General features: G+C 58.2%; 62 protein-coding genes (2 of these 62 only partly in view). 22 read left to right on the top strand and 40 right to left on the bottom strand.

Going from position 1 to position 54,810, the window contains the following annotated elements; all coding sequences use genetic code 11:
* Positions 1–702 carry the final stretch of an NADPH-dependent 2,4-dienoyl-CoA reductase gene (locus tag RA28_RS11600; protein WP_039528623.1) on the top strand. Its footprint begins 1,326 nt before the window's first position, so only the last 702 of its 2,028 coding nucleotides appear in the window; its start codon lies beyond the left edge, outside the window; its stop codon occupies positions 700–702.
* Between the two features lie 21 nt (positions 703–723).
* Here the strand turns inward: RA28_RS11600 and RA28_RS11595 are convergent, their stop codons facing one another.
* Entirely contained in the window at positions 724–1,332 is a 609-nt protein-coding gene (locus RA28_RS11595) for a LysE family translocator (RefSeq protein WP_039528620.1), read from the bottom strand.
* A gap of 77 nt (positions 1,333–1,409) precedes the next feature.
* Positions 1,410–1,850 carry a DUF4399 domain-containing protein gene (locus RA28_RS11590; protein ID WP_039528618.1) on the bottom strand — a complete coding sequence of 147 codons (441 nt, stop codon included), beginning with the start codon at positions 1,848–1,850 and terminating at the stop codon, positions 1,410–1,412.
* 228 nt (positions 1,851–2,078) lie between these two features.
* On the opposite strand from RA28_RS11590, the gene RA28_RS11585 reads away from it, so the two are divergent.
* The gene (locus RA28_RS11585) at positions 2,079–2,984 is read left to right on the top strand and encodes a LysR family transcriptional regulator (protein ID WP_039528616.1); all 906 of its coding nucleotides are present in this window, start codon (positions 2,079–2,081) and stop codon (positions 2,982–2,984) included.
* A gap of 52 nt (positions 2,985–3,036) precedes the next feature.
* Here RA28_RS11585 and RA28_RS11580 read toward each other — a convergent pair whose 3' ends face one another.
* A complete protein-coding gene (locus RA28_RS11580) occupies positions 3,037–3,954 on the bottom strand; it encodes a hydrogen peroxide-inducible genes activator (RefSeq protein ID WP_039528613.1) in 918 nt (305 codons plus the stop codon).
* Between the two features lie 97 nt (positions 3,955–4,051).
* On the opposite strand from RA28_RS11580, the gene RA28_RS11575 reads away from it, so the two are divergent.
* Positions 4,052–5,014, top strand: coding sequence for a sodium-dependent bicarbonate transport family permease (locus RA28_RS11575; RefSeq protein WP_039528611.1), 963 nt, complete (start codon positions 4,052–4,054; stop codon positions 5,012–5,014).
* A gap of 3 nt (positions 5,015–5,017) precedes the next feature.
* Here RA28_RS11575 and RA28_RS11570 read toward each other — a convergent pair whose 3' ends face one another.
* From RA28_RS11570 to RA28_RS11555, 4 genes are read right to left on the bottom strand one after another with little or no spacing between them, the layout of a single operon-like run.
* Positions 5,018–5,920: an OmpA family protein gene (locus tag RA28_RS11570; RefSeq protein ID WP_039528608.1), complete on the bottom strand. Its 903-nt coding sequence runs from the start codon at positions 5,918–5,920 to the stop codon at positions 5,018–5,020.
* Positions 5,917–6,489 carry a peroxidase-related enzyme gene (locus RA28_RS11565; protein WP_039528606.1) on the bottom strand — a complete coding sequence of 191 codons (573 nt, stop codon included), beginning with the start codon at positions 6,487–6,489 and terminating at the stop codon, positions 5,917–5,919. Before RA28_RS11565 ends, RA28_RS11570 begins: the two co-directional genes overlap by 4 nt.
* Positions 6,490–6,495: 6 nt before the next feature.
* Complete coding sequence (locus RA28_RS11560) at positions 6,496–7,209, bottom strand: GNAT family N-acetyltransferase (protein WP_039528604.1); 714 nt, start codon at positions 7,207–7,209, stop codon at positions 6,496–6,498.
* On the bottom strand, positions 7,206–7,928 hold the full coding sequence (locus RA28_RS11555) for a competence/damage-inducible protein A (protein ID WP_039528601.1): 723 nt from the start codon (positions 7,926–7,928) through the stop codon (positions 7,206–7,208). Before RA28_RS11555 ends, RA28_RS11560 begins: the two co-directional genes overlap by 4 nt.
* A gap of 143 nt (positions 7,929–8,071) precedes the next feature.
* Between RA28_RS11555 and sfsA the strand changes: the two genes are divergently transcribed.
* Together sfsA and map are read left to right on the top strand one after the other, a co-directional pair.
* Positions 8,072–8,770 carry a DNA/RNA nuclease SfsA gene (sfsA, locus tag RA28_RS11550; RefSeq protein WP_039528598.1) on the top strand — a complete coding sequence of 233 codons (699 nt, stop codon included), beginning with the start codon at positions 8,072–8,074 and terminating at the stop codon, positions 8,768–8,770.
* Between the two features lie 446 nt (positions 8,771–9,216).
* On the top strand, positions 9,217–10,041 hold the full coding sequence (gene map / locus RA28_RS11540; RefSeq protein WP_039528593.1) for a type I methionyl aminopeptidase: 825 nt from the start codon (positions 9,217–9,219) through the stop codon (positions 10,039–10,041).
* On the opposite strand, the gene RA28_RS11535 is transcribed toward map, so the two are convergent.
* From RA28_RS11535 to RA28_RS11520, 4 genes are all read right to left on the bottom strand, one after another.
* On the bottom strand, positions 10,017–10,196 hold the full coding sequence (locus tag RA28_RS11535) for a hypothetical protein (protein ID WP_039528590.1): 180 nt from the start codon (positions 10,194–10,196) through the stop codon (positions 10,017–10,019). The genes map and RA28_RS11535 overlap by 25 nt on opposite strands.
* A gap of 24 nt (positions 10,197–10,220) precedes the next feature.
* Complete coding sequence (locus RA28_RS11530; RefSeq protein ID WP_039528587.1) at positions 10,221–10,856, bottom strand: HAD family hydrolase; 636 nt, start codon at positions 10,854–10,856, stop codon at positions 10,221–10,223.
* An 87-nt stretch (positions 10,857–10,943) separates the two neighbouring features.
* Positions 10,944–11,504 (bottom strand): 16S rRNA (guanine(966)-N(2))-methyltransferase RsmD, encoded by a 561-nt coding sequence (rsmD, locus tag RA28_RS11525; protein WP_039528585.1) that lies wholly within the window; start codon positions 11,502–11,504, stop codon positions 10,944–10,946.
* The gene (locus RA28_RS11520) at positions 11,501–12,712 is read right to left on the bottom strand and encodes an NAD(P)/FAD-dependent oxidoreductase (protein WP_039528582.1); all 1,212 of its coding nucleotides are present in this window, start codon (positions 12,710–12,712) and stop codon (positions 11,501–11,503) included. Before RA28_RS11520 ends, rsmD begins: the two co-directional genes overlap by 4 nt.
* Before the next feature lie 99 nt (positions 12,713–12,811).
* On the opposite strand from RA28_RS11520, the gene RA28_RS11515 reads away from it, so the two are divergent.
* From RA28_RS11515 to RA28_RS11500, 4 genes are all read left to right on the top strand, one after another.
* On the top strand, positions 12,812–13,297 hold the full coding sequence (locus RA28_RS11515; RefSeq protein WP_039528579.1) for a peroxiredoxin: 486 nt from the start codon (positions 12,812–12,814) through the stop codon (positions 13,295–13,297).
* 102 nt (positions 13,298–13,399) lie between these two features.
* The gene (locus RA28_RS11510) at positions 13,400–13,645 is read left to right on the top strand and encodes a glycine zipper 2TM domain-containing protein (protein WP_039528577.1); all 246 of its coding nucleotides are present in this window, start codon (positions 13,400–13,402) and stop codon (positions 13,643–13,645) included.
* Between the two features lie 11 nt (positions 13,646–13,656).
* Positions 13,657–14,004 carry a hypothetical protein gene (locus tag RA28_RS11505; RefSeq protein WP_241481121.1) on the top strand — a complete coding sequence of 116 codons (348 nt, stop codon included), beginning with the start codon at positions 13,657–13,659 and terminating at the stop codon, positions 14,002–14,004.
* Between the two features lie 15 nt (positions 14,005–14,019).
* Complete coding sequence (locus RA28_RS11500) at positions 14,020–14,331, top strand: hypothetical protein (protein WP_039528571.1); 312 nt, start codon at positions 14,020–14,022, stop codon at positions 14,329–14,331.
* 89 nt (positions 14,332–14,420) lie between these two features.
* Here RA28_RS11500 and RA28_RS11495 read toward each other — a convergent pair whose 3' ends face one another.
* The 4 genes from RA28_RS11495 to RA28_RS11480 are packed head-to-tail and all read right to left on the bottom strand — an operon-like array spanning position 14,421 to position 17,151.
* Positions 14,421–14,714 (bottom strand): 4a-hydroxytetrahydrobiopterin dehydratase, encoded by a 294-nt coding sequence (locus tag RA28_RS11495; RefSeq protein WP_039528568.1) that lies wholly within the window; start codon positions 14,712–14,714, stop codon positions 14,421–14,423.
* Positions 14,711–15,898 (bottom strand): GNAT family N-acetyltransferase, encoded by a 1,188-nt coding sequence (locus RA28_RS11490; RefSeq protein WP_039528565.1) that lies wholly within the window; start codon positions 15,896–15,898, stop codon positions 14,711–14,713. The genes RA28_RS11495 and RA28_RS11490 overlap by 4 nt, the downstream gene beginning before the upstream one ends.
* Positions 15,899–15,943: 45 nt before the next feature.
* The gene (locus RA28_RS11485) at positions 15,944–16,699 is read right to left on the bottom strand and encodes a glycerophosphodiester phosphodiesterase family protein (RefSeq protein ID WP_039528563.1); all 756 of its coding nucleotides are present in this window, start codon (positions 16,697–16,699) and stop codon (positions 15,944–15,946) included.
* Positions 16,696–17,151, bottom strand: coding sequence for a RidA family protein (locus RA28_RS11480; protein WP_039528560.1), 456 nt, complete (start codon positions 17,149–17,151; stop codon positions 16,696–16,698). Before RA28_RS11480 ends, RA28_RS11485 begins: the two co-directional genes overlap by 4 nt.
* A 314-nt stretch (positions 17,152–17,465) precedes the next feature.
* On the opposite strand from RA28_RS11480, the gene RA28_RS11475 reads away from it, so the two are divergent.
* Complete coding sequence (locus RA28_RS11475) at positions 17,466–18,263, top strand: MlaA family lipoprotein (protein WP_039528557.1); 798 nt, start codon at positions 17,466–17,468, stop codon at positions 18,261–18,263.
* The gene (locus RA28_RS11470) at positions 18,253–18,861 is read left to right on the top strand and encodes an MlaC/ttg2D family ABC transporter substrate-binding protein (RefSeq protein WP_039528554.1); all 609 of its coding nucleotides are present in this window, start codon (positions 18,253–18,255) and stop codon (positions 18,859–18,861) included. The genes RA28_RS11475 and RA28_RS11470 overlap by 11 nt, the downstream gene beginning before the upstream one ends.
* Before the next feature lie 271 nt (positions 18,862–19,132).
* Here RA28_RS11470 and fliP read toward each other — a convergent pair whose 3' ends face one another.
* From fliP to fliF, 4 genes are read right to left on the bottom strand one after another with little or no spacing between them, the layout of a single operon-like run.
* The gene (gene fliP, locus RA28_RS11465; RefSeq protein ID WP_039528551.1) at positions 19,133–19,861 is read right to left on the bottom strand and encodes a flagellar type III secretion system pore protein FliP; all 729 of its coding nucleotides are present in this window, start codon (positions 19,859–19,861) and stop codon (positions 19,133–19,135) included.
* Positions 19,858–20,145 carry a FliM/FliN family flagellar motor switch protein gene (locus tag RA28_RS11460; RefSeq protein WP_039528548.1) on the bottom strand — a complete coding sequence of 96 codons (288 nt, stop codon included), beginning with the start codon at positions 20,143–20,145 and terminating at the stop codon, positions 19,858–19,860. The genes fliP and RA28_RS11460 overlap by 4 nt, the downstream gene beginning before the upstream one ends.
* Positions 20,138–20,731 carry a hypothetical protein gene (locus tag RA28_RS11455; protein ID WP_039528545.1) on the bottom strand — a complete coding sequence of 198 codons (594 nt, stop codon included), beginning with the start codon at positions 20,729–20,731 and terminating at the stop codon, positions 20,138–20,140. Before RA28_RS11455 ends, RA28_RS11460 begins: the two co-directional genes overlap by 8 nt.
* Positions 20,731–22,323, bottom strand: a complete 1,593-nt coding sequence (gene fliF / locus RA28_RS11450) for a flagellar basal-body MS-ring/collar protein FliF (RefSeq protein ID WP_039528542.1) — start codon at positions 22,321–22,323, stop codon at positions 20,731–20,733. Before fliF ends, RA28_RS11455 begins: the two co-directional genes overlap by 1 nt.
* A 119-nt stretch (positions 22,324–22,442) precedes the next feature.
* Between fliF and RA28_RS11445 the strand changes: the two genes are divergently transcribed.
* Genes RA28_RS11445 through RA28_RS11425 form a run of 5 tightly spaced genes read left to right on the top strand, consistent with a single transcriptional unit; the run spans position 22,443 to position 27,076 of the window.
* Positions 22,443–22,940 (top strand): flagellar basal body-associated FliL family protein, encoded by a 498-nt coding sequence (locus tag RA28_RS11445; protein ID WP_039529392.1) that lies wholly within the window; start codon positions 22,443–22,445, stop codon positions 22,938–22,940.
* Between the two features lie 9 nt (positions 22,941–22,949).
* Entirely contained in the window at positions 22,950–23,438 is a 489-nt protein-coding gene (locus RA28_RS11440; RefSeq protein ID WP_039528538.1) for a hypothetical protein, read from the top strand.
* Positions 23,435–24,016, top strand: a complete 582-nt coding sequence (locus tag RA28_RS11435; RefSeq protein ID WP_039528535.1) for a MotE family protein — start codon at positions 23,435–23,437, stop codon at positions 24,014–24,016. Before RA28_RS11440 ends, RA28_RS11435 begins: the two co-directional genes overlap by 4 nt.
* 40 nt (positions 24,017–24,056) lie before the next feature.
* Complete coding sequence (gene motA, locus RA28_RS11430) at positions 24,057–24,926, top strand: flagellar motor stator protein MotA (RefSeq protein ID WP_039528532.1); 870 nt, start codon at positions 24,057–24,059, stop codon at positions 24,924–24,926.
* On the top strand, positions 24,923–27,076 hold the full coding sequence (locus tag RA28_RS11425) for a hypothetical protein (RefSeq protein WP_039528528.1): 2,154 nt from the start codon (positions 24,923–24,925) through the stop codon (positions 27,074–27,076). The genes motA and RA28_RS11425 overlap by 4 nt, the downstream gene beginning before the upstream one ends.
* 115 nt (positions 27,077–27,191) lie before the next feature.
* Here the strand turns inward: RA28_RS11425 and RA28_RS11420 are convergent, their stop codons facing one another.
* Positions 27,192–28,538, bottom strand: coding sequence for an MmgE/PrpD family protein (locus RA28_RS11420; RefSeq protein ID WP_039528525.1), 1,347 nt, complete (start codon positions 28,536–28,538; stop codon positions 27,192–27,194).
* The gene (locus tag RA28_RS11415; RefSeq protein ID WP_039528523.1) at positions 28,535–30,979 is read right to left on the bottom strand and encodes a GcvT family protein; all 2,445 of its coding nucleotides are present in this window, start codon (positions 30,977–30,979) and stop codon (positions 28,535–28,537) included. The genes RA28_RS11420 and RA28_RS11415 overlap by 4 nt, the downstream gene beginning before the upstream one ends.
* Positions 30,980–31,358: 379 nt before the next feature.
* On the opposite strand from RA28_RS11415, the gene RA28_RS11405 reads away from it, so the two are divergent.
* Positions 31,359–31,688 carry a hypothetical protein gene (locus tag RA28_RS11405; protein ID WP_039528519.1) on the top strand — a complete coding sequence of 110 codons (330 nt, stop codon included), beginning with the start codon at positions 31,359–31,361 and terminating at the stop codon, positions 31,686–31,688.
* Between the two features lie 6 nt (positions 31,689–31,694).
* Here the strand turns inward: RA28_RS11405 and RA28_RS11400 are convergent, their stop codons facing one another.
* The gene (locus RA28_RS11400) at positions 31,695–32,195 is read right to left on the bottom strand and encodes a potassium channel family protein (protein WP_039529389.1); all 501 of its coding nucleotides are present in this window, start codon (positions 32,193–32,195) and stop codon (positions 31,695–31,697) included.
* 75 nt (positions 32,196–32,270) lie between these two features.
* On the bottom strand, positions 32,271–33,176 hold the full coding sequence (gene trhO, locus RA28_RS11395; RefSeq protein WP_039528516.1) for an oxygen-dependent tRNA uridine(34) hydroxylase TrhO: 906 nt from the start codon (positions 33,174–33,176) through the stop codon (positions 32,271–32,273).
* A gap of 99 nt (positions 33,177–33,275) precedes the next feature.
* Between trhO and pncA the strand changes: the two genes are divergently transcribed.
* Entirely contained in the window at positions 33,276–33,869 is a 594-nt protein-coding gene (gene pncA / locus RA28_RS11390) for a bifunctional nicotinamidase/pyrazinamidase (RefSeq protein ID WP_039528513.1), read from the top strand.
* Positions 33,870–33,872: 3 nt separating this feature from the next.
* Here pncA and RA28_RS11385 read toward each other — a convergent pair whose 3' ends face one another.
* Positions 33,873–34,385 (bottom strand): hypothetical protein, encoded by a 513-nt coding sequence (locus RA28_RS11385; protein WP_241481120.1) that lies wholly within the window; start codon positions 34,383–34,385, stop codon positions 33,873–33,875.
* A 191-nt stretch (positions 34,386–34,576) separates the two neighbouring features.
* Between RA28_RS11385 and pncB the strand changes: the two genes are divergently transcribed.
* Entirely contained in the window at positions 34,577–35,869 is a 1,293-nt protein-coding gene (pncB, locus tag RA28_RS11380; RefSeq protein WP_039528506.1) for a nicotinate phosphoribosyltransferase, read from the top strand.
* Positions 35,870–35,872: 3 nt separating this feature from the next.
* Here the strand turns inward: pncB and RA28_RS11375 are convergent, their stop codons facing one another.
* From RA28_RS11375 to RA28_RS11350, 6 genes are read right to left on the bottom strand one after another with little or no spacing between them, the layout of a single operon-like run.
* Positions 35,873–37,330: an aldehyde dehydrogenase family protein gene (locus RA28_RS11375; protein WP_039528504.1), complete on the bottom strand. Its 1,458-nt coding sequence runs from the start codon at positions 37,328–37,330 to the stop codon at positions 35,873–35,875.
* A 7-nt stretch (positions 37,331–37,337) separates the two neighbouring features.
* The gene (locus RA28_RS11370; protein ID WP_039528501.1) at positions 37,338–38,960 is read right to left on the bottom strand and encodes an ABC transporter ATP-binding protein; all 1,623 of its coding nucleotides are present in this window, start codon (positions 38,958–38,960) and stop codon (positions 37,338–37,340) included.
* On the bottom strand, positions 38,957–39,772 hold the full coding sequence (locus RA28_RS11365) for an ABC transporter permease (RefSeq protein WP_039528497.1): 816 nt from the start codon (positions 39,770–39,772) through the stop codon (positions 38,957–38,959). Before RA28_RS11365 ends, RA28_RS11370 begins: the two co-directional genes overlap by 4 nt.
* Positions 39,769–40,716, bottom strand: a complete 948-nt coding sequence (locus RA28_RS11360; RefSeq protein WP_039528494.1) for an ABC transporter permease — start codon at positions 40,714–40,716, stop codon at positions 39,769–39,771. The genes RA28_RS11365 and RA28_RS11360 overlap by 4 nt, the downstream gene beginning before the upstream one ends.
* Positions 40,717–40,756: 40 nt before the next feature.
* Positions 40,757–41,776 carry a hypothetical protein gene (locus RA28_RS11355; protein WP_039528491.1) on the bottom strand — a complete coding sequence of 340 codons (1,020 nt, stop codon included), beginning with the start codon at positions 41,774–41,776 and terminating at the stop codon, positions 40,757–40,759.
* Positions 41,777–41,808: 32 nt separating this feature from the next.
* Positions 41,809–43,296 carry an ABC transporter substrate-binding protein gene (locus tag RA28_RS11350; protein WP_039528487.1) on the bottom strand — a complete coding sequence of 496 codons (1,488 nt, stop codon included), beginning with the start codon at positions 43,294–43,296 and terminating at the stop codon, positions 41,809–41,811.
* A gap of 169 nt (positions 43,297–43,465) precedes the next feature.
* Here RA28_RS11350 and panB point away from each other — a divergent pair, with 169 nt between their 5' ends.
* The 3 genes from panB (at position 43,466) to glpK (ending at position 46,705) form a co-directional block, all read left to right on the top strand.
* A complete protein-coding gene (panB, locus tag RA28_RS11345; RefSeq protein ID WP_039528485.1) occupies positions 43,466–44,305 on the top strand; it encodes a 3-methyl-2-oxobutanoate hydroxymethyltransferase in 840 nt (279 codons plus the stop codon).
* Positions 44,302–45,153, top strand: coding sequence for a pantoate--beta-alanine ligase (gene panC / locus RA28_RS11340; RefSeq protein ID WP_039528481.1), 852 nt, complete (start codon positions 44,302–44,304; stop codon positions 45,151–45,153). The genes panB and panC overlap by 4 nt, the downstream gene beginning before the upstream one ends.
* Positions 45,154–45,223: 70 nt before the next feature.
* The gene (gene glpK / locus RA28_RS11335; RefSeq protein ID WP_039528478.1) at positions 45,224–46,705 is read left to right on the top strand and encodes a glycerol kinase GlpK; all 1,482 of its coding nucleotides are present in this window, start codon (positions 45,224–45,226) and stop codon (positions 46,703–46,705) included.
* A 7-nt stretch (positions 46,706–46,712) separates the two neighbouring features.
* Here the strand turns inward: glpK and smpB are convergent, their stop codons facing one another.
* The 10 genes from smpB to RA28_RS11285 all read right to left on the bottom strand — a co-directional run.
* Entirely contained in the window at positions 46,713–47,189 is a 477-nt protein-coding gene (gene smpB, locus RA28_RS11330) for an SsrA-binding protein SmpB (RefSeq protein ID WP_039528475.1), read from the bottom strand.
* A gap of 46 nt (positions 47,190–47,235) precedes the next feature.
* Positions 47,236–47,778, bottom strand: a complete 543-nt coding sequence (gene idi, locus RA28_RS11325) for an isopentenyl-diphosphate Delta-isomerase (protein WP_039529386.1) — start codon at positions 47,776–47,778, stop codon at positions 47,236–47,238.
* 202 nt (positions 47,779–47,980) lie between these two features.
* Positions 47,981–48,394 (bottom strand): c-type cytochrome, encoded by a 414-nt coding sequence (locus RA28_RS11320; protein ID WP_039528473.1) that lies wholly within the window; start codon positions 48,392–48,394, stop codon positions 47,981–47,983.
* A gap of 109 nt (positions 48,395–48,503) precedes the next feature.
* Positions 48,504–49,526: a P1 family peptidase gene (locus RA28_RS11315; RefSeq protein ID WP_039529384.1), complete on the bottom strand. Its 1,023-nt coding sequence runs from the start codon at positions 49,524–49,526 to the stop codon at positions 48,504–48,506.
* A 10-nt stretch (positions 49,527–49,536) separates the two neighbouring features.
* The gene (locus tag RA28_RS11310; protein ID WP_039528469.1) at positions 49,537–50,283 is read right to left on the bottom strand and encodes an SDR family oxidoreductase; all 747 of its coding nucleotides are present in this window, start codon (positions 50,281–50,283) and stop codon (positions 49,537–49,539) included.
* 54 nt (positions 50,284–50,337) lie between these two features.
* Entirely contained in the window at positions 50,338–50,757 is a 420-nt protein-coding gene (arfB, locus tag RA28_RS11305; RefSeq protein WP_039528467.1) for an alternative ribosome rescue aminoacyl-tRNA hydrolase ArfB, read from the bottom strand.
* A gap of 263 nt (positions 50,758–51,020) precedes the next feature.
* Positions 51,021–51,665, bottom strand: coding sequence for a queuosine precursor transporter (locus tag RA28_RS11300; protein ID WP_039528466.1), 645 nt, complete (start codon positions 51,663–51,665; stop codon positions 51,021–51,023).
* A gap of 96 nt (positions 51,666–51,761) precedes the next feature.
* A complete protein-coding gene (locus RA28_RS11295) occupies positions 51,762–52,646 on the bottom strand; it encodes an esterase-like activity of phytase family protein (protein ID WP_039528463.1) in 885 nt (294 codons plus the stop codon).
* Entirely contained in the window at positions 52,619–53,482 is an 864-nt protein-coding gene (gene mepA / locus RA28_RS11290) for a penicillin-insensitive murein endopeptidase (protein ID WP_039528461.1), read from the bottom strand. Before mepA ends, RA28_RS11295 begins: the two co-directional genes overlap by 28 nt.
* Positions 53,479–54,810 carry the 3' portion of an MFS transporter gene (locus tag RA28_RS11285; RefSeq protein WP_039529382.1) on the bottom strand. It continues 36 nt past the right edge of the window, so 1,332 of the gene's 1,368 nt are visible here — the last part of the coding sequence; its start codon lies beyond the right edge, outside the window; its stop codon occupies positions 53,479–53,481. Before RA28_RS11285 ends, mepA begins: the two co-directional genes overlap by 4 nt.

Here is a 54,810-nt window from a genome sequence, read left to right as displayed (position 1 = left end):
GTTGAATTGAACAGAGACATCGAAGCTGATGACCTGACCGGGTTCGATGAGGTGATCATCGCAACCGGCGTCACAGCGCGTGACCCGCAAATACCAGGGCAGGAACGCGACAATGTCCTCAGCTATATCGACGTGCTGCGTGGAAAGGCCAAGGTCGGCCAATCGGTCGCCGTTATCGGCGCAGGTGGAATCGGGTTCGATGTGTCAGAGTTTCTGCTCGAGGATGGACACAGCCCAACGACCGATCTGCCGCTTTGGATGAAAGAGTGGGGCGTGACCGACCCGGCCGAGCATCGCGCCGGTCTTGCCCCCGAAGGCCCACAGCCTCAACCACCCGCCCGACAGGTCACCCTGCTGCAACGCAAGGCTCAGCGACACGGCAAGGGGCTTGGCAAAACGACAGGCTGGATTCACCGCGCGGCCCTGAAAATGAAGAACGTCAATTTTATCGGCGGCGTGAACTACGAACGGATCGACGATGACGGGCTGCATGTCAGTTTCGGCGAGACGCGTGAGAACCCGACTTTGATTGCGGCGGACACAATTGTGCTGTGCGCAGGTCAGGTGTCAGACCGCAGTTTGGCGGATGATCTGATCGAACGCGGGATCGAACCGCATGTGATTGGGGGGGCCGATGTTGCCGCAGAATTGGATGCCAAACGCGCCATCAACCAAGGGACGCGGCTGGCAGCACAGCTCTGACCCTCTGCGCGCTCGGCCCGATCAGTCCGACAATGCCAGCTTGACGCCCAAAGCGCCGAACGCCGTCGCGAAACATCGCTTGATCCATGCCATCACAGACGGCCTGCGAATGACGTAGTCCCGTGCAAGCGCGGCGCAGGCACCGTATCCGACAAACACAACAAAGGTCATTGCCATGAAGGCCGCGGCCAGCTTGACCAGTTCAAGCTCCGCATTCGCTGTACCCGCCGGCAGGAACTGGGGCAGGAACGCAAGGAAGAACAGGGACAATTTGGGATTCAGAACATTGATCAAGGTGCCAGTCACCGCAATTTTCAGGAAACTCACCGATGATTTCTCGGCGTTGACCTCCATGGCACCGCCTTCTCTGACGATCCCCCAAGCCATGTAGAACAGATAAAGGACGCCCAGGTATTTGATGACCTGAAACGCAAGCGCGCTGGTGTGCAGCAGGGCGGCGAGCCCAATGATGCTGGCAATGGCGGCTGGCACGATTCCCAATGTGCACCCCGCCGCCGCTGCCAGACTGGCACGAAAACCGCGACCAAGACCAACAGCCAACGTGTAAATCACGCCGGTTCCGGGCAAAAGCACTACGATCAAGGACGTCAGAAAAAACTCAAGCGACATGGCTCACCCCTTTTTTCGGGGCCAGAGTTTCCGACATTCGCTATCTTGTAAACAGGTTTCGTTGGCGTCCTTGCCGACTACTCCACTTTGATCGTGATTACGTCGGACACGATGGGCGTATCATGCGGCACGTGCCCGGCATCACCCAGCACCAGTTGCAATGTGTGCTCACCTTGCGGCAGCTCCAGTGTGACCTCGGTCTGCCCTCCGCCGAAATGCAGATGGTTGTCATCCGCCGGAAGACCATAGGCCAGTTCGTCGGCACCGTCTTCGCCCTCTCCGATCGGCGGGCGGTTTATCAACAGGTGGTGGTGCCCGGTGTTTTCCGTTTCGGTCCCGGCGGGTGCTACACCCATGCCACTGAGGCCAAAGACGATTGTCACCGGTGACTGGACACTGTCCCCATCCGCAAGGTTCACGAAATAGACTTTTGCGTCGGGATTCGACGGTGTCTCGCCCCCTGCAAGCGCAAAGCTGGCCATCAGGATCGTCGCCAGAGCTGTCAGAATTGTTTTCATCCTCTCCTCCGTGGTCACAAAAATGCCATTCTTAACATAGCACAATTAGGACGATTGCCTGAAATCTCAGCATTTTTGAACGTCGACATCTCAGGCATCCACGGTTTCCGGCGTTTCCCAACCGCAAACGATCCGATTTAAAACCCTGATATTATCCCATGTATGCCCAGTTCTCGCCCAGATTGATCGCGAAAGTGAGACAACGAACAGAAGACCTGGGGAACGAGAATGGATCGACTGACCGAAATGGAGGCATTTTCCAACGTGGTGGACCAAGGCGGGTTCACTGACGCGGCCAAGAAAATGGGTATCTCCAAATCGGCCGTATCAAAGCATGTGTCGAGCCTTGAGGCACGACTGGGTGCACGGCTGCTCAACCGGACGACGCGTCGGGTTTCACCAACCGAGATTGGATTGGCCTATTATGATCGTGCACGCCGCGTTCTGAACGACGCAGGCGAGGCAGATGCTCTCGTGACCTCCATGCAGTCCGATCCTTCGGGATTGCTGCGCATCAGCGTTGCGACGGATTTTGGGGTGAACCACCTGTCACCCGTTCTGTCGGATTTTCTGTCTGCCTATCCCGATATCACCGTAAATATGGTGCTGAACAACCGCTATGTGGAACTGATTTCCGAAGGTTTCGACGTCGCCGTGCGTATTGGTGAGCTGGAGGACAGCACGCTGCGGGCCCGCAAGCTGACCGAAACCGTCAAGCGCATGGTCGCCTCGCCGAAATACATCGAGCAGTTCGGACACCCGCAAAAGATCGATGACCTGAATGAGCACAAGCTGCTGCATTATTCCAGCCAGTCTTCCGGCAACGTTTGGAGGCTGACGGCCCCATCCGGCGAGAAACGTCAAGTTCGGACCGCCGGCTGGCTGAGCGTAAACGATGGTCAATCGCTGCTGAACGCAGCCATATCGGGCCTTGGGATCGCCTATTTGCCCAGCTACCTGTACGCAGACGCGTTGAAATCGGGCGAGGTTGTCGACGCGATGCCGTCGCTGCCTGATGATGTTCAGGGCGTATTTGCGGTCTATCCGCCCGGTCGCTTCACGCAACCCAAGGTGCGTGCCTTCATCGACTTCCTTGTCGAGTCCTTTTCCGAGAAAGGGCCGATGAACTGGTAAAACTCTCCCTACGGCAACTTTCAAGCCCGCGCTGAACAGCGCGGGTTTTTTTTTAGTTTTCCGGAACAGACAAGCCCATCCCCCGCGCCACCGACCGTAGGGATCGTGTCAATACGTTTTGACCTGTCAACGGTGCCTCCGCGCTGCGGGCCAAAAGCGCGATGTCCCGGTTTGCATTTGGGATGGACAGCGGGCGCAGACGAACCTCGTCGCGATAAATCCCCTGTCTGCGGGCGTAAAGATCGGGCAAGACAGCAACGCCAACGCCAGATGCCGCCATCAGAACGATCGAATCCAGCGTCGTGCCCTCATATTCGTCTGACACAACGCCACCGCACTCCGCCGCCAGCGCATAAACGATCCGGGACAGGCGGTGGCTTTGATCCAGCGTCAGGAAAATTCGATTCTGCAAATCACCCGCCCCGACCGCCTGCAGATCCATGGCCAGCGCGTCGTCGACGGCGACGGCCACCCACAACGGTTCATTGAACAAGCGTTCCTGCGTGGTGTTGGGATGATCTTCGGGGGTCGAGATGATCAGATCAAAGCGCCCGGACTTTAACCCTTGTTCAAGGTCCCGCGTGTTTTCTTCGCGTACAACGACACGCAGCCCGGGCCGCGCGTGGTGAACATCCTTGATGACCTGCGGCAGCAAATACGGACCAATTGACGGCAGGACGCCCAACCTCAGGCGCCCCCCGGTCGGCGCATCGTTTGTCATCGCGTGGCGCAGGTCCTGCAGTTCGGCCAGAATTTTTTGTGCGCGGGCAATGAAATCCTCGCCCTTGGCGGTGATCTGAACACCACCGCGATTGCGGTCAAAAATCCGAACGCCAAGCTCTTGTTCAACGGTCGCGATCTGCGCAGAGAGGCTGGGCTGGCTGACATTCAACACGTCTGCCGCAAGACTGAATCGTCCCAGCCGGCTGACCGTGACGATGTATTCCAATTGACGCAAGGTTGGCCGCATTACATAGCCTGAAACTAATTAAAGCTTAGAAAGATAATATTGGGATAAAGTAAAATCGCAAGGCATCTGGCGCCAAAGACGAAGTTAGGAGCCCGAAATGCCCGGTGTTATCGAAACCCTGTCCAGCAACCTGCTGGTGCCAACCATTCTTTTCTTTGCATTGGGACTGCTGGCCGCCTTTGCGCGCAGTGATCTTTCCATACCCGGCGGCGCGGCCAAGTTCATGTCTCTGTACTTGCTGCTTGCAATTGGATTCAAAGGCGGCAGCAGCCTGGCAGAGCATGGTATCCACCTTGACCTGTTTCTGACGCTGTTGGGCGGTGTCGCCCTGTCATTTGCAATTCCGTTCGTCGCCTTTGGCCTGTTGCGGGTAATGACCCGACTTGATGCGCTGAACGCGGCAGCGGTCGCCGGTCACTATGGCTCGATTTCAATCGTTACCTTTGTAACGGCGACCAGCCTGCTTGATCTCGTCGGCCTGAGCCACGACGGGTTCATGGTTGCCGTAGCCGCCGCGATGGAGGTTCCGGCGATCCTGTCCGCCCTGTGGTTGGCGCATAGATCCGGCGGCAACGGCGTCAAGGACGATGGGTTGTGGCGGGACCTGCTTGCCAATGGCTCGATCGTTCTGCTGACCGGTTCATTTCTGATCGGTGCTATTACAGGTGGCGAGGGCATGCAGATGATTGCGCCGTTCATCGTCACGCCTTTTACCGGAATTTTGTGTCTGTTCTTGCTGGACATGGGCCTGTCTGCCGGGCGCAGTCTGATCCGGAACCGTGACAAGCTGTCTGTTGGTCTGTTCGCATTTGGCGTCGTGATGCCTTTGATCGGCGCGTCGATGGCCTGGGCCGTAGGTGCCGTGATCGGTCTGTCCGCAGGCAGCCTGTTCCTGTTCATGGTCCTGTCTGCCTCGGCATCCTACATCGCTGTTCCGGCGGCAATGAAAATCGCGCTGCCCAAAGCCGAGGCCGGGATCTACCTGACCTTATCCTTGGGGGTCTCTTTCCCGTTCAACATTACTGTCGGTTTACCGCTGTATCTTTGGTGGGTGATGTAGTGGTCAATTGACCAGCAACACGGCCTCGACCCGGCGGTTGAGGTCGCGACCTTCCGGCGTTGCGTTCGAGGTAAGCGGGGCAAGATATCCCACGCCTTGTGCCTCAATCCGATCGCCCGATATCCTATGCGCCTCGATCAGGCGCGTTCGCACGGACTGGGCGCGTCTGGTGCTGACCGCGGTATTCGCCTGCAAATCGCCGGTGTCATCGGTGTGTCCGACAAGGGCCAACCTGACGTCCGGGTTGTCGGTCAGATAACCGGCCAGCAGCGCCAGCGATGCAAATGGGCCCGGACCCAAGGCAACCTCGCCCGTTGAAAAGTGAAGATCGTCGAGGATGACATGACCATCCCGCTGAAGAACCTGCAAAACTTCGCTGGGATCGTCGATCGCGGTCTCGACCACCAGCGGCGGTGGCGAAGTGGCGGCAACCGGAGCGACGCGGATAAGTTGTACAAACCCGTCAGGTGGATTGCGGCTGACCAGCAGGCTTAGAACGTTTTCTCCGCGCGACGCGGACAGAAAACGAAAGTCCTGAATGGCGACATACATGTCCGGTGTCGGCACCACCTCGGTCCCGAAACGGAAATCAAAGCCGCCGCAGGCGCGCGCCTCGCATTCAAACAGAATGTCGTAACCTTGCGCCTCAAGCTGATCACGAAGGGGTGCCAGGATTTGCAGGGTCGTGCTGGACCCCGATTGCAACCGCCACGTTGTGCGTTCCACACGACCCTCGACCGTTCGCGCAGGTACGGCATCTTCGGCATAAACGCCGACCGGCAACTCATAACTGTCCAGCGGGCTCACCCGTTCGCTGATCTGTCGCGCGTTGGTTGGCAAGCTCAGGTCCTGCCCGGTGGCTGCGCTGGCAAGCAATGCCAGGCAGATCGACAAGGGCCGGATCATCGGAACTGCGCGTGGTATTCAGGATTGGGCACCATGCCGGTTGCACTGGCCACGCGGTTGGTCATGTTGAAGAACCCGGCGACATTGGCGATATCCCAGATGTCACGCCCGGAAAATCCGGCATCCCGTAGCCTTTGGCGGTCCGGCTCTTCTATTGCGGCGCTACCTGTTGTCACTTTGGCCGCAAAATCCAGCATTGCCCGCTGACGCACATCCAGCGGCGCGACGCGATAGTTCATGACCAGCATCTCACCCAATTGCGGATCACCCGATAGTTGGCGCACCGCCGCGCCGTGGGCAACGAGGCAATAGAAGCATTTGTTGATCGACGACACGACCACCGCAATCATTTCGCGTTCCAGTTTCGACAATTCACTGTCGGCCAGCATCAGGTCGTTATACATCGTCGTGAAAGCATTCAGCTTTTCGATGTCAAACGCATAAGCTTTCAGCACGTTCGGCACCATGCCCAATTTCTCGACACAGATGTCAAAATACTTCTGCGTCTCGGGCGGCAGAGGGTCCACCATCGGCAGGTTGAGCGCGGTGGGCTTGGTTTGGTCTGTCACGGCGGTTTAGTCTCCTTTGACGCGATAGTGGTACTCTCCCACGATCTGCATGCCGAGTGAATGATAAAGGCCATTTGCCCCGTCATTCGCCTTGGTGCAAATCACGCCGAGCGTATGGGCACCGTTGTCCTGCGCCCAGATGGCTGCAGCGCGCATGGCCCACTGCCCCAATCCCTGGCGGCGATGGGACGGTAGAATTTCAAGCGCATGCACTACGCCGATACCGTCGTGGATTGCGACAAAACCTGCGCCTGCGGGTTGGTCGTTCTGGCGCATCAGCAAACCGGTTTTAGGCCCGGTGGCGCGTTCCATGACGGCGATCCGTTCGGGCCCAATCCCGCCCTGCGCCCAAATCTCGCGCATGATTGCCAGCGGCTCCCAGATTGTGAAGACCGTTACGCGCGGGACTGTCACGTCCGTCAACTGCTTCACTGGGCAGGTGTAAATGTTGACGGGGTCGAGAATGTCGTACCCGCGCTGCGCCAACAGCGCATCCAGACCCTCGTCGCCGGGACGCAGGCAGAAAATGCGCTTTTGGCCCATTGCCTGCATCGCCCGTTCCGCGGCTTCGACATCCTTGAGGCTGAGCGGACCAACAGAACTGGCCGCCGACACCCTTGAACCACCGCCACGCCCCTCGCGCAGTTGAAATGGGCCGAGTTTTTCGTATCGGGCCGCTGGCCAGGTGCCATCGACGATGTCCGCCCAATTGACATTCACTGTTCAAGATCTCTGGCCAGGCGGGTTACGGCGGCATCGATGCGCCCGCCTTCGGTGCCCCGGATCACGACGTTGGCCCCGAAAACGCCATTGATCTGGAAGGGATAGCACCCGATTGAAAGATCGCCGAAGTCCTTCGCCAGAGATGACAAAGTCGCTGCGATGTCGCCCTCGCCCCGGTCCACCCGCAAGGTTTGCGACAACAACGGCGCACCGCCGGTCAGGGTGGGCAGAACGCTGGCCACCATCGCCTGAAAGACCGACGGCACCCCCGCCATCACGTGCACGTTTTCCAGCGTGAATCCCGGCGCTGTTGACACCGGGTTTTCGATCAACGTCGCGCTTTCGGGGATACGGGCCATGCGCAGACGGGCTGCATTCAACTCGAGGCCGGATTTTTCGTAATGCGCCTCCAAGAGCGCGCGCGCATCAGCGCGGATGTCGATCGTCTTTCCGAACGCCCGCGCAATGCAATCGGCAGTTATGTCGTCATGCGTCGGGCCGATTCCACCGCTGGTGAACACATGCTCGTAGTCTTCGGACAGCGATTTAACCGACCGCTCGATTGCAGCCGCGTCGTCACTGACGATACGGACCTCTTTCAGGTCTATGCCCTGTTTCGTCAGTTCCTGCGCCAGAAAGTGCATGTTTGCATCACGTGTCCGGCCCGACAGAATTTCATCACCAATGACCAGCATGGCTGCGGTGGGGTTTGGCATGATCTGTCCTCTCGTGCTGCAGGGTGTGGGCAAGATATCTGTCTTGATCCGGCTCGCAAGGCTTGATTGTCGGGCGAAGAGGATTTGCCCGAAACGGTGTCGGGCACTTCCCTTGCCGTCAACCGCACGGTAAGGCAGATGGCATGAAATTCACCACCAAACTGGTCCCCGCCCGCCTTATCCGCCGATACAAACGTTTTCTGGCCGATTGCACCCTTGAGGACGGGCGAGATGTAACCGCGCACTGCGCCAATCCCGGTTCGATGCTTGGATTGGCTGAACCGGGCACGAAAATCTGGCTTGAACCGAATGATGATCCGAAGAAAAAGCTGAAGTTTGGCTGGCGATTGGTGGATCACGAAAATGGGCATTTCACGGGGGTTGATACTTCGGTTCCCAACAAGGCCCTGCGCATGGCGCTGCAGGCCGGGCAGATTTCCGATCTGGCAGCATATCAAACGGTCCGGCCCGAGGTTCGGTACGGCGAAAACAGCAGAATTGATTTCCTGTTGACCCAACCGAGCTTGCCGGATGCGTATGTCGAGGTCAAAAGCGTGACGCTGTCGCGCCAACCCGGACTAGCCGAATTTCCAGACAGCGTAACGGCGCGGGGAACCAAGCATCTGGGTGAGCTGGCTGAAATGGCCAAACAAGGTCATCGGGCCATCATGCTATACCTCGTTCAACGCACCGATTGTGACCGGTTCGCGCTGGCGAAAGACATTGATCCGGCCTATGCGGCAGCATTCGAAGCTGCCGAGGCGACTGGCGTCGAAAAGCTGGTTTTGGGAACATTGATTTCGCCTGACGGCGTTCTGGTTGGCGACGCTATCCAGAACTGACGGCTGCGCAACCGGGCATCCACAGCCGTCGCACCCATCTTTGCCGATCACCTGCCGCCGTCAGCCATCCCTGCGCCTTTGCTTTCCACAATTTTTGCCTGGTCAAGTCCGGATCGGGGCGCGTGCGCAGCATGCGTCTGAAGCGGCACGTTCCTCCGTGCCCGTCGCGCCAGACCGACGCCGGCAATACAGATCGCAAAAAGAAGAAGGATCGAAACTACAACGAGAATTTGACCAAAACTCAATTGAAACCTCAAATCGTAAGGTGTCTGGCAGGACAGTCGACCGACTTTTGTCAGCGGGCTCGCATATTTGACAATATGAAACCGGGCTTAAATATCAATGTGAAACGGCAATCCTGAGGCCCGCGACACCGCACCCTCTGGTACTTTCTGCACAAGCAGCGTAAAAGGAGTGCTGCGCGCAACATTTGGAGTTCAGCGTCGATGAAGGAACATCGTGGCCGTCTGACAAAAGACGGTATCCGCATCTATGAACAAGGTGACTTTGCCGGGATGCACGCGGCAGGGGCGCTGGCCGCGCGGATACTCGACGATATCGCTGAGCACGTCTTTCCCGGCCAGACCACGGGCGCGATCGACGGCATTATCACCCGGATGGTGGAAGATGCGGGCGCGACCTCGGCGACGATCGGCTACAAAGGCTACCAGCACGCCAGTTGCATTAGCGTTAACCATGTTGTCTGCCACGGCATTCCCGGCGACAAGAAACTCAAGGATGGTGACATTCTCAACGTCGACGTGACCGTTATCGTCGACGGTTGGTTCGGTGACACCTCGCGGATGTATGTGGCCGGAAAACTGCCACGCAAGGCGGAGCGCTTGATTCAAGTGACCCATGACGCCCTTTTCAAAGGTATCGAGACGGTCAAGCCGGGCAACACATTCGGCGATATCGGTCACGCAATTCAAGCCTATGTCGAGGCGCACCGGATGAGCGTTGTGCGCGATTTTTGCGGCCATGGCCTCGGCCGCGTGTTTCACGCTCCGCCCAATGTGTTGCACTATGGTCGGCCGGGCACGGGAGCTGTTTTGGAAGAAGGCATGTTCTTTACCATCGAGCCGATGGTGAACCTTGGACGGCCCGAAACGAAAACGCTGGCTGACGACTGGACGGCCGTAACCCGCGATAAATCGCTGTCAGCGCAATTCGAGCATTCGGTGGGTGTGACTGCAAACGGGGTCGAGATTTTCACCTTGTCGCCGGGCAACAAATACCACCCGACCTATTCCTCTTCGTCCACCGCCTGATCGCGTAGCAGCTTCAAAAGCAAGGTTTCATCCCGCCACGGGATGACTGCATCGTGGATAAAAACCGGTGCGCGCAACGGCTTTGTCGGTGGGCCCGTCGTTGTGTCCGTGTCCTTTGATACAGCCCAGATCGGAGGGGTCAGTGCGTGGTCCATGGCAGCGACAATAACATGCCCTGGTCAAATTCCCAAAAGCCTCGGCACCTCGGCCATATCGGTGAAGACTTCTGCCCCGAGATCGGCCAATTTTTCACCACCGCCTTCGGGCGCATAAGCGAGGCAGCGCATGTTAGCGCGCGCCGCCGCCGTTACACCGCTGGCGCTGTCTTCGATCACAACCGCTTGGGACGCGCCAAAATGCTGCGCCGCAATCTGAAACATCTTAGGGTCGGGTTTGGCGGTCCCCAAAACATGCGCTGAAAACACCATATTGCTGAACCGCTCCCAAAGGCCGTTCTGACCGAGCGTGATCTGCATTTTTTCAGGGCTGCCGTTCGATGCGACGCAGGCAGGAATTGCACGATCATCCAGCGTATCGAGAAGCTGTGGAACACCGGGCATCACGGCAACACCCTTGCGCAGGCCCTCATAAATCTCGGCATATATCTGGTCGACCCAATCATCCGGCAGGTCAGCGCCCATCTGACGCGCCTTTTCGTGCACGCCGGCCATCGTACCACCAAGGAAGAGGCCAAGGCTTTCTGTGACGGTCAGCTTTAGGCCGTAACGTGAAAGGTTGTCGACCAGCACCTGATTGGATAGCGGTTCGCTGTCAACCAGAACGCCGTCACAATCAAAAATAACCAGATCATGCATGAAAGCCTCCGTATGTTTTCTGTCCGGGCTAACCGAAACGATGTAGTCTGGCAATTTCGGGGTCAGCGGGTTCCTGCTGCGCCTGTTTCACGCTGAAACATTGCGCCACATCAAAGAGATATGCGTGTCACCATATTTGCGCGCGGTTTGCAGGTCAAACCCGTCCGGGGCAGTCATCGGCGCGTTTTCTTCCCAAACCAGCAGAGCGTTATCGCTGATCCACCTTCCGGTCACAGCGGCAGCGATTGCCTTTTGACCCAGCGCCTTGCCATAGGGTGGATCCAGAAAAACCAAGTCATACGGGGTATCTGTATTTTCCGGCAGTCGGGTTGCATCCCGCCTGATCAGATTGGTGCGATCAGCGCTGCGTGTCAGGTCAATATTCTTGCGGATCAGACTTTGTGCAGCCCGTCCGTCATCGACGAAAGTCACTTTTGCTGCACCCCGCGACAGAGCCTCGAGCCCCAATGCGCCGGTACCTGCGAACAGGTCCAAAATCTGCAAGCCGTCAAAGTCGATTTGGTGCGCAAGCACGTTGAACAGGCTTTCCCGCACCCGGTCGGTGGTCGGGCGCAAATGTGCGCCCGCGTCTCCTTTACCGACCGAGGCCAAAGCGCGGCCGCGGAACTCACCCGCTATGATCCTCACGCCTTGAGCAGCGGTTTCAGGTCCGCTTGCGCGTCGGCGACAATTGCGGGATCGGCGGTTTTGCCCGATTCAATCAGGCGTTTGCCGACCATATAGGCCCTCGGATCGTTCATCGCGTCCACGGCGATCAGCTTATCGCCGCGATAGTACCAGAACGAAACTGTCTGCCCCTCGCCCTTGCGGGTCACGACGCGGTCATAGCCGGTGTTCAAGCCGGCAATCTGCAACTTGACGTCATACTGATCCGACCAGAACCATGGTGTCGCGACATAATCCTTGGCCGCGCCCAGCATGTTCTGCGCTACGACTTCCGCCTGATCAATCGCGTTGGGGACACTTTCCAATCGGATGCGGTCACCCCTGTGCGGGAAAGACGCGCAATCACCCGCCGCCCAGATCGATGGGTCCGAGGTACGCCCGTGGGCGTCGGTTTTGATACCGTTGTCCAGTTCCAAACCTGCCATCTCGGCCAGCTCGGTCGCAGGCGCGATGCCCACACCGACAACGACCAGATCAACTTCAAGTTCTGTGCCGTCGGTCAGTACCGCGCCGACCACCTTGCCGCCTTCGCCGACCAAACGATCCAACCCGACACCTTCGCGGATATCGGCGCCATACTCCGAATGCAAATTGCGGAAATAGTCGCTTGTCTCGGGGGCCGCGACCCGTTGCAGGATGCGGTCTGCCATCTCGACCAAAGTGACTTTGACGCCGCGCTTGGCGCAGACCGCTGCTGCCTCCAGCCCGATGTATCCGCCGCCCACAATCAGGGCGCGCGCACCTTCGGTCACAAACGGCCCCATGTCGTCCACATGCGCCAGATCCCGAACCACGTGAACGCCGTCCAGATCACCCCCGATCGCCGCAGGTAAACGGCGCGGGTCCGAGCCGGTTGTCAAAGCCAATTCGTCGTACGAAATCACATCATCCCCCACCGTCACGGTCTTGGCTTGCGGATCTATTGCGCTGACCCGCTGGCCCAGTCGCAATGTGATGTTGTTTTCGGTATAAAAGCTCTCGGGTCGCAGAAACAGACGCTCCAACTCCATCTCACCCAAAAGATACGCCTTGGACAGCGGGGGGCGCTGATAAGGAAGATGCGGCTCGGCACCGATGAGGGTGATATCTCCGTCAAAACCGTCTTTGCGCAGTCTTCCTACAAGTGAAGACCCCGCCTGTCCCGCACCGATCACGACAATATGGCTCATGTTCCTCCCACCCTGTCGAATTCCCGTGGTCACATCCACTTGGTCACCTATATTGCGGCTGAGCCCGACTCTGCAAATCCAAACGACAGGAGCCAAAAAATGATTTCAACAGGCGACACTCTGCCCGATGCCACTCTGACCCTGATTGGCGCGGAAGGACCGGAAGAAGTTCGCGTCTCGGACAAGACCAAAGGCCGCAAAGTCGTCATTTTTGCGGTGCCCGGCGCGTTCACGCCAACCTGCCACTCTGCCCACGTGCCCAGCTTCATTCGAACAAAGGATCAGTTCGACGCCAAGGGCGTGGACGAAATCATCTGTGTTTCGGCCAACGACCCATTTGTCATGAAAGCCTGGGGCGAGGCCACCGGAGCAACAGATGCCGGATTGACCATGCTGGCCGATGCCGCATCCGAGTTCACCAAGGCCATCGGCATGGATTTCGATGCCCCGCCCGCCGGGCTGATCGCGCGGTCGAAACGTTATGCGATGTTGGTCGAGGATGGCAAAGTCGTTGCCCTGAACCTGGAAGAAAGCCCGGGTGCATGTGAGATTTCGGCGGGCGAAGGTTTGCTGGACGTCATCTGAATCCAATTGGCCCCGGCATTGCCGGGGCTTTTACTCAGCAATTTACTTGATAGACCGTTCCGTTCGGCCAATAGTTGAGTCGACGAAACGCGGAGGTCTGTCATGAAGATAAAACTATTCACGCTGGCCTTGGCGGGTGCCGGTCTGCTGGTCGCTTGCGGGCCAGCCCCGACACCGCAACAGCAGGCCGCGCGACAGCATGAGATCGCATGCCTGTCCGGGACACTGGGTGGCGCGCTGATCGGCGGTGCAATCGGCAATCAGTTTGGCGGTGGATCAGGCAAGGCGATTCTTACGGCAGCAGGCGCAGCCGCGGGTGGGTTTGAAGGTCAGAGATACGCATGCTGAGGAGAGCCGGAATGAGATCTGTACTATTTGCAACAGCCGCCCTGCTTGTAACCGGTGTGGCCAACGCGGAAACCGTGGCGGAACTGAATGAAAAGGAACTGAACGCCATCGACGCCAACAATGACGGTTTTCTGTCGCGCGACGAATTCAATGCCTTTTCGGATTATGCCTTTCAAGAGATGGACGAAGACAAAAACGGGACACTGGGTCTGGACGAGGCCAAACCGTTTTTGGACATAAAGCAATTTCAGGACGTTGACCGGAACGGCGACAGCTTTATTTCCCGAGGGGAGTATGACGCCCAAATGGCGGATGATTTTGACGCGGCCGACAAGAATGAAAACGGCCAGCTTGATTAAAGCCCGGAGCATGGCATGAACAAATGGATCACAATCGGGATTTTGGTACTGGTTGCGGGTTGCGACGTACCGCAGGCCCCTGTTGTGACCGGACCGGACGGACAGCCGCGCATCCAGATCAACACCAGCGGCCTGACATGCTATGAACAGCGTTGCCTCGATATTAATCCAGCCGCCCGCAGCGTGCGCCAGGTGGGGAACCGAACAACCGGCATTCCCGGCAATATCAACGTGAGCAGCGGCACGGTCACTCCCGACGAATTCAAACAAATGGGCGTTGCCGCGTCCTTGGCGGGCGGCATGGGGTCGCGCGGTGACAACCGCTAGGGCGTGTCGCGCTTGAACTGGCCTTCGGAAATCGGCGCAAGCCGCGTTGAGGCGCGGTCAGTGTTTGCGACCGAAAACGGCGATGCGCCTCAGACCAGACTGTCCATCTTGCGAGCCAGCTTCGCATCCAGCGCAGACAATCCACCGACATCGTGGGTCGATAGAACCACGTCGACAGTGCGGTAGACGTTGAACCATTCGGGGTGGTGGTTCCATTTCTCGGCCCAGATCGCGACTTGGGTCATCCACCCGAACGCATGAACGAAGTCCTCAAAAACGAAAGTCTTGGTGATCGCGTCGCGTTCTTCCGCCATGGTCCAGCCGTTCTGGAACAGCGGGTCCAGCAGTGGCCCTCGGGTCTCGGTCGACAAAAGTTCGGTCATTGCTGTTCCTCCGGGTTCGACTTTCTGAACGGTCCATAATCCGTCAGAATCTCAATCTCTTCTCCCACTGCACGGGCCTCGGCGTCCAGATATTTCTGAACCGCCTCAGCAAAGCCCGGATCGCCAACCCAGTGCAAACTATACGTGCGCGTCGGCAGATAACCGCGCGCCAGTTTGTGTTCACCCTGCGCGCCTGCCTCGACCCGGTTCAGCCCGTGGGCAATGGCAAAATCAATCGCCCTATAGTAGCACAGCTCGAAATGCAGGCAGGGGTGATGCTCGGTACAGCCCCAATAGCGACCAAACAGTGTCTCGCGCCCGATGAAATTCAACGCGCCTGCGACCGCGTACCCGTTCCGCTCGGCCAGGACCAACGCCATGTCAGCGGACATGGTTTCCTGCGCGATATCAAAGAATTCACGCGTCAGATACGGTGAGCCCCATTTGCGCGATCCCGTGTCCTGATAGAAGCGCCAGAAATCATCCCAATGCTCGGGACGCAGATCGTCACCTGTCAAGGTGTGGATTTGACCGCCAAAATCACCTGCCTGCGCCCGTTCTTTTCGGATGTTCTTGCGTTTGCGCGACGACAGCGCGGCAAGAAATCCGTTGAAATCCGAATAGTTGTCATTCAGCCAATGAAACTGCTGAGAGCTGCGCAACATCAGGCCCATCTGCTCGCCCGAGATCGCCTCATCCTCGGTGCAGAAGGTCGCATGCAGGGATGAGATTTGATTGTCCGCCGCCAGTTGCACCGCACCCTGCACCAGCGCCGACATGCCGATCGCCTCGTAGCCCGGTCGCACAAGAAACCTGCGTCCGGTGGCAGGGGTGAACGGGACTGAAACCTGAAGTTTTGGGTAATACCGCCCGCCGGCGCTTTCGTAGGCGTGGGCCCAACTGTGGTCGAAGATATATTCGCCCTGACTGTGCGACTTGGCATACATCGGTGCAGCGCCAATCAAAACGCCGTCCAGATAGGCCGTCAGGTATTGCGGCTGCCAACCTGTCCCGCGCCCGACCGATCCGCTTTCTTCCAACGCCATCAGAAACCGGTGCGTCGTGAAAGGGTCAAGGGGGCGACCGCCGTCTGCCGCTTCAGGACAAGCGCACGCATCCCACTCATCCGCAGCAATCTGCGAGAGAGATCCGAGAACCTGAACCTCGATCTGTGCCTGATCCATTTGCCCTCCGCGTCTGATCCTAATCTGTGACTGCACGCGACGGGATCAAGCCAGATAGCCCTCAAATGTCACATTGTCGGCGATCTTGCGCGCCTCTGCCTCTTGTTCGGGCGATCGGATTGTCCAGCTTAGGATCGGAACACCTCGCGCCTTAAGCTCGGCGACGCGGGGACGATCAAGGTCTGCCACCTCGTGACTAATAAAGCTGGCACCCACGCGATCGAAATCGGGAATGTCGCGCAGTTGATCGCAAACCTTGCGCGGCAACAGTTCAACCTTTGGCTGGTACGAGCAAGTCACAAGACCGCGTGGCAAATGCGGCGCCAGCCGGGCCAATTCCGCGACAGAGTTCGGGTTGAACGACATCAGGGCCACCGGCCCTTCATAGCCTTGCAACGCCCGCACCGCATCCTGTTCCAATGGCCCGATGTCAGGCCCCATAGCGCCATCTTGATCCTTGAACTCGATCAACAAAGGAACTTTACCGGCCACCAGTTCAAGAACTTCGTCCAGTGTTGGTATCCCGTCATCCGCATTCAGCAGCGCGGTTTCGGCCGCTTGCCCGGCGGTTACTTGACGTATTGGGCCGGGTTGGCCGGTCAGGCGTTTCATATCATAGTCATGAAACACCACTGCCCTGCGGTCCGAGGTCATCTGCAGATCAATTTCAATTCCATACCCGGCCTGAACGGCGGCCAGAATGGCGGCCCGGCTGTTTTCGGGTCGGTTATCCGCAATATCATGCAGCGCCCGATGCGCGATTGGGCACTGCAAGAACACCTGTGGCAAGGGCGGTGTCATTGAACTTCGAAGATCCCTTCGATCTCCACGGCCACGCCCAGCGGCAAAGACGCTGCGCTGACGGCAGAACGCGAATGGCGACCGGCCTCACCCAATGCTTCGACCAGAAAATCCGAGGCGCCGTTGATAACTTGGGGCTGGGCGGTGAAGTCGGCTGTCGAGTTTACGAAACCGGTCAGTTTCACCACCCGAACCAGCTTATCGATGTCGCCACCACATGCGGCTTTGACTTGGGCCAGCAGGTTGATCGCACAAACCTTTGCCGCCGCAGCGCCTGCCTCGACATCCATATCATCGCCAAGCTTGCCGGTGATCAGGTCATCGGCCTTGGAAATCTGGCCCGAAACGTAGACGGTGTTTCCGACCCGAACGAAGGGCACATAGTTGGCCGCCGGCGCGGGCGCGTCCGGCAAATTGACACCCAGACTTTCCAGTTTCGCAGCGATGCTCATGAGATGATCCTTTGGTAAATTCGACTCGGGCGGACGCTAACCGGGAACGGCAGCGCCGAAAAGCAAGAAAGCGGCAAATTGCAAATTGCCAGCGGTCTGAGCGCCTCTCCTCTCATTTGGAATGTGTTGATGTAGTGTCACTTTACCCAAGCGCCTTTGTCGGGGTACATGCTAGGAGTTTCAAAACGGCGTTGAAACGTTTATGTGACATTGGACTGCGCCACCACAGCGCAGCGGACGTATTGTTTGATAACCCGGACATCTCGCGCCGGGTGGCATTTGGAGTGACGAGGACCGTGTCCACCCGAGCCCGCATGAAGTTGCTGATTGTCCTGTCCGTTATGACGGTCTTGTCTGCCTGCGCGACGCAACCAGCGCAGGAAGCCGCACGCGGAGAGGTCTTTGACCCTTATGAACGAACCAATCGAGGCATTCACAAGTTCAACTTGGGCGTGGATCGGTTTCTGTTTCGCCCCGCGTCGAAAGGGTATGTCAAAATCGTGCCTGACCCGATGGTCACAAGCTTCAGCAACTTTGCCGAAAACCTGACGATGCCGGGCCAGGCGTTGGATTACCTCTTGCAGGGCAACCTCAAGCAATCCGGAAATGCGCTGTTGCGGTTCGTAATCAATTCAACCGTTGGCGGATTCGGTCTGTCCAAACCGGCCGACGAACTGAATCTGCCGCCGGTGGACACCGATTTCGGAGAAACCCTGCATGTGTGGGGCGTCGGCGAAGGCGCTTATGTCGAACTACCGTTTTATGGCCCCTCCACCGCGCGGGATGCGGTGGGTGTCGTGTTCAATCTTTTCTCGAACCCGATCAATTTCACTCCGGTCCGTCCGGTCGACAACATCGGCGTTTATGCCGAGGTTGTCCGGCGCATGGGCGACCGGGGGCGTTTCTCGGACACGGTGGACTCGATTCTGTATGAAAGCGCCGACAGTTATGCTCAGGCGCAAACAATTTACCTGCAAAATCGCCGCTTTGAACTGGCGCGCGATGATGAGGACGCCTATCTGGGACTGTATGACGACCCATACGCCGAAATCGGGACCGACCCTGTCAGGGACCCCTACCTAGACCCCTACGAGGACCCTTATGCTGAATAATCCCCTGAACCGACGCGGTTTTATTGCAACCGGCCTCGCAGGCATGGCACTCAGCGTGCTTCCTGCGTTTGCCCAGACCGAAGCCAGCGCCAAGGCGCTCGTTGTCAGCGTGGTGGATGAAATCAACCGCGTGATCGCCTCGGGCAAATCGGAAAGGGCGATGATCCGCGATTTCGAGAAGATTTTTGTGAAATACGCCGACGTTCCGATCATGGCGCGCTATGTGCTGGGGGCCGATGGCCGTTCGGCCAGCCCCTCTCAGATCCGGCAATTCACCAAGGCGTTTCAAGGTTACATCTCGAACAAATACGGGCGCCGTTTTCGCGAATTCATCGGTGGCCAGGTCACCGTTCGCAATGCTCGGAAAATCAAAGCAGGCTATGAGGTCCGCACTTCGGTCAAACTGCAAGGCTCGTCCCCGTTTGAGGTGACGTTTCTGGTTTCCGACAAATCCGGGCGCGATAAGTTCTTCAACATGTTTATCGAAGGCGTGAACATGCTGCTGACGGAACGCACCGAAGTTGGTGCCATGCTGGATGCCCGCGGCGGAGACTTGAACCGTCTGATCAAGGATATGAACCAAAACAAGATCGGGTAGTCTTGTCTTTTCCAGATCGTGCCACTTTTAACCTTTTGATTTCCAGGTCAAAATCGACCGGGTTGACTCGGGTGGAGTGCTAGGGGTCGAGGCCGGTGGCGGGTAATTGTCATGTGCCGTGCCCGCAGAAGTCAGTTTTGGACTGCCATTCCGATCTGCTGCGATCCAAACGACATCTTCACTCAGTTGATATTGAAACGCGTTGCGGCCGCAAACGCGCGTGTTGGCACTGCCGACAGCGCACAGGTCAGCTTTAGGCGAATTGGCAGACTCACGGGACGTAACTGCGCACCAAAGCACTGGCAATCAGCGTCCAGCCGTCCGCAATCACAAAAAACGCAAGTTTGAACGGCAGCGAAACCGTGGCAGGCGGAACCATCATCATGCCCATCGACATAAGCACCGCCGCGACAACCAGATCGATGATTAGGAAAGGCAGGAAAACCAGGAATCCGATCTGAAACGCGCGGGCGATTTCGGACAGCATGAAGGACGGCAGTAACACGGATAGTGGCGCGCCCGGCCCAGGCTGCAGATCGTTGCCACCCGGACGCAGCGCGGCCATCGCCTGAAACGTCTCGCTGTCCAGCCGCGCGGCCATGAACTCGCGAAACGGGATAAGTGCGCGTTCCAGCGCCGGTTCTACACCCAATGTTTCGTCCACCAGTGGCCGAATACCCGTGGCCCAGGCCTCGGAGAACACAGGCTCCATAATGAAATACGTCAAAAACAACGCCAGACTGACAATCAGCATGTTTGGCGGAGATTGCTGCAGGCCGATCCCTTGCCGCAAAATCGCGAATACCGTGATCAGGAATGGAAAACAGGTGATCATGATGGCCAGGCCAGGTGCAAGGCTCAGCACGGTGATCAGCAGGATCAACTGAATGGACCGCGCCGAGATCGACCCGCCCTCACCCAGCGACAGCGACACCTCCTGCGCCGACGCAAAGGTCGGCACCAGTATCAGAACCGCCAGCCATACAAGGCGGCGCATCATCCGATACCGTTGCTCAAATCTGAGATTTCGGTCAGCCGAACGGCAAGTTGCCCTGGCTGGTCGCCGTCGACCTCTTCCAATGTGCCCCGAGCCACCAACTGATCGCCGACATACAAATCAACCGGATCCTCGACCCGTTTGTCGAGCGTCAGAACGGCGTTTTCCCCCATGTTCAGCAGATCCCGGATAAGTGGTCGCGCCCGACCTACCGACACGGTCACTTCAATTGGCACGGCCTCAAAAGGGTTGGGTTTGTTGGTGTTCTGTGCGGACGTATCACTCATTTGACAAAGCCTCTTTCGCTTCAAAAACATAGGCATCGAAGGCACCGCTGAACGAGGCCAGCAGGGCGCTGCAGTCCACCTGTCGCCGGGCGGTCCCGACCTGAACGCGCGCCTGCCCGGGCTGCAATGCGGGATCCTCGATCACTTGAACCGGCGGGGATAACGCTTGGGGCAGGATCGCTTTGACGCGTTCTGCCAATCCAACCGGAACGATAACTTGCATAGGTTGTGCGATCTGATCTTGCGCCATCTGGTTCAGCTGTTCAGTCAATCGGGCAGGAAATCCCTTATCCAGCATCTCTGGCAGGACGATACGGCACAGGCTGTCAAACATCGGCTCCAGCGACAGCGACATTCGGGCCAACGCCTCGTGATAGGTGAATGACAAATCGGACAAGGTCGCCGAAAAATCGGCGCTCACCCGATCCTGCTCGGTCTGTTGCGTTGCGATAGCATCTTCCCAACCCGCGCCGTAACCGCGCTCGAAAGAGGCCAATCGCTGCTCTTCAAGCGCATCCTCGTCCAACAGGTGAATGCCGCCTTCGCTGCCCGCGGTGAAGTCCTCGAGAAGATGGGCAATCGACATCACACCCGCTCCTCGCTTTCCTCAAGCCAACTGCGCAGGATTTCGACCGTTTCCTCTTGCTTGTCTCCGATCATCGAGCGCAGCCGGTCCACAGCGTCGGCGCCCTGAGGTCCCGGCAGCGGTGCCGCGCCCGCCTGGGCCGGATTGGGCAGCGGTTCGAACTCGGCCGAGTCGTTGGCCGCCACTTCGCCAACGAGCACAGATTGCGTATCCTCGGCAGCAGAAGCCGTGGCAGGCAGCAGCGCCGGCGTGGCCGTCTGGTTCGTCAGGATCGGGCGAATAACGAACAGTCCCAAAACCACAGAAACAGCGGCCAAAACGGCCATTTGAACCAGTGACATCACATCGAGGTGGAATCGTTGCCAAATCGACGTCACGACCGTGGTGCCCTGTGGGTCAACCGCAGGCAGGTCCAGCGATTTGAGCGTGATCACGTCACCGCGATCTGCGCTAAAGCCAACAGCGGACGCGACCAGCTCTTCCAGTGCGTCGAGTTCGGATTGCGGTATAGGCTCAAACGTTTCAACTCCATCCGCGCCGGTAATTCGCGACCCATTGACGAGGACCGCGACGGTCAACCGTTTGATCGCTCCGGGCGCGCGGTGCACCTCGACCTCGGTCTCCGAGACCTCGTAATTCACTCGTTCACGGGTTTGCGTAGCGGTCGAGTTGGACTCGTCACCCCCGGCGCCATCACCGTCCGGCAGGTTGGAGGCCACGGTTACATCGGCCGACTGGTTGCGCGCACTGTCTGATCGTTCTTCAACGTCTGTGCTGATCGCAACCCGGCTCTCGGGATCAAAGCGGCGTTCACGGATCGACTCGGATTCGGTCACGGTATCGACACTCACCTCGACCACGGCATTGCCTGCGCCCACGCGCGCCTCAACCAACCTCAGCACCCGTTCGCGCAGCTGGCGCGCCTTGTCATCGGCTGTATCCGAGGCGACAGCGCTGTCCTGCGCGCCAATCACCGCCCCGTTCGAATCAATGACGGCGACGTTTTCAGGCGTAAGCCCGCTGACCGCTGACGCGACCAGATACCGGATCGCTTTTGCCTGATCCCCGGTTATCTGCGCCCCTGCAGGCACGACATAGGCCGAAGCAGTTGGGTTGACGGTCCGTTGAAACGGATTGGCCGAACCGTTGGCGATATGGACACGCGCCTGACTGACATGCGGGCTGCCGACAATGGTCCGCGCCAACTCACCTTCTTTCGCACGCCAATAGGCGGCATCAAACATCTGAGAGGTAGTACCAAAACCGCTGAGCGAATCGAGCAGCTCGTAACCACGGTTGCCGTTGGCGGGCAGGCCCTCGCTGGCCAGTGTCATGCGCAGCTCATCCCGTTGGGCACCCGGCACATAGATTGAACCACCTTTGATCTCATACGCGACGCCACGTTGATCCAGCGCGCGCACGATGTCGCCCGCGGCGCCGTTTTCCAGCCCTGCATAAAGCAGCGACATCGACGGTGCCGTGGCAATGCGCGACATGGCGAGAATACCCAGAAAGACAAGCGCGACCGCGCCGGCCACTATGATTTGTTTGCGCCTGCCCAAATTTACCCAGACAGTTCCGATCTGCTGCACGCTCACCTCCGACTCGCCGACCTTCTGTACGGCTCGGACCCTGTTTGAACGATTGCCCTTAACAATCGGTTAGTCCCTGCCGGGTTATGACGGATGCCAAGCGAAAGGATGAGGACGGCATGACCGACACGACAGCAGACGAGGCGCAAGCCAATAGAAAGTCGGGAAAAAAAGGTTTTGTCCTGTGGTTGATTCTTGCTGTGGCCGGGGCCGCGGGCGGATACTATGCGACCAGCACCGGCCTGCTTCCGATCGGGAATGATGCACAGACGCAAACCCCGCCTGAGAAGCAGGAAAACAAGGTGGCCGAAGCCCTGCCAAAGGTTGCTTTCGTCGACCTGCCCGCCGTGATCGTGTCGGTCAAGGCGGGGGATGCAAGACATCTGAAATTTCACGCGCAGCTGGAAGTGAACGCCGCTTATGAGGCGGACGTCAAAAGCCTGCAGCCGCGAATCATGGATGTTCTGAACAGTTATCTGCGGGCAGTCGAATTGTCTGACCTTGAAGATTCTCTCGCACTTTTGCGGATTCGCGGGCACCTGCTGCGACGCATCGGAATTGTCGTCGGCGAAGGCCGGGTGCGCGATGTTCTGGTGTCGGAATTCGTGTTGAATTAGGAGACAACGTTGGAACTGATCGCTGATATTCTGCTTGTCGCAGGCGCACTGGGGGCGGGTCTGTATTGTTTCGTGCTTGCCCGACGCCTGAAAAGATTCACGGACCTGGAGAAAGGCGTTGGCGGCGCAGTCGCTGTTTTGTCCGCACAGGCCGATGAATTGAAGGCATCCCTGGGCTCGGCCCGTGCCGCCTCTGACCAGTCTGGCGAGGAACTTCGTGCTCTCACACACCGCGCTGAAGCGGTCGCGCAACGGTTAGAGCTTATGATGGCCTCGATGCACGACGTGATTCCCGAAAAGGAAAAACCTGCGAATGAGGAACCAGAGCCAGTGGAGCCAACTGAGTCCGAGGCTGATTTACCGGAACCAGCGCCATCTTCGACTGAAGACGATTCAACTGAGGACAACGAAACTTCAGATACGAAAGATAGCCCCCAAACTGCCGAAGGGGTGATGTTCCTGCGGCACGCGCGACCGATTCGCGAGGCGGCGAAATGAGCAAGGTCGGCTCAAAATCGATGGCGCGTCCCCGGGGCGGGGTCCTGACAGTGATTTCCTTGCTGATGATCGGCTCGGCCACGTTGCGGCTTGGCTTCGAAGCCGGGCCAGCCTTGGCTTGCAACACGGAACCCGCACAAGAGTCTCTGCCGGAAAAAGGCTCTAATCTAGAGGATTTGGGTATCCTTCTTGCCGAATTGTTGCGGCGCGAAGAAGATCTGAACCAACGCGAACAGGCGGTTCAGGATATGGAGAATGCCCTGGAAATCGCAAAGACCGCGTTGGACTCTCAGTTGGTTGCACTTCAGGAAGCCGAAGCCGCCTTGCAGGACACGCTTATGATCGCTGAAAAGTCGGCGGAAAGCGATCTCACGCAACTGACCGACGTCTATCAGAACATGAAGCCAAAAGACGCCTCGGCTTTGTTCGAGACGATGGACCCGGTTTTTGCTGCCGGATTTCTTTCGCGCATGCCGCCCGACGCGGCAGCCAGCGTCATGGCAGGTCTAAGTCCGGAAACCGCCTATACCATCAGCGTTGTGATGGCCGGGCGGAACGCGCGCGCTCCAAAGGAATGAGCACTGTGAGCATCGAGATTTTAGCCACCGGAGACCATCCATGATTGGAATTTTTGGAATCGCCTTCATCTTTGTCATGGTTTTTGGTGGCTATCTGGCCGCTGGCGGCAAAATGACGATCATCATGAAGTCGTTGCCGTTCGAAATGATGATGATCGGGGGAGCCGCCATAGGGGCTTTCCTCATCAGCAACGACATGAGCGCCGTCAAACACACGGCCAAGGACATCGCCAAGGTGTTCAAAGGCCCCAAGTGGAAGCCCGAAGATTACCGGGACTTGCTGTGTTTGCTGTTTTCATTGATTCGTATCGCCCGAAGCAACCCGGTCGAGTTGGAGCAACATATCGAAGAGCCTCAGGACTCGCCTCTGTTCTCGGCTTACCCAAAGATACGGGCAGACAAAGAGGCCGTTGATCTGATCTGCGACACCATGCGGTCTGCCGCCATGAACTACGACGACCCGCACCAGGTCGAGGAAGTTCTTGAAAAGCGGATGGAGGCCAATTTCCACCATGCCATGCACTCCAGCCATGCTTTACAGACGGTGGCCGACGGTTTGCCCGCCTTGGGCATCGTCGCCGCAGTCTTGGGCGTCATCAAAACGATGGGGTCGATTGACCAGCCGCCGGAAGTGCTGGGGAAACTGATCGGTGGTGCGTTGGTGGGCACTTTTCTCGGCGTGTTTTTGGCCTACTGCCTCGTTGGCCCCTTCGCGGGCAAACTGAAGGCGGTGGTCGAAGAGGACAATCACTTTTATCAGCTGATCAAAGAGGTTCTTGTTGCTAACCTGCACAACCATAATGCCGCCATGTGTATCGAAGTCGGCCGACAGAACACGCCGACCCACAATCGTCCCGGTTTCTCAGACCTCGAAGATGCTTTGAAAGAAATCAAACAGGCGGCTGCATGATCAGAAAGCTGGTTCTTGTTTGGGCTTTTGTCTGCGCCGCATTCAGCGCAGGTGCCCAAACCCTGACGGTGCGATCGGGCGAGCACGGCGCATACACGCGCCTCGTCGTCCAAATACCCCCGGGGACGGAATGGAAACTGGACCCAAAGCCAGATGGGGCAACACTGGATGTGGCTTTGACGGGTGTGGTTTTTGATACCAAATCGGTTTTCCAACGATTGTCTACCGGTCGGCTGGAAGCCGTGTCCCAGAATAGTGCCGGCGAGGCGCTTGATCTGCGTTTTGGTTGCCAATGCGTGGCAAAGGCGTTCCTGCACCGTGGCACGATGGTTGTAATCGACGTTGCCCCCGGCGAAGCCGTTCTGCCGGAGACAATTGACACCAAATCGCCTTTCTGGACGATCCCGGATAGGCCAAACCCAAAAGAGACGCCGGAGCTTCCTGCCTTGGCGCTTGATCTGCCTTTGCTGGACCTCAGCCGCCGAGACCTGGAAGCCCAGGTGATGTCCCGAATCCTGCAAGGCGCTGATCGGGACGTTGCCGATCTGACACTTTCGGAACCCGGACCCAGGCTGTCTGCCGTACCCAGGTTGGCTCCAAGTTCGATCAACCCGATCCAAAACATCGGCGTATCTTCAATATTAGATGAATTTCAAGATCTTGGCGACCGCGCCAACCCGAACATCCTGCACCAACCAAAATGCATTACCAATGCAGAGCTTGCCTTTGATTCATGGTCCGATGCGCGCCCTTTTCAGATGCAAGTCGCAGCACTGCGAAAGGGTCTTTTTCAGGAGTTCGATCATGTGAACGAGGACCGCACCATCAAGTTAGCGAAGCTGTACACCTTTTTTGGGTTTGGTGCAGAGGCTATTCAGGTTCTTAAATTATTGCCCCAACAGTCCACCGAAGCGGCACGAATTTCCGCCATCGCCAAGGCGATGGATGGCGAAGTTGCAATGGGCCAGACCCCCTTTTCCGGACAACAGGCGTGCGGGGGCGATGCAGGTCTTTGGGCGCTCTTGACCGGTCAATCCGTCGCGTCGGATATTGACCTGAATTCGATTGAACAGTCATTTGCCCGTTTACCCGCACATCTGCGACGACACTTCGGGCCAAAGTTGGCCGAAGCGCTGACTGACGCCGGCAATCTCGAAGCCGCGCGGCGTGTTCTCCGATCAGTTGATCGTGTGGAGCATCCGGACAGTTCAGCTGCAAGACTTGCCCAGGCAAAAGTCGCTGACGCAGGCGGCGAAACCGAAAGAACAGAGGCATTGCTGTCCGAGGTGACCGCGACCGCAGACGCAGGCAGAGACGCCGCACTGGCGCTCGCCCGGTTGATCGAGAAACGCTGGTCGGACCGCGGATCGGTTTCGCCTCGGGAAATCGAACTTGCGGCGGCCTATTCGGTGGAGTTTCGCAATTCAGATTACGGGCCAATGATGGCGCGGGCGCATGCATTGGCCATGGCTCTTAACCGTGAATTCATTGGCGCGTTTCGCGGTGTTCAACAGTCGCCACTGGACAAGGACTGGCGCAGAACGCTGAACCAGGTCACGCAATTGCTTGCTGAACGTGCGGATAATATCACTTTCTTGTATCAAACGGTTGCTATGCCAACTGCTATGCAGTCAAAATTAGATACTAATACGGCTGTTTCCGTGTCGGATCGGCTGATTTCGCTTGGGTTTGGCGAACAGGCTATGACGTGGTCCAACCGCCCGTCAGACAAAACACGACGCAAAGATAGAACATTGCTGCGGGCGCAGGCAGCTGCGCTGAATGGGCGTCCGCGACAAGCCCTTCTTGAGTTGCAGGATGACGATTCCGAGCGGGCCAACCGTTTGAAAGCTGACGCCTTGATACAGGCCGGGGATTTTGCACAAGCTGCGGCTGTCTTGGCGGAACTCGGTGAAGTTGACCGCGCCCAACGTCTAAATTGGCTGTCTGATCAGGTCGAGAACGCCGATCCTGGTGCGCCCGGAAAATATTCGGAACTGACCAAAATCGAATACTCCTTGTCGCTGCCGCCCGAGCGACTTCCCGATAAACCGTTGGCGGATGCAAAAGCTCTGTTGGAAGGCAGCGTTCAGGCGCGTGCGCTCATCGGCGAAATGTTGGACTTGACCGGTAGCGACGTAACGAACTGATATCCATGGTAGACGCACCCACAATATGCGATTTCGCAACGAACCCCCGAAAGGCTCGTAGCGCGTCGCTCGTTTGCTGCCCAGGGTGCATGACGATCCGGCAACCCGCCTGCGGTTACGGAGGGTCGTACAATAAAGGCTCTAAATCGGAAAATAACGCATTCGGTCGAGTCAGTTCCAAGATGGCGTCCCGAATGAGGACAGCCCTGGCTTCTCCGACCGTTGGTGTCGAAAAATCCATGAATTTGTCGATAACTTCATGCTGTTTCAAAGGCGCCTCCGGTCCGCCTCTTGCATGAATGTCGCCCGATTTCAGAAGGCGTCCGTCCACTGTTTCGATCACGACATCAGCCCAGCGCCCCTGCGGAAACCGCTGACTGTGGCGCGCATCCTCTGCCACGGTGATGCGTGACACGACGTTGGCGACAACGGGATCACTCAACCCCGAGCCTGAGATTTGCTCGACCCCGATCCGCCCATGTACGGCGAATGAAGCCACCGCAAAAGCCAATGAATATTGCGCCTGCGATGTGGTCGCTGGAACCGCGGAAAAGAGACACGCCGCCTCGTGAAAGCTGTTGATATGAAGCGTCGCGATCTGATCATGGGTGAGATCGTGATCAAGCATCAATTGGCGCGTTCCGTCGATGGCGGCGTGTGCCCAGCGGCATATCGGATAGGGTTTCACATATTGATGTTCCATCTGCCAAAACGTGCCCAGATCCTGCCAATGCACGGCAGATCGGTCCTCTTCCACCGTCAGAGCGGGGGCGCCCGTAAAGCCCTGCTCGGCCAGGATGGACGCCGACAGGCCGACCATCGCGCCCCAACCGGACCCGTCATGCAGCATCGTGGGATTGGCGATTTCGCGCATCATCTGACTGCGTGGTCCATGGTATTCCGCAATTCCGAACGCCTGTCGCAGTTGATCGGGGGCGTGCCCACGAAGGCGCGCTGACATCGCCGCGACGCCAAGCGCGTTCCATGCGCCCGATGTGTGATAGTCACTGACCGAGTCATGCAAGGCCAGTCCGGCGCGACCCGCAACTTCGTACCCGACGACAACAGCGGCCAACGCCTCGGGCCCGCTCAGATCAGGACAGTGTTCCGCCAACGCCGCCAGCGCCGGAATGATCACGACGCCAATATGCCCCTTGGTCGGATTGTAGCCGTCATGCGCGTCCAGATTGTCGGTTTGCGTTGCGGCTGCGTACGCGGCTCCAGCCATGCTTACCTGGCGACCATCAAACAACATCCGCGCACTGTGGTCGGGCGAAGAACTGGAATAAAGCAGTGCCGCAGTATTTCGGGCAATGACGCCCGCCTCCATCGGCCCGGCGCCGATCAGAACGCCCATCGTGTCCAGCATCATCAGCGCCGCTGCGTCCTTCACCTCATCCGGCATCTGATCGGCGGAACAGGCAAGAGCGAAGTCCGCAATGCGCGGGAAGGCGTTTGTCATTTGATCATCTCTGGTTCGGCGGTCCGCGTCCCCCGTAGACGGTGTCCGCCTGGATCGAACGGCGGTTCCGACAGGATCATCGCGTCGTGCGGCTTACCAAGTATGAATACCTCAACCTTGTCCCCCGGCCTCGCGACCGATGGGTTTACGTAACCGATCGCAAGTGACTTACCCACGGAATAGCCGTAAGCGCCCGAGGTCACGCGCCCGACCGCCTTGCCATCCGGCGTGAAAATCGGCTCTCCTCCGGCTGCGTCTGCATCAGTGGTTTCGACTGACAGGATCGAAAGCACTTCGCGCGCCGCGTTGTCCCTGACCGCCAGATAGGCGTCCTTGTGCAGGAAATCCTTGTCCAACTTGATCAGACGATCCAGTGCGACCTCCTGCGGCCAATATTCCTGAGAATACTCGCGGCCCCAGGATCCATATCCCTTTTCAATACGAAGCGATCCGAGCGCACGCCCCCCCACCGGACCGCCGCCAAAGGCACGCGATGCGTCCAAAAGACTTGTGTAGAGCCTGATCTGGTCTTCTTCGGCGCAGTGCAATTCCCACCCCAGATCACCCGTGAAACTCACGCGGATGGCCAGGCAGGACACCCCGGCCACCTCAATCGTAGCCGACCGCATAAAGCGGAACGCGTCGTTGGACAGGTCCGAATTGGTCAGACGTTGCAACACATCGCGGGACTTTGGGCCAGCCACATTGAAGCCGGCGATGCGGTCCGTCGCGACTTCGAACGTGGTGCCCTCGTGCAATTCCACCATGTTGAAAAATCGCTGATGATAGCGTTCGGCCATGCCGGATCCGATCATCATGTATTCGTCGTCCGCCACCTTGGTGATGGTGAAATCCCCGGCAACGCCGCCGCGAACCGAGATCAATGGCGTCAGGCAAGAACGGCCGATGTCGGTTGGAACCCGGTTTGCGACCAGTCGATCCAGCCAATCCTGCGCACCCGGGCCTTTGATGACGTAATTGGCGAAGTTCGAGATGTCGATGACGCCTACATTCTCACGCAGCATCCGAACCTCGCGCCCGACGGGTTCCCACCAGTTCTGGCGGGTAAACCCGTTGGTCTCGACTGTTCCCGGTTGGTCGGCGAACCATAATGGGTGTTCCCAGCCGCAATTCAGGCCAAAGACGCAGCCCATGTCCTTTTGCATATCGTAGGCTGGGCGCACACGTGCAGGCCGTCCCGCGCTGCGTTCTTCATTCGGGAAGTGAATGGCGAACCTGTGGGTGTACGCGTCTTCGACGCGGGCTTTGGTAAACGCCTTATCGGCCCAATCGCCAAAACGCGCCAAATCCCATGCGAACATATCGTATTGCGGCTCGCCTTCGATCATCCATTGTGCGGACAACAGCCCGAGACCGCCGGATTGCGAGAATCCGGGAATAATGCCGGTGCAACAGAAGTAGTTCTCAAGCTCCGGCACTGGTCCCCAGATCGCGTTGCTGTCGGGTGACCAGATCATCGGCCCGTTGATAACACGCTTTACACCCGCGGTGGCGGCAACCGGTACGCGCTCGGTGGCACGGATTACGTTCTCCATGATGCGATCCAGATCATCGGGGAACAGATCATGGGCAAAGTCCAGCGGCGTTCCGTTTTCGGCCCAGAACCGCATGTCTTTCTCATACGCGCCGATCAGAAGGCCGTTGCCCTCTTGCCGAAAGTAATACTCGCCATCCCGGTCCGCGATCGAAGGAAGACGGCGACCCAGTGCGGCCACCTCATCAATTGCTTCGGTTACGAAATACTGATGCTCGGTCGGTTGCAGCGGCAATTCGATCCCGGCCAGTGAAGCGACCTCACGCCCCCAAAGACCACCTGCATTCACTACCCATTGCGTATGAATGTCACCTTTTTCTGTTCTTACGATCCAAGACCCGTCTGGCTGCTGTTCAGTCCCTATTACGGGGCAAAACCGCTCAATTGTTGCCCCCATCGCCCGCGCGCCCGCTGCATAGGCATGAGTCACGCCAGAAGGGTCAACATTGCCGCCATCAGGCTCGAACATGATGCAGCGGATGTCGTCGAACTGCGCCAGAGGGTGCAGTTCTTTGGCTTTGTCCCGGCTGATTTCATAGAAGTTCAGGCCGTAAAACTTGGCTTTTGCCTCTTGCAAGCGCAACTGATGCTCACGGTCTTTAGTCTGTGCAAGATATAGCGAACCGGATTGAAACACGCCGCAACCTTGCCCGGTTTCCTTCTCCAGCTCTTTGTACAGGTTCATCGTGTAGTGCTGGATACGGGTTATGTTGTTATTGTCATGCAGCCCGTGGATATTCGCCGCCGCATGCCACGTGGACCCGCTGGTCAGTTCATCCCGTTCCAGCAACACCACATCTGTCCAGCCGAGCTTGGCCAGATGGTAAAGGATCGAGCAGCCGACAAGCCCCCCTCCGATCACGACGGCCTGGGCGTGGGTTTTCATCGTCTCTCTCCAATGCGCAAATCCTGTGCTTAACCGAAGTCAGCCATAGGTATGTTGCCTCTGATACTCCGTTCCCGACGCCAAATGTCGGGAACAGATCACAAAGTGCCGTTTCAGTTTCGCCAAGGACCAAACCATAAGCGAAATGCCGCCTTTGGCGCGCCGACCCTCGGGGTTGTGAATCGTTGTGTATTGAAAAACCGCGTTCCGATTCTTTGATTGGGTCTGAAAGCGCAGGAAAAGCGCTGGCTTCAGGTCGCATGACGGCGGGACAGGCTGATCAACAAGGGCGCGAAAAGTGCCGGTATCAGCGGAAATCTTGAAAAAGTTCCGAAAATGTTCTATATTTGTTCTCATGTGGAACGGAGGTTTTCGAGCTATGACAAACGCTGCCCGTCAAAGCTGGTTCGATGCACCCAGCAACGATTACCATATGCTGCCGGTTACCGACCGCCAGATGCGCTATGCCCGCGCCATCGCTGAAAAATCAGCTATGGAAATACCGGTCGAAGCGCAGCGGGATCGCAAGGCGCTGTCAGACTGGATTTCCGCACATAAACCTCGGGATCCGTCTCCGTTCGCCAACTACCCCACCGGCAAACAGGTCGCTTTTGCCGAACGTATCTCGCGCACCAAACGCCGCCCGATCCCTGCCGAGTGCTTTCGGGACAAACAGATGATGTCACAGTGGATTGACCGGAACAAATAGGGGCGGTCAGTGACCGTGGTTGCGTGAATACAGCGCAACGGCGGCGGCAACGAACATGCCCAGCAGAATATACCCTGTAACCGCTTCGGCCACAGCCAGCCCCCGGCACAGGCCAATGGGGGCCATATCCCCGTAACCGACCGTGGTGAAGGTAACGTAAGAAAAATACAGAATGTCCGCCGGTCCGTTTGCGCCTATGACACACAGATCGTTGTATCCGAACGCGCCGTAAACGGCAGCGAACAGGAACGGGACGACCTGGATGAACGACACGCCCATCAAAAGCAATAGCCGTCGTGGAGATTTCACCTGTGTGAGGTAGAACCAAGACTGCGACGCAATCCAGATGATCAATCCAACCGCAGCGATGTGCCCAATTGTGTCACCTGCAGTTGCTTCGCTCAGGCGGGACAAGCCGTACCAGGCCAGAAAGCTGGCGATGACCAGCCCCAGCGCCGCGTAGAGCGTTGATTTCCATTCTTCCAGAGTTCTGGGTTCGCGGGACATGGGTACTCCGATTTCCAGCCTGAAAGTGATCATCCGGCGTTCGGCGTCGGCCTGCAAGGCCAATTGGCCTTGGGGTTAGCCCGTCCCCAAATGATTTGAACCCCGGCTGCGAGCCAGCAGAATCTGTTTCTGCCGCTCGCGAAAGCGTGCTTTGTCCTGCTCGGAGGTTTCGTTCACGCATCTGTGGCAGGTCACGCCATGCTCATATTCCGGTCGCTTCATGTCTTCCGGAAGGATCGGCCGTCGGCACCCGTGACACAGCTTGTGTGGGCCCTCAACCAGCCCGTGCCCAACGGAAACGCGGTTGTCGAAGACAAAACACTCACCCTGCCAGGAACTGTCTTCCGCGGGCATTTCCTCAAGATAGCGCAGAATACCTCCTTTCAGATGATAGACATCCTCCACGCCCTGACCCAGCAGGAAATTCGTGGACTTCTCGCATCGGATGCCGCCAGTGCAGAACATCGCGACACGCTTGTTGTGGAAGCGTTCCTTGTTCTGTTCCCACCACGCAGGAAATTCGCGAAAACTTGCTGTTTCAGGGTCTATTGCGCCTTCAAAGGTTCCAATCGCCACCTCATAGTCATTGCGGGTGTCGATTACGACAACGTCGTCCGACCGGATAAGGTCATTCCAATCCTGCGGCTCGACATAGTGACCGACGCTGGCGCGCGGATCGACGTCGGGCTGCCCCATTGTGACGATCTCTTTCTTCAAACGCACTTTCATCTTGCCGAATGGCGGATGGTCCGAGGTTGCCTCTTTCCATTCCAGATCGGCGCAACCCGGAAGCCCCCGGATATGTTCAAGCACCGCGTCAATCCCTGCTCGCGGCCCCGCGATGGTGCCGTTGATACCCTCTTGCGCCAGCAAAAGCGTGCCCTTGACGGATTGGGCCTGACACACCGCTTTCAACGCGGGCCGCAGCGCGTCCGGGTCCGGGAAGCGGGTGAAATGGTAAAGGGCAGCGATCGTGTACATGCGCGCGATCTACTGCGCAGGCGCTCAAGACGCAAGAGATCGGATTGACGCCCCTCTCTGTGGCCCATACCGATAGAGCAACCCGTATAGGAGGCCTCAATGTCCCACGCGCTGCTTGTCATCGATGTCCAAAACGATTTCTGCCCAGGTGGCGCATTGGCCGTTCCGGGCGGGGATGAGGTCGTGGCACCGATCAATACCATGATGGAGGAGTTCGACGGGGTTATCCTGACACAGGATTGGCACCCGGCTGAGCATTTGTCGTTTGCAAGCGCGCATGGGGGCATGTCCCCGTTCGAGATGGTCGAGATGCCATATGGCCCGCAGGTCCTGTGGCCGGATCATTGTGTTCAAGGCAGCCGAGGCGCAGCGTTCCATCCGAATTTGCGCACCGATGGTGATTTGATCCTGCGGAAGGGGTTTCGCGGCGCCATCGACAGCTATTCGGCGTTCTTTGAGAATGACCAGACCACACCGACCGGCCTGAAAGGCTATTTGGACACGCGCGGCATCAAGGCGCTTACCCTGGTTGGTCTCGCTACCGATTTCTGTGTGCACTATTCCGCCGTCGATGCAGCCCGACTTGGGTTTGACGTGACGGTCAGAACCGATGCTTGCCGGGCCATCGACATGGACGGGTCCCTGGCTTCGGCCCAACAGGCAATGAAAGATGCGGGCGTAATCCTGATTTGAACCTCAGGGCGTTGCGCCCTGTTCGGCCAGATACTTCAACGCGACAAACACGATCACGGCAAGACCAAGGGCGAAACCGATCCGCCCCGGCACCGTTTGCCGATTGGGGCGAGACGGCTCTGTCGGCGGGCGACGGCGTTGCATCGGTCGCGCTTTCTCGACCTGCCTCGGCCCGGTGCCCGGTTGTGCCGCCCTGACATGGTTCAGGAACTGCCAGAAATCAAACTCGCCACAGTATTCGCCCTGAACGCCCATGTTTCGGATATTCGCAAACAACCTGCGTAGAATGCGGTGCCGGTCCTCTTCTTCGGCCGGAGCATAAAATCCGTTCGGAGAACCGCCTTCACCCGTGTCCAGACTGAAACCAGACTCGGTAAATATTCGCCGGATTTTTGGCGACGCCCCCCGCAGCGCGTCCGCAGTTTTTATGTCCCGAAATTGCGCACGTACGGCAGGTGCACCAGTCACCGCCGTCTTGGCATGTTCGGGGTCAATCGCGTCTTGTGCGACTGCCACAATATCAAAGTCGTATTCCAGACCCATTCACCAACTTGAACCTTCTAACCATCCCCACCCCTTCGCTAACGTGCGAAGAGTACTCATAATTTGCCGGTAATGTGACTTGACCTTGTCATTGTCATCAGATCGGCGACTCTTGCCATTCACCCCGTCGATTGATCTAACAGCGGAAATTGCAGGAGCTTCCCATGGTCGACATTGCAACGCGTGTCTACAATCACAAATGGAAGATTGACCCGATTGTCCGGTCTTTGATCGACACCGACTTCTACAAACTTCTGATGTGTCAATCAGTGTTTCGAAATAAGCCCCAAACGGATGTCACCTTCTCGCTGATCAACCGCTCGAATCATGTTCCATTGGCCCAACTGATAGATGAGGGCGAATTGCGTGAGCAGTTAGATCACATCCGATCGCTCGGCCTCAGCCGCGGGGAAAGCACCTGGCTGCGGGGTAATACGTTTTACGGAAAACGCCAGATGTTCCGCTCGGATTTCATGGAGTGGTTCGAAGACCTGCGCCTGCCGGCCTACCATCTGGAACGCAAGGGCGATCAATACGAGTTGACCTTCGAAGGCAAATGGCACGAGGTAATGCTGTGGGAAATCCCGGCCCTTGCCGTGTTGATGGAATTGCGGTCGCGCGCCGTTTTGAACGGCATGCGCAGGTTCGAGCTGCAGGTGCTTTATGCACGCGCCATGACGCGCGTCTGGGAGAAAATCGAAAAGTTGCGCCAGATCGACGGTTTGGGAATAGCCGATTTCGGAACACGGCGACGTCATTCCTTTTTGTGGCAAGACTGGTGCGTTCAGGCCATGATCGAAGGGCTGGGCGAGTCCTTTACCGGTACCTCGAACTGCCTGATCGCGATGAGACGCGAGGTTGAAGCGATCGGGACCAACGCGCATGAATTGCCGATGGTTTATTCTGCCTTGGCGTCAACAGACGCAGAATTGGCGCAGGCGCCTTATGACGTTCTAAGTGACTGGCACGAAGAACATGATGGCAATCTGCGCATCATTCTGCCCGACACCTACGGCACAAAAGGGTTCTTGGACCACGCCCCGGACTGGCTGGCGGGTTGGACCGGCATTCGCATTGACAGCGGCGATCCCGCTGCGGCGGCCGAAATCGCAATCGACTGGTGGAAATCGCGTGGCGAGGACCCTCAGGAAAAACGGATCATCTTTTCGGATGGTTTGGACGTGGAAAAAATTCAGGAGCTTCACGCGCAGTTCGCTACCCGAACCAACGTGTCATTCGGTTGGGGCACACTGCTGACCAACGACTTCCGCGGACTTGTGCCTGGCGATTCCCTCGCCCCCTTCTCGCTCGTGTGCAAAGCCATTTCGGCCAATGGCCATCCAACGGTCAAACTGTCGGACAACCCGGAAAAAGCGATGGGCCCGCCAGATCAGATCACCCGCTACAAACGGGTCTTCGGCGTTGGCGCGCAAAAAGCGATTGAGGTCATCGTCTGACGTTCAGCCGTGATAGGCCGCAACCGTTTTGAGCTCGGAAAAGCCGTAGAGCGCTTCGAATCCCTTTTCGCGCCCATGCCCGGACTTTCCGACGCCGCCAAAAGGCAGTTCCACGCCGCCCCCTGCGCCGTAATTGTTGATGAACACCTGCCCGGACCGAAGCCTTTTCGCCAATCGCATCTGACGACCTCCATCGCGTGTCCAGATACTGGCGACCAGCCCGTATTCAGTACTGTTCGCTATGGTTAGAGCCTCTTCTTCGGTCTCAAACGGGATCAAAACCTGAACAGGGCCAAAGATTTCATCTCGGGCCAGATCATGATCCGGTGGCACATCGCCAAATAGCGTGGGTTGTACGTAAGCGCCATCCGCAGGCGCATCCGCCAAAATCTGACCTTGCGCCACAATCGTCAGGTCTTCTCCTTTTGCAAGAAATCCGTTGACGATCTGCTTCTGACGATCCGAAATCAGTGGACCAACTCGCAGATCCTGCAGGGCAGGGCCGACTGTCAAACGCCCGTAAGCCTCTGCCATCAGGGCCCTGACATGTTCGTAGATGCCGCGTTGCACCAGAATGCGAGACGACGCCGAACAGGTCTGGCCCGCGTTCTGAATGCCCGCATTGATCAGAAAAGGCAGCGCCGCGTCGAGATCGGCATCGTCAAACACCAGTTGCGGCGACTTGCCGCCCAGCTCCAGCGTCACCGGAACCACATTGCGACCCGCCGCCTGCTGCACCAAGGCACCGGTGGCGACCGAACCAGTGAACGAGATGTGGTCGACCCCCGGATGAGATGACAACGCTGCGCCGGCCTCGGCACCCAGCCCGGGCACCACGTTCAATGCGCCAGCGGGCAATCCGGCCTCTGTCGCAAGCTCGGCAAACGCCAGAGCTGTCAGGCAGGCCTCTTCAGCCGGTTTCAACACGCAGGCATTGCCCATCGCCAGGGCCGCGCCAACCGAACGGCCGATTATCTGCATCGGGTAATTCCACGGCACGATATGGCCAGTCACGCCATGCGGCTCGCGCATGGTATAAACCGTGTAACCGTCCAGGTAGGGGATCGTTTGACCCATAACCTTGTCCGCCGCGCCGCCATAGAATTCGCAATACCGCGCCAACGCCAGCGCATCCGCACGTGCCTGCGTCAATGGCTTGCCCACATCCATCGCTTCCAGCTGCGCAAGATCGTCCACCCGCCCCAGAACAAGCTGGCCGAGACGCGACAGAATTCGGCCACGCTCAAACGCCGGCATCCGGCCCCAATCTCCGTCCTGTGCTGCCCGCGCCGCATGAATGGCCGCGTCTATATCCGCCGAATCCCCGCGCGCGATCTGGCAGATTTCGGACCCGTCTGAGGGGTTGATGAGTGTCAGCGTCTGTCCTGATACCGCTGGACGCCATTCGCCTGCGACAAGTGTCAGGCTTGGATCGAACCATAGGGATTGGGTCACGGGCATCTCCTGTTCAAGACTCTAACAATGGGCTGGCGACCGATGCGCTCACATCCATTGCGGGTAAACGCGGGGCGGCAGCGATCAAATCACGCGTGTAGGGGTGTTGCGGATCGGAAAATACGCGTTCGGTTTCACCTTGTTCCACGATCCGTCCCGCCTTCATCACCATAACCCGATCTGTAATCGTCCGCACGACGCTCAGATCGTGGCTGATGAACAAATAGGTCAACCCGTAGGCGGCGCACAGGTCCGCCAGCAAATCGAGTATCTGAGCCCGGACCGAGACATCAAGGGCCGACACGGCCTCGTCGAACAGGATCAGCTCGGGCTTGATGATAAGGGCGCGTGCAATTGCGATGCGCTGGCGTTGACCGCCCGAGAATTCATGGATGTATTTGTTGGCATCATCGGGGGACAAACCAACAGCCGTCAGCATTTCGGCGATCCGGTCCTGCTTTTCCGAGCCCGCGGGCGGGACCTCGAGAAGGTGGAAGGGTTCCGTGATCAGACGTGCAACGCGGTGCCGCGGGTTAAAGCTGCCGAACGGGTCCTGAAACACAACCTGCATCTTGCGGCGAACTGCCATATTCGTTTTTTTGACTGCAAAAACCGATTGCCCGCCGAGCGATATCTGCCCGCCTTGAATGTTCTCAAGGCCAAGGATTGCCCGTGTTAGGGTCGATTTTCCACACCCGGATTCCCCGACCAATCCCAGACGTTCTCCACGGCTCAACGTAAAGGTAACGTCGTCGACGGCACGGTGTCGCCCAGGGGGGTCGAACAGACGCTTGCGGGGCAAGGTATATTCCCGCACGACATTTTTGACCTCAAGCAAAGCTTGCGGCGGTGGCGGTTCAGGAAGCGCCACCTGATGACCTGAGGCTTCGAACAGCATTCGTGTATAGGGATGCCGCATGTGGCGGAGCAAGTGCTGCGTCTTGCCGGATTCGACCACTTTTCCCTTTCGCATGACGACGATGTCGTCCGCCATTTCGCCCACCACCGCCAGATCGTGCGTGATCATCAGAAGCCCCATGCCGTATTCGGTCACAAGATCGCGGAGCAGCCGCAGGATCTGCGCCTGGGTCGTTACGTCCAGCGCCGTGGTCGGTTCATCCGCAATCAAAAGCCTTGGCCGCAGTGCAATCGCCATGGCGATCACAACGCGTTGACGCTGACCGCCTGACAGTTCGTGTGGATAGCGCGACATTGGAAACCGATCTGACGGCAAGCCGACCCGGCTGAGGACCTCTTGCGCCCTGCTCCGCGCCTGCGCCGGTGACATCGCCTTGTGGATCAGGATGGTCTCCATAACCTGATCTCCGATTGTCCTGACCGGATTAAGGGCGGTCATCGGCTCCTGAAACACCATGCCCACCGACGCGCCGCGCAAGGCACACAACTCCGCCTCGGACTGGTCCAGCATCTCTTGTCCATCCAATTGGATGGACCCTTGGCAAACTGCCCCGTTCGGCAACAATTGCATCGCGGCAAGCGCAGTCATTGATTTTCCCGAACCGCTTTCGCCAGTCACCGCCACAATCTGACCGGGCGCGATGGATAGGTCGACGTGATCCAGGATAGGTTGATCGTGAATCACCACCGACAGGTTTTCTATCAGCAATAGGCTCATACGCGGGCCACCCTGATCCTGGGGTCCAACCAATCGCGCAACCCGTCCCCCAACAGGTTCAACCCCAGCACCGTCACGATGATCGCCAAACCGGGAATCAGAGCCAAATGCGGGGCAAAACTAACCATTGTCTGCGCATCGGCTAGCATGCGACCCCAGCTGGGCGTTGGTGGCTGCGCACCAAGCCCGACATAGCTCAGACCAGCCTCGGCAAGAATACCCAGCGAGAACTGTATCGTGCCCTGAACAATCAACAGGTTTGCCACGTTGGGTAGAATATGCTCGGCGGATATGCGGGCTGCGCCCTTGCCCGAGACGCGCGCAGCTAGAATAAACTCGCGTTCCCACAGCGACAGCGCCGCACCACGTGTGATGCGGGCAAACACCGGGATGTTGAATATGCCGATCGCGATAATCGCGTTGATCGCACCTGCGCCAAAAACGGCGGTGATCAATATGGCAATGACAAGGGACGGAAACGCAAAGACAAGATCGTTGCCCCGCATGATCATCTCGTCCAGCCAGGACCCCTTGCGCGCTGCTGCGGTCAGGCCCAACGGAACACCCAAGGCCATTCCGATGCCAACGGCGACAAGCGCGACGGCAATGGACGTGCGCGCGCCGACCATAATCATCGAGAGCATGTCGCGACCAAAGTGATCCGTGCCAAACCAATGCTGCCCGTTCGGCGACTGCAACTTGTTGGGAATGTCCAGCGACGTATGGTCATATGGCGTCCATACAAAGGAAATCAGCGCCGCCAAAAGCACCAGCGACGACAATGCCGCCCCAAGGGTCAGATTGCGCGTCATGTCCTGCCCCGCAACCTTGGATCAACGGCGGCATAGGCCAGATCGACAAGAAAGTTCACGGTGATGACAGCAAAAACAAGCAACATCACAACCGACTCGACCACAATCAGATCGCGCGCGGATATGGCCTGAAACACCAGCCGGCCAAGACCGGGCAGGTAGAACACCTGCTCGATGATGATCGAGCCCGCCAGAAGAAAGGAAAATTGCAGTCCGATGATCGTCAATACCGGGATAAGTGCGTTACGCACCCCGTGCCGCCACAACGCCTGACGCGGGTTCAGGCCCTTGGCGCGCGCGGTGCGCATGAAATCCTCGCCCAGGATGTCCAACAGCGATGATCGCATGACACGCGCCAGAATAGCGGCCTGCGGCAAAGCCAGCGCGATGGCCGGCAGCGTCAGGGATTTCAATCCGGGCCCAAATCCATCTTCCCAGCCGGCAAACCCGCCGGCGTTGAACCAACGCAGGTTGATGGCGAAGATCAGAACCAGCATCATTGCGAACCAGAAATTCGGGACCGCGATACCCAACTGTGTTGCGCCCATTACGGCCAGATCACCCGGTTTCCCCCGGCGCGCGGCGGCATAAATACCGGCGGGGAAAGCAATCAGTGTCGATAGAATCAGCGCATAAAGCGCTAATGGAAGGGACACCCACAAGCGGTCGGCGATCATCTGCGATACCGGCGTTCGATAGGTGTAGGATGTGCCAAAATCGCCGCGCAGCATCCCACCGATCCAATTGACGTATCGTTGCGCTTTCGAGGTGTCGAGACCCAGCTCTGCGCGCAGCGCCGCCAATGTATCCGGCTGCGCATTCACACCCAGCATGAAAGACGCCGGGTCGCCGGGCGCAACCTCGATCACCGCAAAGATGACAACGGACGCCACCGCCAGACTGAGGACCAGCGACATCAGGCGTTTGAGCATGTAGCGCAACATAGTCAGCACGTTAGGGGTGCACGATGCCCCGGTCCAGCATCTAGCGGTACTTGCTGCGTTCGGACTGAATCAAATCCGCGGCACAACTTGAAATCTGCGCCAGTTGCGGAGAGTCGGACAGCCAATTCTGATTTGTCTCTGTCCGCGCCAGCACCGCGCGGCGCAATACCATCAGGCGTGCGCGCGGACTGTTCAGAAACTGGTCCTGTGGGATCACCGTCTCCAGCGGGCTGTCATACCGGATGACCTCGAAGTAACCGCCAGAAACAGCCAGAAAGGCAAAGGCACAGGCACGTGCCTGGCCCGAACACTGGGTCTTGCACAAGTCGGCGACCGGTTTCGTGGATGGCGCAGACATCAGCCAGTTTTCCACGTCGGTTCGCCAGCGGTTGTCGGGCGATACGTCCCCATATCCCAAACCCAATGCCAGCAGACCCGCCATACCAAGGGTGTCGGGCTGCGCCGTATCAACCGGGTTGGGCTGAATGTGACGCAAGGCGGCAACGCCGTCACCGCGATGCTCGGAAGTTCCCGAAAGATAAGCCAAATAGGGCAGAAGGTCCTGCATTACCGCTTCATCCTCGGCAAGCTCATCCCGCAGACCCTGATCGCCGTAAAGCGCAACAATGCGCGTTGGCCGATCTGTCGCCTGATGCTCGCCAAACTTGTTCAGGCGATCAATCAGCTCAAGGTCGGGTTCGGCACTTTTGGCCTGCATTAGAGCCTGCGCAAGCTCATTCCCTTGTTGTGCTTCGACAAACAGCCATGACCGTCCGAACGGGCTGAAGTCTTTGTAACGGAATAGATCTCGTGCCGCAGATCGATCCAGCGATTGGCGATACGGGGACGGCCCAAGGTCAGCCGTTTCGATTCGCGCCAGCAAAAGGCGTGCGTTGGCATCGCCTTCCGCCGCCAAATCCGCGAGCATTTGAAGACTTTGCCGGTCGTCGCCTTGTAACCAAAGGTCTACGGCAGACTGCAAGTCCGAATTGGCCTGCACCGAAGTCGCGCCGAAACAGCCGATCGTCACGGCCAGGGCCGCAATCACGTTTCTGATCATCCGTTCTCTCTTCGCTGCTTCGAAACGCCGTTCTATTCGCTCCAGCTGATGGCTGAAAGGTCAATTGCAGCGGTTGGCGCATTTTCCCACAAGCCCTGCACCCCTGCCCGCGCGACGCCCAGCTTAGCCAGTTGGAACAGGTACCCGTTCACGTAGTCATTCGCTATCAGACGCTGTGCTTCACCCAGCAGTCTTGCCCGCTCCTCCGGGTCAGTCGTCGCGTTCAGCGTCTCCATCAAAGCCTGAAAATCGGTGCTTTCGTACTGGAAGTAATAGTCCGGGCGCGCGTAGATCCCGATATCCATGGGTTCGGTATGGCTGACGATGGTCAGGCCAAAGTCCTTGCCTTTGAAAACGGATTCCAGCCATTGAGCCCATTCAACATTGATGATCTCTGCCTTGATACCGATATCAGCCAACTGCGCGGCGATAATCTCGCCGCCCCGGCGTGCATAGGATGGGGGCGGCAGGTGCAATGTCGTCTCGAACCCGTCCGGATAACCCGCTTCGGCAAGCAGAGCTTTTGCCTTTTCCGGGTCATGCGCCGACCCGCCGGTCAAATCGACATAGGCCGGATTGTGCGGTGCAAAGTGAGTCCCGATGGGTGTGCCATAGCCAAACATTGCGCCGTCTATGATGGCCTGCCGGTCAATGGCGTGGGCCAGCGCTTGACGAACGAGAATATCGTCAAACGGAGCTTGCTTGTTGTTGGTCGACAGAATCGTCTCGCCCTCGGTCGAGCCGATCAGCACCTGAAATCGCGGATCGGCCTCGAACTGAGGCAGGTTTTCAGGCGCCGGGTAGATATCAAACACGTCCACGTCCTCGGCCATCATGGCCGCAAACGCAGCTGTCGGGTCCGAGATAAACTTGAATGTTGCAGTCTCTAGCGCGGGTTGTTCGCCCCAGTAATCCGGGTTTCGGTTGAGTGTGATGCTGTCGCCCTGCACCCAGTCGGCAAACGTAAACGCCCCGGTTCCCACCGGGTTGGTCTTGATATTCTCAATGCTTTCTGGCGCGACGATAACCGCGTCACCCCAGGCCAGGTTGAACAGAAAATTACCGTTGGGTGCGGACAAGGTCACCTTCACGGTCAGCGGATCAACCACTTCGACACTTTCGATTCCGGCGAACAGGGCCTTCTGCGCATTTGCGCTGTCTTCGGCCAATGCGCGGTCCAGGCTGAACTTCACGTCTTCGGCATCCATGGAAGTGCCATCGTGAAAGGTCACGCCATCGCGCAGTTTGAACGTGTAGACGGTGCCGTCATCAGAAATCTCCCAACTTTCGGCAAGGCCCGGAACAACCGATCCGTCGCCCATAAAGCGGGTAAGCCCCTCGAAAATATTGGCATAGACGACCGAATCGATGGCCTGCGCGGCCGCACTTGTCGGATCCAGATGCGGCGGCTCAAGTTGCATCGCAATGGTGATGTCCGATTTCGCCGCCGCCTGAGATGCAAGCATACTTGCCCCGAAGACCACTGCGGTCACAAAGGGCCGAAACAGGTGCTGGGTCATTGAAATCTCTCCCTTTGGGTTTTCTCGACGCGTGGTTCGCTGGTGGTTCAGCTGGTAATGTCCCTTTAAACCTTGGGTCAATCAAGGAAATGTTGGCGCAACCGGGGTTTCTATGGACCCGACCCATCTGTTATGCCGCGCTGCAACATGAACCTCGGAGGAGCGAGCCATGAGCGCAACAGCCCGCAAAAAGGCCCCGAACGCACAGGATATCCGCGCGCGAAAAGGGGGCCAACCTCTGGTCAGTCTGACCGCGTACACCACGCCCATGGCGCGGTTGATGGATGGGCATTGCGACTTTGTGTTGGTGGGCGACAGCGTCGGAATGGTTCTGCATGGGCTGGAATCGACGCTTGGCGTCACGATGGAGATGATGATCCTGCATGGGCAGGCCGTGGCGCGCGGGCTTGAAAAGGCGATGATGGTCATCGACATGCCTTTTGCCAGCTATGAACACGAACCGTCCGAGGCGTTTCGCAACGCGGCCCGCCTGATGGCGGAGACCGGTGCCGGGGCTGTCAAACTCGAAGGTGGGGTGGAAATGGCGGAGACCATTCGCTTCCTGGTTCAGCGTGGCATCCCGGTCATGGCCCATATCGGGCTGACACCGCAATCGATCAACACCTTGGGCGGCTATAAGGTTCAGGGCCGGAATGACCAAGCCGCTGCCGTCTTGGCCGATGCTCATGCGGTGGCCGATGCCGGGGCTTTTTCCGTGGTGCTGGAAAAGGTTCCCCAAGGTCTGGCCGACCGGATCACGGACGAGGTATCAATCCCGACTATCGGCATTGGTGCGTCCGCCGGGTGCGACGGACAGATCTTGGTGGTCGACGACATGGTGGGCTTTTTCACGGCTTTCAAACCAAAGTTCGTCAAACGGTATGCCGAACTTGGCCCCCAGGCCGAAGCCGCAATTGCCCAATACGCCGCAGAGGTGCGTGCCCGCACATTCCCTGCGGACGAGCATGTATTTGCAGATCAGGCTCCGGCCAAGGAACCCAAGACATGAAACCGCAGATCCTGCGCCGCCTGACCGATCTGCGCACCCTGACGCGGGACTGGCACCGCCGCGGTGAAACCATCGGGGTGGTTCCGACGATGGGTGCGTTGCATCAGGGTCATCTGTCGCTGGTCGAAGCGGCCAAAGCAGGATGCGACCGGGTAATTGTGACGATCTTTGTGAACCCAAAGCAATTCAACAACCCCGACGACCTGGCCAAATACCCCCGAACCGAAAACGAGGATGCCCAAAAGCTGGCCGCTTACGCCGTCGACGTAGTGTACGTGCCCGAACCCGACGAGATTTATCCCGAAGGGTTTTCGACCACCGTCTCGGTCGCCGATTTGACGGACGTGATGGAAGGTCCGGGCCGTCCCGGCCATTTTGATGGCGTGGCAACGGTGGTGGCCAAGCTGTTCCTGCAGACGCAGGCCGACAGAGCCTATTTCGGGGAAAAAGACTATCAACAGCTTCTCGTCGTACGTCGAATGGCTCGTGATTTGAACATCCCAATCGACGTCATCGGATGCGAGACGGTGCGCGAACCTTCGGGCCTTGCCATGTCTTCGCGCAATCTATTGCTGTCCTCGGGTGGTATGGAAACCGCGGCAGAATTGAACCGGGCGATGCAGAACATCGCCAAGGGATTGGCCACGGGCGGCGCTGTTGAACCCATGGTGCAACAGGCCAAGTCCGACCTGTTTGAAGCCGGATTCAGCGAGGTTGAATACATCGAACTGCGCTGTGCCGAGACATTGTCGCTTTTGACACATGCGACGCAACCGGCGCGCCTGTGTGCCGCTGCATGGCTGGACGGGGTTCGGTTGATCGACAACATCGCTGTTGCACCCGCCTGATTTCCGCACTGGAACGCCCGCAACTGTTTGCGCTAAAGTCCCACAAAACACCACGGGGGAGAGGGCAGGCATGACCTATATTCTGGCCATCGATCAAGGCACAACGTCGTCGCGTGCAATTATGTTTGACGCCAGCATGCAACGCGTCGGCACGGCACAACACGAGTTCACCCAGCATTTTCCGCAGGAAGGCTGGGTCGAACATGACCCCGAGGATATTTGGGACAGCGTTCTGACAGTTTGCCGCGAGGTCATGGAGACAACCGGAATAGCCGCTGAACAGATCGCGGGCATCGGCATCACCAATCAACGTGAAACAACCGTGGTTTGGGATCGCGCCACCGGTGAACCGATCCACAACGCAATCGTGTGGCAGGACCGCCGAACCGCCGAGATATGCGAGAGGTTCCGCAAGGAAGGGTGCGAAGACGACGTGACCGCCCAGACCGGCTTGCTGCTGGACCCTTATTTCTCGGGCACCAAGGTCAAGTGGCTGCTGGATACCGTGCCCGGCGCACGCGACCGCGCCAAGGCGGGCGAGCTTTTGTTCGGCACAATCGACTGTTTCCTGATCTGGCGACTGACAGAGGGCAAGGTTCACGCCACGGACGCAACCAACGCCGCGCGGACCCTGCTGTTCGACATCCACAAGGGGGCTTGGAGTACCGATATCTGTGACCTGCTGGATGTACCGACGGTCATGCTGCCCGAGGTTCGCGACTGCGCGTCCGATTTTGGGCAGACAAGGCTTCTGGGTGGCCAGATTCCGATTTTGGGCGTGGCTGGCGATCAGCAGGCCGCAACGATTGGCCAGGCATGCTTTAGCCCCGGGATGTTGAAATCTACCTACGGAACCGGGTGCTTTGCGCTGTTGAACACTGGGCCACAACCGGTCGAATCGAAAAACCGTCTTCTGACAACAATTGCGTATCAACTGGACGGACAGCGCACCTACGCACTGGAGGGATCGATTTTCATAGCCGGTGCGGCGGTGCAATGGCTGCGTGATGCGCTGCAAATCATCGAAACCGCGCCGGAAAGCGGCGGGCTGGCGGAAAAGGCGGACCCCACTCAGAACGTTGTTCTGGTTCCGGCATTCACCGGGCTTGGGGCACCCTATTGGAAACCTGACTGTCGCGGTGCCCTATTCGGCCTGACCCGCAATTCCGGTCGGGCGGAAATCGCCCGCGCCACGCTGGAAAGCATTGCCTTTCAGACGCGGGACCTGTGGCATGCCATGCAGGGCGACTGGGGCAGCGCGGCGGACGATGTGACGCTGCGTGTCGATGGTGGCATGAGCGCGTCGGACTGGACGATGCAAGGCCTGTCGAACATCCTTGGCGCGCCTGTTGATCGTCCGGTCATGCAAGAGACAACCGCGCTGGGCGCGGCCTGGCTGGCCGGAATGCGGGCTGGGGTCTATCCGGATCAGCAGGGTTTCTCGGAAACCTGGGCGTTGGACCGGCGGTTTGAGCCGGACTTGTCCGAAGACAAACGTGACTCGGCCTATGCGCGCTGGCAGCGCGCCGTGTCCGCGGCCATGGCTTTCTGATATCGGGTCAGCTGTGATCCTTCATCAGCCGCTGCTTCTGGCGTGACCAGTCACGTTTGGCCTGCGCCTCGCGCTTGTCATGGGTTTTCTTGCCCTTGGCGATACCGATTTTGATTTTGGCCATGCCCTTGTGGTTGAAGTACAAAACCAGCGGCACCAGCGTCATACCTTTGCGCTGTGTTGCGTTCCACAAATTTGACAGTTCCTTGCGCGAAACCAAAAGTTTGCGGCGGCGGCGTTCCTCGTGCTTGAAGACCTTGGCCTGCTCGTAAGGTGCGATGTAACTGTTGATCAGCCACAGTTCTCCGTCATCAACCGATGCATAGCTTTCGGCGATGTTCGATCCGCCGGCACGCAGGGATTTGACCTCGGACCCTTGCAACATGATGCCGCATTCCAGATCGTCCTCGATCGCGTAATCGAAGCGCGCGCGCCGATTTTCGGCGATCACTTTGTAATTCGGGTCTGTCTTTTGCTTGGCCATGACGCGTTGATTTAGGCGGCTTGGGCAGCCCTTGCAAGCAGACGTGTCAGGATTTGGCCGAGATTATCAGGTCCGGGCCGAAAATCGTGTCCGCGTGATTGCTCAGATAGATCTTTAGCCAAGGGGTATACCGATCCGGGTGCCGTTTCACTTCGGCCAACAGATCATGGTAGTCCATCCACCGGGTATCCATGACTTCGTCAGGATTAGGGTCTATTTCCAGCGGTTTGCGTACATGGGCCAGAAACACGTCGACAACTTCGTTCTCGACCATACCGTTGCCAACATCGGCGAGGTACTCCAACCTGTGTCGGTATTCCGGATAAAGCCCGGTAATCCCAAGCTCTTCGTTCAACCGCCTCACCGCGCAAACCGATGCGCTTTCGTTCCAATCCGGGTGCGTGCAGCAGGTGTTCGCCCACAAACCGGGCGTGTGGTATTTGCCCAGCGCGCGACGTTGCAACAGAATTTCGGTGCCGCGCACCACAAACACCGAGACGGCCTTGTGCTTCAGACCTTTTTCATGCGCCTCCAGCTTGTCGACCGGGGTAAGCGCCCCGTCTACCCATGCCGGGATCATGATTCCCATCCGTCTTCTCCTGCTGCCGATCTTTTTCGCGGCGGTCTTCATGAACTGGCTCTGGCCTGATCGGCTTGGCGGGTTGACTGCGTCTTGCAGCTTTGCAACCGCTGTCGTCAAAGTGGCGCTGATCGGCGCATCAATCAAGCGCACGAAAGGCCGCAGGGGCTGCGGCCTTTGACAGTGCTGCTTTAAGCCTTGTTGCCTGACGTCATTCGCCTGAAACGCTCACGATATAGGCATAGACGTCCTCGGCTCCTTTTTTCAGCTTGAACGTCATCTTGGATTTGGCCGAAGTCTGATCAAGATAGTCTTTCAGGAACGCCTTGGGGTCTTGCGTATAGGCCACAAAGGTCTCTTCATCCCAGACCAGCCCGTTTGCACCGGCCTCGACGATACTGTCGCCATACCGGAAGTCTTCGACGGTACCTGCGGTGCGGCCCGAGATGCCGTAAAGGTTTGGCCCGGTTTTACCGCCTTTCACAATCACCTCGCCCGCGGGATCGGCAATCATGTGGCAGGATTTGCATTTGTTGAACGCCTTTTTACCGGCGTCGGCATCCCCTTCGGCGAAGGCGGGGACGGCGAGCAGACCAACAATTGCGGCGGCGAGTATTCGAGTCATTGCTGAAACTCCGTTGAGACTTGGCTGAGTAAAACTGAAGCCCACGACCCTGGGAAGTCAATTGGCAGATTGACGCGCGGCATTTCGAAAAACGGAAATCGCCTTGGTATCAGGTCGATTTTGCGTGCAATTCAGACCAACAAGGCAGCAGATCGCCCTCGGCTGGAGTTGCCAAATACACCGCACGCGCAATCGCACGGCTCAGACACAGCGATGCAGCATGACCAATTTCGGCCATCGCTGCGGGATCGGACGCTATTGATCGCGCACCGGTGCTGACGCCAAAAACCAGATCACCATCGCCGGGTGTGTGCGCGGGCACGACTGCTCGGGCAATACCGTCATGTGCCGCGATGGCAAGTCGCTCGCATTGCGGTTTGGTCAGGTCAGCATCCGTGGCCACGACGGCGATAGTTGTGTTGGTGGTGTCGGCCGTGGCCGGTCGCATAGCCCGCGCCTTAAGGCTGACCGGAAAAGACCCCAACCCCGTCGCCGGATCCGGCCCAAGCCCGCCAAATTCAGACCCTAATTCGAACGATGCGGCCCAGAAATGCCGATCACCGGGTGTCGTCACGCTGCCAAGCGGGTTGGCCGCTACAAGCGCCCCGACCGTAATGCCATTGTCCAATCGCATCGATGCCGATCCAAGACCACCCTTCTGCATCGCCGCCAATGCGCCGGTTCCGGCCCCCGCCGTTCCCAAATCAAACGACTCGGAAGCGGCCAGAAAAGCCGCGCGCCCTAACCCGCGATAGGGATTATCGGTCCAGTTCTTTTGTCCACCGTTCAACAGATCGAACAGGATGGCGCCCGGCACAATCGGGACCGTAATCGGCCCGACAGCAAAGCCGCGCCCTTGCTCCTGCAAGGCATCCACCACGCCAGAGCAGGCGTCCAAACCAAAAGCGGACCCGCCGGACAAAACAATGGCATCGACGCGATCAACAGACTTGTTCGGCGCAAGAAGGTCCGTTTCCCGTGTTCCCGGAGCGCCCCCCATAACATGGACGGACGCCGCAAAGGGGTCATCCGCCGTCAGCACAGTTGTGCCAGACTTCAGTGTCTCATCCTGCGCATTGCCCACTTTGATACCGGGAACATCGGTGATCAGGTTCTGAGGTCCGGGGGTCACGATATACTCCTCAGATGCAGCGGCCGCCGTCGACCTCAAGCGCGGCGCCCGTGATCATGCTGGCTTCGTCCGAACAAAGAAAGCAGGCGGCGTTTGCCATATCCTCGGGCGTCGAAAAGCGGCCCAGAGGGATCGTCGACAGGAATTTGGATCGCATTTCCGGTGTGTCTTCGCCCATGAAGGACTTCAACAGGGGTGTCTCGCCCGCAACCGGACAGATCGCGTTGACCCGTACCCCGGACGGGGCCAGTTCCACGGCCATGGTTTTTGTTGCCGTGATCATCCAACCCTTGGAGGCGTTGTACCAGTTCAGATTGGGACGCGGAGACAGGCCGGCCGTAGAGGCCACATTCAGAATGGCACCCGTTCCCCGCGCCTTCATTGCGGGAACAAGTGCGCGGGCCGTCAGATAAACCGACTTCATATTCACGTTAAAAACACGGTCGAAATCCGTTTCGCTGACCTCTTCCAATGGCGCTGGCAGATGGGTGATGCCCGCATTGTTGACCAGAATGTCCAACCGCCCGAACCGTTCCGTCACGACGTCGGCCATGGCTTGCACCGACTGTGCATTTGCCACGTCCACCAACTGGGCAATCGCGTTCGGGCCAAGCTGTTTCGCCAGAACTTCGGCTGCATCCCCGTTGACATCGGCGATCATCACACGTGCGCCCTCGGACAGGAATTTTTGCACGATACCGGCGCCAAAGCCGGACGCGCCGCCAGTGACGATAGCCGTTTTTCCCTCTAACCTCATGACCTTAAACTTCCTCCCGCCGCCAGACTAGCAAGGCGCAATGAAACGTCCAGATCAATCTTCTGAAACCTTGCCGCGCAGCGCCTTCACGTCTGAACGCGCCTTTTTTGCAGCCAGACGGCGCTTGACCGACCCATAGGTGGGTTTCGTTGCGATCCGCCGTTTGGGTTTGACCAAAGCGCGGGTAATCAATTCTGCCAGGCGCGCGCGGGCAATCTCGCGGTTTCGCGCCTGCGACCGGGTTTCCTCGCACTGGATGATGATTGCGCCATCTTTGGTCCATCGGCGTCCGGCCAGACGTTTCAACCGGCTTTTCACTGGGTCGGGCAGCGAAGGTGAACGCGCGGCTTCGAACCGCAGCTCAACGGCGGTCGAAACCTTGTTCACTTTTTGCCCGCCAGGGCCTGACGAACGCACAAAGCTTTCCGTCAGCTCCCAATCTTGCAGGGTGATATCGTCGGTGATGCGCAACATGTGCCGAACCTTACAAGCGCCACGTAAAAACAGAAAGGGCCGCCCCGGTGGGACGGCCCTTCGAAAGTTCAGGAGGTCGGGTCGGTTAGATCATTCGACCAGCCGGAGCGCACGCTCCGCCAAGGGCTGCCCTAACAGGCGATCCCCCCGGTTGTTCCGACACCTCTCTCCAATCTCTTTCTTGACACTGGATCACCTCCTTTTCTATCTGTTGCGGTTAAGAGTGAGCGTGGCACAAGTTGTGCCAATCTCAAAGCACTTTTTTACGCGGGCTGCGCCGTCAGTCGGGCCACGATCACTTTGAATGGAATCAAGGCGATCAGCGCCAAAGACAGCTTCACCAACCAATCGGCAAAAGCCAGGGTCACCCAAAGCGGCGCCATCGGGCCCGTCAGCATAAAGGGCACAGGCTCCCACGCCCAGTTGATCGCTGCATCGGCATTGGTGCCAAAGAAAGTGACCGATGCGGAAAAGGCCAGCGTAAAGAAGATTGCAGTGTCCAGTGCCGATCCGACCAGCGTAGACACCAGCGGTGCGCGCCACCAGCGACCACCACGCAACGAGTTGAACACGGTCACGTCGGTCAATTGTGCGATCAGGAAGGCTGTTCCGGATGCGACCGCGATCCGCAGGGGTACGGCGGCATAGGTGAAACCGTTGCCTTGCAGCATGATCTGGCTGCCGATCAGCGAACAGATGATGCCGGTGATGAAACCGGCAAACACAACCTTGCGGGCCGTGGCAACGCCGTAAACCCGATTCATGATGTCTGTGACCAGAAAGGCCAGCGGATAGGTGAAGGCACCCCAGGTCAGAAGTCCGTCAAAGATCAGGAACTGCACAAGGATGTTGGACGCCACAACGATGGCGGCCATGGCAATAATGCCGGGAATATATGAGCGTTGCATTTTCAGATGCCCGTTTTGACAAGGTAGCGGCGACTTGGCCAAGGGAGTGTCCCAAGGCAGGCCGCGCTTCTAGCGGCTCGAATCGTCTTTGGCAAGTCAGTCGGGCAAAAGGTATTCGACCAACTCGGTCTTTTGCAGCGCCAGAAAGTTGTCGTCCGAGACCATCGTGGCACGCAGCTGCCCTTGGGTGTCACGCCAAACCGACACCCCTTCCAGATTGTCGTGCGTTCCAGACGCAGTCTCAAGCAACGTCTCTTCCGCGCTTGGTCCCGCCTGACCCAATTGCCACCGGCGGAGGCGCGATCGAAATCCAAACATCGACACGCTGCGCTCCAGAACATAAAAGCGCCCATCCGGCCCGAAATCGGCAGCGACGGGCAGAAAACTCCCGCGCTGCTGCAAAACGAAAGGCGTAGACCAACCACCGCCATCCCAGCGATAGACGGGGATGTCGCCCGCGGCAGTGCGGCTTTTTTCAGTCAGGGTATACAGGCGACCGCGATCATCCATCGCCAACGCTTCGAATGACCCGTTGCGCTCCAGCTTCTGAAACGCTTTGGGCCTCGGCAATACCCACGCAGGCGATTTCGGAGAGGCATAGTACGCGACCCGATGCACCCCTTCGAACGAGAGGAAGAAACCTCCGTCCGCGGTCACGGCGATGCCTTCTGAGTCTCCGGCGCGCCCCGAAAGCTTGTGGCCCCGGCTGGATAGCAGAGGTGATCGGCTTTGAACTGCGATGTCCGCAATCTGGTCGCCACGGCGTTCGATCCGTGCTGTCACGACGTTCGACCGGTCGCTCACCGCAATCATCTGTCCACCGTCTGCAGACATATGGATTGCCGAAAACCCGCCAAACCAACCGGCACTCTCTCGCCACGCGTAACTGCCCAAGAAGACAGCCTGCTTGCTTTCGACCGCGCCGACAGGAAACGCCAGCACAACCGCCAGACTCAGTTGGATTGCAAAACGGCGACGCATTGTTGGGGTAGGTCTGCAAGCCGGTATTCACCGCGCTTTTTGGGCGCTGGCGCGTTCGGATCGGGTGGCGGCGGGTTCAGGATATTGTTCACCCATTTCTGCGCGTCTTCACATCCATCCCCTTTTGGTGGTGGATCCTGATTAACGCAGCCTCTGGACCCCCGAGGGCAGCTCAGCCGCACATGGAAATGATAGTGATGCCCCCACCAGGGTCTGATCTTGCGCAAATAGGCCCGGTTGCCCTTTTCGTCATTGCACATCTGAACCTTGGCACCGGGGAAGACAAATATCCGCGCAACGCGTTTGTCTTTTGCGGCGGCCCGCAGCACCGCATGGTGCTGTTTGGTCCAGTTGCTGTTCACAAAGGCCCCGTTGGCGCGGCGCAGGGAAATAGACGAAATGTTCTCGCGGGCTTTCCGGCTCAGGCGCATGTCGCTGCCGGGCAGCATCCAGATGTCTATATCAAGCCCCAATTGATGCGAACGATGCCCGGACGTCATCGGACCACCCCGCGGTTGGCTGATGTCCCCGACATACAGACCATTCCAGCCCGGCTGCTTGGCCGCAAACCGGCTTAGGTCCTGAACATAATCGATCGCGACGGGATGCCCCCAATTGCGATTGCGCGACAAACGCATCGCCTGCCATGTTGGCCCCGTTTCCGGAAGCTGGACCGAACCTGCGGCGCAACCGCGCGAATAGCTGCCGAATGCCGCCGGTTTTTGTTGTGAACTGACCTTCTGCGCCCCGAACAATTGCTTGGCCAAAGGCTGTGCACCCGCCGTTCCTGCCCATGTCACCGCGACGAGTATTCCTAAAAAACGTAATAAATTCATTTGCTCTGATCCCCTTCCGGTTTAACCCAGCGCATCAGGACTAGGCCCAGAATAAACAACAGAATGATCGGTGACACCCCCAGACGCGCGTTGCCGGTCGCGACGGTAGCGATGTCGATCAAAATTGGCGCAACAAACGCCGTGGCCCGCCCGGACAGTCCGTACAGGCCAAAACTTTCCACCGGTGCCTTTGGATCGGTGTGTCGCACCATAAGTGAGCGGCTGGCAGACTGCAAAATACCGCCCATTCCGCCGATCAGTATCCCACATCCAAAAAACACGAAATCGGGCAGTTGCGATCCCTCGGGCAGCGCGATCCCCATAATCTGCGTCCGATCCATCGAAACGACAGTTGCACAAACCAGGATCAGCACCCAGATGGCCACCAGAATAACCGGTTTAGGGCCGTATTTCCGGTCCAGTTTTCCCCCGATCCATGCAAACAGCGCCGAGGCCAGAACGCTGACAATCCCAAACACCCCAATCTTGATCAGATCCCAATCCAGGACCAATCGCGCGTAAACGCCACCAAAACTGTAGAGCCCGTTCAATGCGTCCCGATAGAACATTGAAGACCCGAGGTAGGCTGCCAGACTGCCCCGGTGGCGAAGATCGGCAATCGTGCTGCCAAGCAGACGCAGCGCCTGCCCCATGCTGCCATGCTTGCCGGTTCGCTCGCCATCGCGGACCCACATAAAATAGGGCACCATGAACAAAATGAACCAAGCGGCCGAGAACGGCCCCACAAACCGGGTCCCTTCGCTTTCGGCGGCGTCAAGTCCAAACACCGGGTCGATCCCGATCAGGGTTTTGCCGTTCGGCTGCTCGACAAACATCGTCAGAACGATTGCCAAAGAGATGAGGCCCCCCAGATAACCGAATGCAAAGCCCGAGCCCGATATCTCTCCGACCTCGCTTTCGTCCCCCAGTTCGGGCAGTTGGGAGTTGATGAAGATCAGCGCATATTCCGCGCCAACAAACCCAAGACCAAAAGCCGACAGCATAAGCCACATGTTCGACCCGTCCGGAAACGTGTACCACAGCGCGGCGGATCCAACCGCGTACATCAGCGAAAAGCAGAAGATCCAGGGCAACCTGCGTCCGGTCACATCTGCGAAGGCCCCCATTAGCGGCGCACCGAATGCGATGATCAATCCCGTGATGGCAAGGCATCTGGCCCAAAGACTTTGCGCCTGCGCATCAGCTGCCTGAGCATCAAGCCCGGTGCCCGCGAAATACTCGGCTGCAACGCCGGCAAAGTACGGTCCGAAAATAAAGGTGACGAGCAGCGTGTGGTACGGCTGACTGGCCCAGTCAAAAAACCACCA

Source organism: Ruegeria sp. ANG-S4, assembly GCF_000814005.1.
Lineage (GTDB): Bacteria > Pseudomonadota > Alphaproteobacteria > Rhodobacterales > Rhodobacteraceae > Ruegeria.
This window is presented reverse-complemented; position numbering and strand designations above follow the sequence as displayed.

What these genes read in the sequence shown, in the direction of transcription:
- RA28_RS11520 (WP_039528582.1), bottom strand. Translation starts at nt 12,712, where the DNA reads ATGAGCCATATTGTCGTGATCGGTGCGGGACAGGCGGGGTCTTCACTT.
- RA28_RS11530 (WP_039528587.1), bottom strand. Translation starts at nt 10,856, where the DNA reads ATGCATGATCTGGTTATTTTTGATTGTGACGGCGTTCTGGTTGACAGC.
- RA28_RS11500 (WP_039528571.1), top strand. Translation starts at nt 14,020, where the DNA reads ATGAACAAATGGATCACAATCGGGATTTTGGTACTGGTTGCGGGTTGC.
- sfsA (WP_039528598.1), top strand. Translation starts at nt 8,072, where the DNA reads ATGAAATTCACCACCAAACTGGTCCCCGCCCGCCTTATCCGCCGATAC.
- RA28_RS11495 (WP_039528568.1), bottom strand. Translation starts at nt 14,714, where the DNA reads ATGACCGAACTTTTGTCGACCGAGACCCGAGGGCCACTGCTGGACCCG.
- RA28_RS11415 (WP_039528523.1), bottom strand. Translation starts at nt 30,979, where the DNA reads ATGAAAACCCACGCCCAGGCCGTCGTGATCGGAGGGGGGCTTGTCGGC.
- RA28_RS11460 (WP_039528548.1), bottom strand. Translation starts at nt 20,145, where the DNA reads ATGAGTGATACGTCCGCACAGAACACCAACAAACCCAACCCTTTTGAG.
- RA28_RS11490 (WP_039528565.1), bottom strand. Translation starts at nt 15,898, where the DNA reads ATGGATCAGGCACAGATCGAGGTTCAGGTTCTCGGATCTCTCTCGCAG.
- idi (WP_039529386.1), bottom strand. Translation starts at nt 47,778, where the DNA reads ATGGGAATCATGATCCCGGCATGGGTAGACGGGGCGCTTACCCCGGTC.
- RA28_RS11475 (WP_039528557.1), top strand. Translation starts at nt 17,466, where the DNA reads ATGAAGTTGCTGATTGTCCTGTCCGTTATGACGGTCTTGTCTGCCTGC.
- RA28_RS11370 (WP_039528501.1), bottom strand. Translation starts at nt 38,960, where the DNA reads ATGAGCCTATTGCTGATAGAAAACCTGTCGGTGGTGATTCACGATCAA.
- RA28_RS11510 (WP_039528577.1), top strand. Translation starts at nt 13,400, where the DNA reads ATGAAGATAAAACTATTCACGCTGGCCTTGGCGGGTGCCGGTCTGCTG.
- fliP (WP_039528551.1), bottom strand. Translation starts at nt 19,861, where the DNA reads ATGATGCGCCGCCTTGTATGGCTGGCGGTTCTGATACTGGTGCCGACC.
- RA28_RS11375 (WP_039528504.1), bottom strand. Translation starts at nt 37,330, where the DNA reads ATGCCCGTGACCCAATCCCTATGGTTCGATCCAAGCCTGACACTTGTC.
- RA28_RS11570 (WP_039528608.1), bottom strand. Translation starts at nt 5,920, where the DNA reads ATGATCCGGCCCTTGTCGATCTGCCTGGCATTGCTTGCCAGCGCAGCC.
- arfB (WP_039528467.1), bottom strand. Translation starts at nt 50,757, where the DNA reads ATGTTGCGCATCACCGACGATATCACCCTGCAAGATTGGGAGCTGACG.
- RA28_RS11470 (WP_039528554.1), top strand. Translation starts at nt 18,253, where the DNA reads ATGCTGAATAATCCCCTGAACCGACGCGGTTTTATTGCAACCGGCCTC.
- RA28_RS11485 (WP_039528563.1), bottom strand. Translation starts at nt 16,699, where the DNA reads ATGACACCGCCCTTGCCACAGGTGTTCTTGCAGTGCCCAATCGCGCAT.
- mepA (WP_039528461.1), bottom strand. Translation starts at nt 53,482, where the DNA reads ATGAATTTATTACGTTTTTTAGGAATACTCGTCGCGGTGACATGGGCA.
- RA28_RS11310 (WP_039528469.1), bottom strand. Translation starts at nt 50,283, where the DNA reads ATGAGGTTAGAGGGAAAAACGGCTATCGTCACTGGCGGCGCGTCCGGC.
- pncA (WP_039528513.1), top strand. Translation starts at nt 33,276, where the DNA reads ATGTCCCACGCGCTGCTTGTCATCGATGTCCAAAACGATTTCTGCCCA.
- RA28_RS11400 (WP_039529389.1), bottom strand. Translation starts at nt 32,195, where the DNA reads ATGTCCCGCGAACCCAGAACTCTGGAAGAATGGAAATCAACGCTCTAC.
- RA28_RS11580 (WP_039528613.1), bottom strand. Translation starts at nt 3,954, where the DNA reads ATGCGGCCAACCTTGCGTCAATTGGAATACATCGTCACGGTCAGCCGG.
- RA28_RS11295 (WP_039528463.1), bottom strand. Translation starts at nt 52,646, where the DNA reads ATGCGTCGCCGTTTTGCAATCCAACTGAGTCTGGCGGTTGTGCTGGCG.
- panB (WP_039528485.1), top strand. Translation starts at nt 43,466, where the DNA reads ATGAGCGCAACAGCCCGCAAAAAGGCCCCGAACGCACAGGATATCCGC.
- RA28_RS11405 (WP_039528519.1), top strand. Translation starts at nt 31,359, where the DNA reads ATGACAAACGCTGCCCGTCAAAGCTGGTTCGATGCACCCAGCAACGAT.
- RA28_RS11515 (WP_039528579.1), top strand. Translation starts at nt 12,812, where the DNA reads ATGATTTCAACAGGCGACACTCTGCCCGATGCCACTCTGACCCTGATT.
- glpK (WP_039528478.1), top strand. Translation starts at nt 45,224, where the DNA reads ATGACCTATATTCTGGCCATCGATCAAGGCACAACGTCGTCGCGTGCA.
- motA (WP_039528532.1), top strand. Translation starts at nt 24,057, where the DNA reads ATGATTGGAATTTTTGGAATCGCCTTCATCTTTGTCATGGTTTTTGGT.
- RA28_RS11365 (WP_039528497.1), bottom strand. Translation starts at nt 39,772, where the DNA reads ATGACGCGCAATCTGACCCTTGGGGCGGCATTGTCGTCGCTGGTGCTT.
- RA28_RS11480 (WP_039528560.1), bottom strand. Translation starts at nt 17,151, where the DNA reads ATGAGCATCGCTGCGAAACTGGAAAGTCTGGGTGTCAATTTGCCGGAC.
- RA28_RS11505 (WP_241481121.1), top strand. Translation starts at nt 13,657, where the DNA reads ATGAGATCTGTACTATTTGCAACAGCCGCCCTGCTTGTAACCGGTGTG.
- RA28_RS11535 (WP_039528590.1), bottom strand. Translation starts at nt 10,196, where the DNA reads ATGGACCACGCACTGACCCCTCCGATCTGGGCTGTATCAAAGGACACG.
- RA28_RS11320 (WP_039528473.1), bottom strand. Translation starts at nt 48,394, where the DNA reads ATGACTCGAATACTCGCCGCCGCAATTGTTGGTCTGCTCGCCGTCCCC.
- RA28_RS11425 (WP_039528528.1), top strand. Translation starts at nt 24,923, where the DNA reads ATGATCAGAAAGCTGGTTCTTGTTTGGGCTTTTGTCTGCGCCGCATTC.
- RA28_RS11355 (WP_039528491.1), bottom strand. Translation starts at nt 41,776, where the DNA reads ATGATCAGAAACGTGATTGCGGCCCTGGCCGTGACGATCGGCTGTTTC.
- RA28_RS11595 (WP_039528620.1), bottom strand. Translation starts at nt 1,332, where the DNA reads ATGTCGCTTGAGTTTTTTCTGACGTCCTTGATCGTAGTGCTTTTGCCC.
- RA28_RS11445 (WP_039529392.1), top strand. Translation starts at nt 22,443, where the DNA reads ATGACCGACACGACAGCAGACGAGGCGCAAGCCAATAGAAAGTCGGGA.
- RA28_RS11585 (WP_039528616.1), top strand. Translation starts at nt 2,079, where the DNA reads ATGGATCGACTGACCGAAATGGAGGCATTTTCCAACGTGGTGGACCAA.
- panC (WP_039528481.1), top strand. Translation starts at nt 44,302, where the DNA reads ATGAAACCGCAGATCCTGCGCCGCCTGACCGATCTGCGCACCCTGACG.
- RA28_RS11420 (WP_039528525.1), bottom strand. Translation starts at nt 28,538, where the DNA reads ATGACAAACGCCTTCCCGCGCATTGCGGACTTCGCTCTTGCCTGTTCC.
- RA28_RS11435 (WP_039528535.1), top strand. Translation starts at nt 23,435, where the DNA reads ATGAGCAAGGTCGGCTCAAAATCGATGGCGCGTCCCCGGGGCGGGGTC.
- trhO (WP_039528516.1), bottom strand. Translation starts at nt 33,176, where the DNA reads ATGTACACGATCGCTGCCCTTTACCATTTCACCCGCTTCCCGGACCCG.
- RA28_RS11300 (WP_039528466.1), bottom strand. Translation starts at nt 51,665, where the DNA reads ATGCAACGCTCATATATTCCCGGCATTATTGCCATGGCCGCCATCGTT.
- RA28_RS11360 (WP_039528494.1), bottom strand. Translation starts at nt 40,716, where the DNA reads ATGTTGCGCTACATGCTCAAACGCCTGATGTCGCTGGTCCTCAGTCTG.
- pncB (WP_039528506.1), top strand. Translation starts at nt 34,577, where the DNA reads ATGGTCGACATTGCAACGCGTGTCTACAATCACAAATGGAAGATTGAC.
- RA28_RS11590 (WP_039528618.1), bottom strand. Translation starts at nt 1,850, where the DNA reads ATGAAAACAATTCTGACAGCTCTGGCGACGATCCTGATGGCCAGCTTT.
- RA28_RS11350 (WP_039528487.1), bottom strand. Translation starts at nt 43,296, where the DNA reads ATGACCCAGCACCTGTTTCGGCCCTTTGTGACCGCAGTGGTCTTCGGG.
- RA28_RS11555 (WP_039528601.1), bottom strand. Translation starts at nt 7,928, where the DNA reads ATGCCAAACCCCACCGCAGCCATGCTGGTCATTGGTGATGAAATTCTG.
- RA28_RS11575 (WP_039528611.1), top strand. Translation starts at nt 4,052, where the DNA reads ATGCCCGGTGTTATCGAAACCCTGTCCAGCAACCTGCTGGTGCCAACC.
- map (WP_039528593.1), top strand. Translation starts at nt 9,217, where the DNA reads ATGAAGGAACATCGTGGCCGTCTGACAAAAGACGGTATCCGCATCTAT.
- RA28_RS11455 (WP_039528545.1), bottom strand. Translation starts at nt 20,731, where the DNA reads ATGTCGATTGCCCATCTTCTCGAGGACTTCACCGCGGGCAGCGAAGGC.
- smpB (WP_039528475.1), bottom strand. Translation starts at nt 47,189, where the DNA reads ATGGCCAAGCAAAAGACAGACCCGAATTACAAAGTGATCGCCGAAAAT.